Origin of the sequence: Paenibacillus xylanexedens (assembly GCF_017874615.1) — a bacterium.
In the GTDB taxonomy this organism is placed as follows: domain Bacteria; phylum Bacillota; class Bacilli; order Paenibacillales; family Paenibacillaceae; genus Paenibacillus; species Paenibacillus xylanexedens.
In genome coordinates, this window is the sequence record NZ_JAGIKV010000008.1 from 173,015 (window position 1) to 230,685 (window position 57,671).

A 57,671-nucleotide genomic window follows, 5' to 3' on the forward strand; every position below is an offset into this window, starting at 1 on the left:
GCTGGTAATACAGACATAGTTGTCTCATATGATACAGCAACAGATAGCGTAATCTTTCCCGCTCAGGTTCAGCCCACATGTATTCATAATTGCCAAGATAGGTACCCTTATATAGATGAAGCGCTTGCTCATAGGCATGAACGGTACTTGCGTCTACGACTTTCCATTGCCTGATTTCCCGTTCCCACTGCTCACTATCTAACTGAGCCTCACCCAATTCGAGTCGATAGCCTGCCTCCAGGTGTCCACTCTGAATCGTGATCATATCCATATTGCAAGTTTTCAGGGTTTGGCGGACATGATACATTGCAGTGTAGAGTTGGTGTGTCGTCTTCTCCTCTTCCATTCCCGGCCACAGAAGCTCCAGCAGAACACTGCGATGGATGACCTGGTTCCGGTGGTGAAGCAAGTATGCAAACAGCTCCTGCGCCTTGCTTGTGCGCCATTTGGCAACCTGAACATCCTTGCCTGGAAGCTTAAATTGAATCTGATTAAAACAGCAAATTAAAGGTACGTTTGTATCCTTTGACCGCTGCTCCCGTTTTACGCTCAGTTTCTCTCTTACGCGGCTCACCGTCTGCTTTAATCGATCCTTTTGGATGGGCTTCATCACATAATCCAAAGCCTGTAATTCGAAAGCATGCACCGCATATTGATCGTAACTGGTCACAAATATAATTTCGGTGCCCGGTGTTGCCGCCTGAATCTGTCTTCCCAGATCCATACCATCCATCTCCGGCATATGAATATCCAGAAATACAACATCAGGACGGTGCTCCACAATACCCGCCACAGCCTCTGTTGGATTCATATATGTAGCGATAATTTCAATGCCGCTTACTTCTTTTTCTAGTGATTTTTGAAGGCCTATCAACGCTAGACGTTCGTCGTCAACCAATATCACTTTCACAGGAGCTTCCTCCTCGACCCTGAGGTCTTGAGATTTATTTTCACTATTATATCATAGGCATTTTAAGTATTTAGCGTTCTTCGTTATCCATTTTTAATTTATAGCAATTTAATTGTATAATACTAAATAGAAGACAGGTTATCAGATCCGGTCTTGGAAGAGAGGAAGGTACCATATGTCAGATGTTAATCAAAGCTTTGGGCAAGCCCTTGTCAAATCATTAGTGGGGGAACGCGGTCATATCCGCATCGCCCGTGCTCTACCCGATATCGATGTCACACTTGCTGCTCGTACGCACGATGCCATGCCATATACGATCTATCAGTTGGTGAAGCACATGCATTATTGGCAGCAATTCATGCTCGACCACTTGGAAGGACGCAAGCCACAGCTCCCTGCTAACGTGAGTGAGAGCTGGCCTGAGGAGAAGGGTCCACAGGACGAAGCCACGTGGAAGGCAGATATTCAGGCATTCTTGGATGGGGTTGATCGAGCGGTAGCCATTGCCGAAACGGCACAATTGGATGATCCACTGCTCTATTTCCCTGGTGAAACTAAAGCAGGACTTCTGCGCAATATCGCCTCCCATAACTCGTACCATCTGGGTGAGATTGTTCTGCTGCGTCGCTTCTACGGCGCATGGCCACCTCCAGGTGGCGGGTTCCCGGCGTAAACCGGAAAGATTCCGATAGAACGAAAGCAAGCCGCAAGGGAATGCATATCCCTCGCGGCTTGTATTGTTTTTACCATACTCTACATTGTCTAGTCAGCACTAGTATAGAGGCGCTTCAACACAATGATATTATTCATACTAGACTTCTGGAGTCATCAGCCCTTGGATAAACGTCTCAAAGTTCGGTGCCAGCGGAATGATCTCTTTGGGATTCTCCCTCTTCACATAAACGACCTCTGGTTCTCCATCATTACCGAATGAACGATAATCGAGCATCACAACCCCCGACTCCGAAGGAGATACCGCGATGACCACACCAATCTCCGGATAACCTTCACGTTCAATCAGATTCCAGCTGCCTTGTACACCAGCTAGTGTGCGAGGCTTCTCACGGCCAATGCCCAGTATACCTTCAATTTCAACATAATCCGTAGCTCCCGTATCTGTGTTGGCTACAGGGAAATAACGATTGTACGGAATGCCACCGTTATGCACCTTCATCATCTCAATGTAGGAAGCCGGAAGCCGGAACACCAATTGCTCCTCCACAGATTCAATAAGACCATCACTTGGCGGATTGGACACATAGTGCTCCAGTGCATGCTCACTATCGTTCCAGAATTCGCCGGATTCCGGTCTGGGAACCGCTTCAAAGGTCGCTACAACGTCAACGGGTACACGGAATTCTCCAACAGCCTCTGGATCCGTTTCAACTTCATGTTCAGATTCGGACGGCTCCTCCATTTTGCTTCGAATCCATCCCAGAAACTCCAGCGTATCTTCATCTTCAGGGTCCAATTCATCCGCTCTTTCAAACGCCTGCAGCGCATGCGCATATTGCTCCAGATAATAATAAGCCAGTCCAATCCGATAATGCCAGAGTGGGTCACCTGTGCCCTCTTTAGCAACCGTCAGGAATTGTTCAACCGCTTCTTCATACTGTTCCAGGTTATTTAGCGCTCGTCCCAAATGGTTAACCAGCTCATAATCCCTTTCTTCCACGGGAATTGCTTGAATTGCATCTACAATTTCCTGAAATTCATCTTCTTCATGCCACTCTTGCAATTGAACCAACAGATCGTCTCTCATTCTCTTTTCCTCCCCGTTCATTCACTCATGATTACGTATTGAAAATTATACCACTATCCGGATCACCATCTCCAGCAAAGCAAGATCCTTAGGGATCTCATGAATCGATATCTTTTCATTTCCGATGACAAAGCTAAAAGAGGTAACCTGAACCCGGTTAAGAAAACCAGGCAGGCTACCTCCTATATTCCTTCCACTATATTGAATTCTTCATTCAATTCAGCAACTCAACACAATCGTAAACCCAACCTGCACTTAACCAGTTACCCAAGTCACTGGAACCGCTGATCGGCGTAATTGTGATGGTATTGGAACCATTCACGAAGTAGGATGCTGGAACATTCCAGCTAAAGGTTGTGTTGTTCCCACGATACGTACCAATGGTGAAGCTACGAGAATTGGGCTGTGAAGATGCAGCAGGATTGGTTAAAGCATGTCCATTAACCGTTACACTAGGTCTGCCATTATTGTAAGCTGCCGTAATACCGATGTTGAGCGTATGAGAAGATGCCGCTTGAGATGCATTCAAATTAAACGTTATTGTGGTTGGAGAATTCTGACCACGGAACTGGATTGCCGGGAATCGATTGGTCGCGCTACCGGTGGCATAGGTGACAGGTCCCCAACTTGGGTTGCGACTATCGGAAGGGTGACGGATCGGAATCGTCTGTCCATTCAGGAACTCCCGTGGTGTACCATCCCAGTTGCCGATTCGCCAGATGTTAGATGCTTTACTTGGGTCATTGTTGATCGTACGTGTATTCAGAGTCGTCGTTTGCCCTGCCGTGACATTAACCGTTTCCGTATATACGGCTAGTTCTCCCTTATAAGCTGTCATAGTGTACGTGCCCGGGATCATGCTGTATTTGGCGGCCGCCCCACTTGAAGACGTCCCAACCCAATACTGGGCATTGCTATTAGCGAACCCAATTGTGTAGGCATATCCTGTATCCATCCCGGAGAGACCATTAAGCACTACGTTCCCCCGACTGGATACCCAACCCTGCAGATTCAGACCAGACATCCAGCTGAAATCGGGTACACTTGGCGTACCTCCCGTTGTAAAGATCAAAGCATACGGCCCATGCAGACCCAGGCGCCAATTCTCCGTCTGTGCATGTCCCGAGTTCATATAATTATATACTTCCGTCTCGGTTCCACTTTGGAACTGAATGTCCCGGAAGAATGGACCACCAGAGCTTTTTTCCCGATTGCCATAGGCCATAAATACACCGACGCCATTCCCTGTAACTCCACGAACGGATAAATCTTTGGCCTGATCATTACCATAATATTTCGAGGCACTCTGACCATTTGCGAAACCAAATACATCCTGACTCTCGATTGCTCCTGTGTTACCCCGATTATTGGAATTCGCCGGAACACCCGTCAACACACTACCATTACCGCGGAAAATGTATCGCAGCTCCCCAATCGAAGGTTGAGCCGTGATATGTGTTGCCATGTATATGATGTTCTCGCCACCACGCGAAGCATAATAGTGAGTCAGTGTGCTTGTGGATACCGTGATTAACACGGTTGATCCTGAAGGTGAGGTATTCCACGTCACATTGGCGGAGGAACCCAAACCTGAACCGATATGTGATCCTCTGTTGCTGTTCAGCTCCGTGCCGTTCATTTTGGCTGAGATAATATCCCCATTGGTTTTGTTCACCACATAGACTAATCCTGAACCGGTATTTACTTCAATTCTGGAGCCGTTGTCTGTGACCTGGATGGTGGCTGCATGGCTTGTGGAGGCAGGGAAAACCAGGATCGTGGAAAACATGACGATGAGCAAAAGCATACCTATTCCCTTTTTAACGAAACGTTGAGTCACGCAAATACCCTCCTGATAGATCATATTAATGAAGCGCTTACATTTAAGTGTATAGCAGAGCTTCTAGGATGATCTTCTGTGTGTCTCCCATAGACGCGTTTCATATGAGGTCAGATATTACAGAACCACTACATGTTACTCGTTTGCATCTTTGCCACCTGTCCCCCCTCTTCCAAGTATTTTATGGGCTGATCGAATGAACTACTTACAATCACAACACTATAATACATTATATTCCATATTGACACAACGGCATTGACCGTCAGAAAAACATATCAACTCCCGCGGCTAGAAAGACAGGAACGGTACTCATGTTTCATACCCCGCCGCCTTGGCCACCGTCACATATGCCCAATCTTCTCCACGCCTGATCGGACTGCTTCCATCGTCTTGAAACCTGATGACCGCATCGTCATACTGCTGTTTCTGCATCTCGCTTAAACTCGCAATGTATCGCTGTCTCGCCTGTTCGAACTGCACTTCTGTGCCGTAGCGATAGTAAAAATACGGGCTGAGTATCCATTTGGGCATCTGTGCCTTTTCTTCTATGACACATGAAGGATCAGATACAAGCTGCTCGATCAATGGCATTTCGTGCTGTGTAATATAATCAGTAATCGATAGGATGCTGTCCTTAAATGCCTCTTTTCCGAATAATTCATACCATGTCAGCTCCGAATGCTGATAGTAGCTCTCCGGCAGACCTGTATGTGACTTTCGCTTGTTATGCGTAACTTTACAGTGCACCATAACTTCTATACTCGTTCCTGCTGCATTATATCTGTTCCCTGAAGATAGATGGATATCAACAATTCCTGCGTTTTCATCTCGAGTGCTTTGCGGGATTTGATAATCTTGAAGCCAGTGAGTGGCAACAAGTCTCGCAGTGATTTTAATGTATACTCTATCAACTCATAAGTTGATGAATGCTCGTTAAATGCATACTGGCTCAATATGGAATCCATCATTGTATTTTTGTTCATTGTAGATCACTCCTTTGAAAAAGAAAGCAACAACCTCATAGTCACGCCAAGGTTACTATAAAATGGAATTCGTAGTCAAATGAAGTCATGTTAACAGTGGAACGTCAGCATGTGGAACCCGAGGGCTGCAATCAATCACAATTCGATTTTCCACGTTTCATTAGCTTGTATGTCAGATGAAAATGAATCTCTCATTCGATATGTTCTTGTTTATCTTCTGACTATATTTCTTTTCATCCTCTGTCTTCTGAGTCAGCCAAAAAGGAGCTACCTTGCGGCTACTCCTTCTTCGCTAGTTTCTGTCGGGCATTTCTTAGAATCCAGATAAAACTTTGCATTTCTTTCTATAAATAATTAAACAGAAATTCCTTATTTCCTGTTAGTTCACACATTATTCATTGAATAAAAATTATATGTTAACACTTATATATTTATGGATAATAATGCTATATACTGGGTTTGTATTCCAAATAAAGAAAGGGAGATTAAGATGAAAAAGAAGATTATGATTGGTCTGTTAACTGCCGTTGCATGCATGACTATTGGTTCAACTTCTTTTGCAACTAGTGTCACTATACCAAACAACAACGCTGTGGAAAGTGTACATGCTGCTCCTTTCGCCACTAAATATGTTAAAATTCAACAAATTTTACCAAAGTCTCTATATCCTACTCTCGGGGATATCCCTACAACATTGAACTATGCTGAAAACGACATGTATGGTGTTTTGCAGTTGTTATCAATGGACCGTCAAACTGGCTACACTTGGACAGTTACCTATGGAGGATATATTTCTAATTAATTGTGAGTAAGCCGGAAAGAGAATACACCCAAGGAAATACTGAAAGGTGCATTCTCTTTCTTAATGAATTACAACAAATATTTGTTCCATATCTGTAATTAGGTCTAACTCTAGTCGTGTTTCCACTTATTCAGTTGTAATCACACCACTCTGTTCCAACTCGCCCCACACTGCTCAGGCAAGATACTCCGCCATAATCTGCTCGATATCATATGGCGTCACGCCTTCATCGACCGAATAGATTGTATCCGCCTGATCCATTGTATCCACCAGCTCTCCTCTAGCTTTGGCATGGAGCATGAACAAGTCATGCAGATCGGGTTTGCGTAAATTCGTTAGTGCTTTGCCCATCAGGACCATACCTTTTTGATTGCCTTCCACATTATTGTAGTAATCCGGATGGCTTGTCAGCGCCAGGTCTGTCCAGATGACGGTGCGTTCAACCAGATCCATAATGACAGGGATCGCAATCTGCGTATCCGCGGTAATATCGATTTTGTTCGCTACGGTGGACGGTTCGAAAATCTCGCCAGACCCCGGTTTCTTCCTCATCATCCAGCCCACAAAGCATTCGGGCAGATCACAATACGGATGACTGGTGAACGAAAGCAATGTCGCCACCACATATCGTCCACCATGGGCCACGATGGATGGAATATGCAGATCAATGAACTCACTTGCTCCGTTAGGTGCTGTCACGATATCTCCGCTATGGACAGCCTTATAGTTAGAGGATCGCAGATTCGTATAGGAAATATGCTCCACATAGTTCCAGTCCTTATCATACATCACCGCAGACAAGTCAATGTCCACACGCCCTGTAGACTTTCCATCCACGTCCCCCTCTTTCCACCAGTTGAAGAAACGAATGGTATCACCCTCTGCCATCGGCACACGGCTTCCACGAACGATAGTATGCAGAGCCTTGCTCACCGATCTCTGGGAAAAGGGTACCAGATAATCATGGAGCTGCGGATCAACATAGGTCTTCCCAAGCGGGGCAAGGGCAGCGAATCGCTCTACCAGTGCCTGTTCGCACAATTGCACGACATCCTGACACGTGGCTTCATCGATCTCTGGCAGCTCATTCGGAACAGCATAAGCTTTGGCTACATTGCCTTTCGGGAAAAAGATACGCAAATCCTGCGGTTCATTACGCCGAGCAAAATGCTGTCTTACCTGCAATAACACCGGGGTAGATACTTGCTCCAGTACCTCACCAAATGCCAGCAGTACATACGCTTCATCTTCGGTCATCCGCAGCAAGTGATCCAGTCTTCTCGCAAATTCACCTGCACGCTGTGACAACAGATCAATCAGACTCCATACATTCCGATATTGGAAGGCAAGCTCCACACTTCCGTTGAAGGTCGAATAAGGTTTATTATTACGCAAAATATCAAAGGCTTCTTCGCATCGCGGATACCGAAGCTTATATTCCGAAGGATGCAGAATTTCGCCAAGGCGAATCCAGCGATCTTTATAGCGGAGCATATCCTCCGTGATGGAGCCACATTGCTCCAATAATCCGAGCAAAAGGCGTCTCTCGCGGCGTTTGAATTTCCGGAAGGGAGAAGCCGCAGCGAGGCTAACATCACCATCGGACCAGGCAACAGCCAGACGCAGGACATCACTTGCCGTTTTGAAATACGGACCGATCCGGTCGATGTTCGCTTTTTCATGCTTCAACAGCGAGGCGACCACAAAGCCCACATTTTCTTTGAACGGAATCTCACCGGGTAATAGGGCATCCACTTCTTCCGGGTCTGCATACTCCAATACCGTATCGATATCTGCCTTGTCTGTTTCCGAGATGGAACCCTTGGCTTCAATGATCTGGCGGATAAGCGTCTGGAATGCTTGTTTGTTGCCCAAACCAATGACTTTCAAGTCCGTCTTCTCCAGCAAAGGCATTCGCTCCAGAGATTGTTGATCCGGACAGACCACAGTCAGGTTGGTCAGATAATGAATAATCGCATTGAGATATAACTCGGCCTCATCCGCTTGCATCACCTGCATTGGGAATCCTGCATACATCGGTTGATACTTCACATGCGCGCCGACCATGACTCTTAGATCAGCTACCAGTTGATGATATGTTGCTTCAAATTGTTCCTTGGACGGCTGCCGCATTGCTTGCATCAACTCGTCCGAGAAGGTGTATCCGAGTGCTTCAATATTTTTGAGGGCAGTCGCCAGATGTGTCTTCGGCAACTGTTGCTTCCCTTCGTTTGATTCGATAATGAGTTTGTTCGCTCTACGCAAATAGATCGTATTGTTCATGATAAAAGAGTCCAGGAAAGCCACATCCCTATTAACATTTGGTAGATGGCTTTAGAAGGAAGGAATGTGATAGCCTGGACGCCTCCTCTCTGAAATAAAATCTTCAGGAGAGCTGCGACCCTATGATCTCCAATGATTGTAGAAGGAAGGATCGCAATAGCCTGAAGGCCAGCGGTTCAAAGTTTGTCACCCGAACCTCTGGTGAACCCATCATCTCAGATTCCACGATCTGCCAACAGGGCGAAAGTATTACGACATGGTAAGATGACTAATTTGTACCGGATAACGAGTCCGCCCACTCGTCTACAGATCTAACCTCTGCTTGAAGAGGGAACACTTTTTCGGTCAGCACACGATGTACCTCAGGATCGGCATCGATGCAGGCATCCGAGAGCACGGTGAGCGCATAGTCTTTATCCGCCGCCTCCCTCAGAGTCGATAGAACAACCCCACTTGTGGCAATCCCACTAAGAATGAGTGTGTCTATCTGGTGAGACCTAAGAATAACCTCCAGATCACTTCCGGCGAATGCGCTGACCCGAACTTTGGTCACAATAGGCTCGTCCGGCTGGGGTTGTACAGATTCATCAATCTGCACCGCAGCTTCCATGGCTGCTACCGCATCTGCTCCAGCTCCAGCCCGATCAGGAATTCCGCCGAACATTTTGTTGCGTGAACTAACCTCCGGATAACCTGGGCGGAATGCTACTCTTATGTAGATCACAGGAATTGCGTGACTGCGTGCAGTCTCAATCGCTTTTTGAAATGGCAGCAGGGCCTCTCGGTCCTTAACAAATTGGGACACGACACTCTTTTGCATATCCATGATCAGTAACGCACTGTTGTTTATTAAATGTGGCATGTTATCCTTCTCCTTTGGAATTGAGTTAAGAAATAGATCGCATATTATTCTTTCGCAATAAACGGAGGGATTGTTCCGTTTAAGATTATACGGAGGACACCCTCCGTTTGTCAACAAATCAACAGTGGGTTATATTTATGAAAGAGGTGTGATCCCATAATGTCTAAAATAAACAATCCTACTCCTGACGGTGAGGTTACGCATACAGATTCCACCGTCACTCAGGTTCCAGAGAAGGCACTGCGTGCAGATGCCAAGAAAAATCGGGACAAGCTGCTCCGTGTCTCACATGAAATTTTTAAAACAGAGGGCATTGCTGTCTCAATGGATGAGATTGCAAAGCGTGCCGGTGTCGGCATAGGCACGGTCTATCGCCATTTTCCAACGAAGGAAGATCTGTTCAGGGCCGTAATTGCTAGTCACAAGATGCGTTTGATGGAAGAGGCCGATCAATTGCTTCATCACGACGAACCGGGCGAAGCATTTTTTCAATATTTCAGCAAGATCATAAGCGAGGGGATTGCCAACAAGGCGATTACCGATGCTCTGGTTAGCAGTCTGACTATAGACACGGGTCGCTCAGAGATAGCGAATGAGTTCTGGCGTGGCATTACCCGACTGCTTGAGCGAGCGCAGCAACATGGCTCTGTCCGAGCGGATGCCAGCATTGAGGATATTAAAATCATGCTGATTGGTGTGCTTCAGGCCACCGGGGATCGAGGAATTTTCCCGGAACGCGTTGTGTCAATCCTATGTGATGGTCTGCGTAGGTAATTCATTTGGGAGCAGAAAACCATGAAATCCCCTTTATACTTAAATTAAAATATGAAAAAGCCTTTGCCGACCCCCAATGTCAGCAAAGGCTTTTCATTTTAGATTGTGTTTATTGATCAATCAAGTTTGTTACTTTCAACATTCTTGCAATCAATGCAGTGACCTCAGCACGGGTCATCGTGGTCTTCGGACTCAGCACTTCTGGCCCATTACCTTGGATGATCCCCGCTGCAATCAACTGGGCTACATCTTCTTTTGCCCAATTCGATACATCCGCTGCATCACTGTAACGTTCCAGTTCAGAGTTCATCTGATCCGGACTGATTACCGCTTCAGGTTCAATCAGACGGTAGGCACGAGCAACCATCGCAAATCCTTGCTCACGTGTGATCTCCTGATTACCGTAGAAGTTCCCATTATCGTAACCGCGAACGATACCGAATTCATTTGCAAGGGATACCGCAGAGCGGAACCATACCGAATCGTTAACGTCTGGGAATAGATTCTGTGGTGCATCCTGACGCATTAAGCCCAGTCCAAGCACAACAATCTCGGCAAACTCAGAACGAGTAACCTGACGGTTCGGTGAGAATGTGTTATCTCCGTTACCTTGCAGATCTAATCTCGCAGCGATGTTGTTCACATCAGTTTTACCCCAATGGGATCTGGCATCTTCAAAATCCTGTGGATTCCAGATAACCGAGTAGCTTCCGCTGCTGCGCAAGTCATTAATGAGTGCATAGTAACGGCTATCGACTTTGGTGACAACCGTTGGTACATGGAAGATGCTACCGTCCGGGTTGATAATCACGCCTGTTGTAATCCGGTTCGGGTCGATCCCTTCCGGAAGCGCAATATACTTCGGTGAATAGCCGTTCAGTTGCCCGGATCGAACCGTTTGTCCATCTTTCGTAAAGGTGAGATCCAGATCAACCGGTGTGACAAGCATCTCGTATCCTTGGGATGCGGCTCTTGTTTCGGCGCTGTCAATCAACGTATCCGATGAACGTGCGATGTTGATATGGGCATCGATATCGTTCAACGCTGCATTACCAAGCTGTCCGGATACACCGTTCAAGTCCATTTTGCCGCCAGGTACCGGATAGATCGCCAGCGGGTTGCTAATGTTTAGTTTGGAACCTTGATCTACTAATTGTTTCAGTGTTTCGAGGGTTAAACCGTCCACCTTCATATCCCCATCATTCGGGGAATGAATCGCGAACTGTTGCCCTGTGCCTTGTGACATGGCAACATTCAGCTTGGCTGGATCAACTTGAACCAATGTTTCTTTGTTGTCAGATGGTTTGGATGTAGCAAATGGTTGATGGCTACCATCCCGAGTTGTTTCCAGATTATCCTTCACGGGTGCCGGCGTTGGCGTTGGAACTGGCGCAGGTGTAGGTGCTGGTGTACTTCCACCGTTACTTCCCGTATTTCCACCGCCGCCATTGTTGCCTCCACCATTGTCACTGGATGCTCTAGTCACGTTAATTTTATACGCCGTAACTTTTCCATGTGAATCCGTTACTCTAACAACGATCTTATTTCCACCGACTTGAAGCGGTAGATTCTCACTTGCACTACCACTTGTAACCTCGTTCCATTCTCCATCTCCAACAGCTATTTCAATCTTCGCAAGTGGATCAAGTGCCGTTGGCGTTAACTGAAATTGATATACGCTATTTGGCACAGAGATGGTGTAGGAATCTTTAGCCGGATCAAATGCCGGGGATAAGCTTCCTGTAGACGGAATCAGCGTTTGCAGCGTTGATGTGTCAGTACCACTCACTTTGGTAAGTCCCATTCTAGCGTTAGTCAGATCTTGAAGTGCCTTGTCTACCTGCGCTTGGGTCGCTGTCAGATCATTCAACACTCGATTTGCTTCGTTCATCGCATTATCCAGTGCTGTCCAACTCGCTGGTGTGTACGCTGACTCTTCCAGGCTTTCGCCTGTAATTTCAGTTACTTTCGCTTGCAAAGCTGATTTATCTACAACGGGTACAGATGTTGTAGGGATTAAGCCCGTTCTTGCATCAGTTAGATCCAAAAGTGCCTTGTCTACCTGCGCTTGAGTCGCTGTCAGATCATTCAACACTCGCTCTGCTTCATTCATCGCTTCATCCAGTGCTGTCCAGCTCGCTGGCGTATAGGCTGACTCTTCTAGGCTTTCACCTGTAATTTCAGTTACTTTCGCTTGCAAAGCTGATTTGTCTACAACTGGTACAGATGTTGTAGGAATTAGGCCCGTTCTTGCATCTGTCAGATCCTGAAGTGCCTTATCTACCTGCGCTTGAGTCGCTGTCGGTTCATTCAACACTCGCTCTGCTTCATTCATCGCATTATCCAGTGCTGTCCAGCTCGCTGGCGTATACGCTGACTCTTCCAGGTTTTCACCTGTAATTTCAGTTACTTTCGCTTGCAAAGCTGATTTATCTACAACGGGTACAGATGTTGTAGGGATTAGGCCCGTTCTTGCATCTGTCAGATCTTGAAGCGCTTTGTCTACCTGCGCTTGAGTCGCTGTCAGATCATTCAACACTCGCTCTGCTTCATTCATCGCATCATCGAGAGTTCCCCAGCTTGCTGGCGTATACTCAGATTCCTCTAGATCCTCGCCTGTAACTTCAGTTACTTTGGCTTGCAGCAAGGACTTGTCTACCTTTGTCACAGCATTTTCGCTAAAACTTTGAGCTGGGGCGCCGTTAGTCCCTTTTAGATTACCATCTTCAATATCGTAAGAAACGATCACTGATGCATTGGAAGGGATAATCTGACTCGTTTTTAACTTCAATGTCTTGCTGTTCGCCCCTTTTTCGAAACTGTCAATCGTGATTGGTTGCCCATTGATCTCCAGCTTGAAGCCAGTTAAATTTGCTACATTCGAAAAATCCAGTTCCTCATCGAACGTTACAATAACCTCATCTTCTGTCACAGACACATTACTTACATTGGCGCTTGTGTATTTTGGTGCCCACGCACTGAACGTGAAATACTCGCCATCTTTCAATGCCGCCTTGGCTGTATAATGTGGAATTCCATTTACATCTTTGAGGCTCAATTCATAGCCAGATGCATCTGTAAAATCTTCACTGTCACTTACCAGTAATTGATAACCTGCTGGAACTGACACTGCCGGGATACCAATCTCCACTTCACCCACGTTATTCGTATTCTGCACTTTCCAAACTCTTTGTGCATGATATTGTCCCGGTTTATTTATAGGCTGATCATAGGTTAATGGCAGACCGTTATCCGCCCATACCAGATATTGTTGATCCGTCAAAACGCTGGGATTGTTCGCATTTGTACTTGCCAACGTGTTAACACCTACAGCGACTTGTGGCACTCCAGCATTGATGCTTAGGCTTTGTTTTTGATTCAAGCCCTGTGCTTCATCTTTGCCGATTCCTGCAATATTGTGCTTATACTTGGAATCGACAGTCCACACTTCACTTTCGTTAGTTGAAAGATAAGGACTTGCTCCGTTGTTGAGCGTAATGCCATATTTAATGGCCAGATAAGACTCAATTTTTGAAGCGTCGTTAGCTGTCTGAGCATCGTACAAAATGATCTCGGCAACATCGGCTACGAGACCACTCCAGTTATAGTTTCTTCCGCTAGTCGCACCAATTACAGGAGTAAAGGTAAACTTATCAAAGTTCATCCTATTTGTGAATTTAGCTCCAGCACCATCTATTCGAGCCGTATGATCGGTATTGCTAACGATATCGAAGTTCACAATCTGAGCTCGACTTCTATCCACTGGATTGTAGTAGTCAAAGATACTATGCACGCCATTACCTGTAGTAAAATTGTCTCCATATCCGCCCATAATAATGACACCATTAGTTCCTGTAGGCTCAGTCGCTCCCACAAGTGCTCCGCCGCTCTTAAACACATAAACGGCATAGCCTGATTGGAACGTAATCGGTTTGTCACCTACAAACTTTACTGAGCTATTATAGTGGCCTCCACCTGCCGGATTATTGAAAGCTACACTAGGATTGAAATTAATTCCTCCCGGATTATAACTCGGTGCTGTCTTCCCAGAAGGAATAACCAGGTCAAATCCTACCTCGTTAGCTGATTGGTCCTTCCAATCGGTCAGCAAACCTTCCACCGTATCAGCATCCGAGTCTGCTTTCAGCCATAACACAGGTTCAAGACCCGTTCCCCCTGGAACAGGGCTGCTAGCTGCGCTTACTCTCTCTGAACCAATTGAAGACATGAATGTGCTTAATAACAACATGCTAACTACGGACACTTTAAATCCTTTTTTCCAATTCTTACTGTACAAAAACGACATACTTATCCTCCCTCTTTTACATTTCGCGTAATATCGACCCTCATCTTGCTTATTCTACACATCGCCTCTTACCAAACTCTTACCAAACTCCTCGCTAACAAATACAACAAAAAAACAGCCCTGCAAATGAAGCTGCAAGGCTGTGTATTTCAATCAAATATTTGAATTTTTCCATTGTTGGTACCATAACTCAACTTCCAGGCCAGGAAGTATACCTGCCTCTTGTTCTAAAGCGATAACCAACTGATTATATTGAGCGACCACAGGATCTTTATTGCCTAATCGATCGTAGGTCTTCATTAAGGCCAGTCCTACTTCCTCCAATGATGGTTCGAATTGCTGTACCCGGTAATATAGCGTTAGTGCTTCCGTATTCTGTCCCAGTTCGATGTAATATTGTGCAAGTTGCATGGCATGATTACGCCATAGTGCATGCAAGCGCTGACGCTCCAGTTCAGCCCATACGTAATCGTCCTCACCATAATATTTGCCTTCATATTGATCTGAGGTCTGCCGATGTTCAGCTATTGTAGACGAAGATAATAGAGGCAATCGGTTAAGACGGCTCTCCCATTCTTCCGCGTCAATCCTGAATTCACCCGTTTCTAATAGATATCCAAACTGTTGATAACGAATGACCATCTTGTCCTCACCCATGAATTCGTTCATCATGCTGCGTAAGCGATGGATGCCACTGTGCAGATTGGATATACCTCTCCGCTCATCCAACTCTGGCCACAACAGTTCAAGTAGCGTATCCCGCTTAATCGGTTTGTTCCGATGGTGGAGCAAATAGGCGAATAACTCTCTAATCTTGGATGTTCTGAACTTCATATGTTTTGGCGGCTCATTTGGGTGCACTTGGACTTGGAGCATCCCCAGACAACGGATCAACATGGATGGCCCTTCTGCTATATTCAGACTTGCTGACACCGTTCGGCGTTGATACATCTTCATCGTTTTTTCCAAACGGTCACGCGTTACAGGCTTCATAATATAGTCCAGCACTTCAAGCCCATAGGCCGTCAGTGCATGTTCGTTATATGCGGTTGTGAAAATAACTTCTGTTCCAGGAGAAACCTCATGGATACGTTCGGTCGCCTCGATCCCGTTCATCCCCGGCATTTGAACGTCCATGAAGACGATTTCCGGCAGATGAAGTTTGATCTGATCTATGGCTTCCTGTGCCGTCAGAAAAGAGCCGATAACTTCGCAATCCTCTCTCTCTTGCAACAGTTTGTTCAACCTGCTCAGAGCGAGATATTCATCATCTACCAAAATCACTCTCATATGCACAACTCCTCTGGCTCACTGATCACCCTTTAATCTATAATTTTACCATAAATCCTGACGTGGGACCGCTATCATTTGGATAAAGAGTTTACGTTCCGATATTCAAAAAAATGTTCTTCATTGGCAGAAAGTGTGCAGGAGTTTGAAGTATGATGTCGAAAGTTAAGTCTGCCATGACACAACTAACCTATAAAAAGATACCCCGATATATAGTGCTGTCAATTGTATTCCTGACGCTCTTACTTGGATTCCGCTGGATCTGGTCCGAATCTTTCACTATACCCAAGCATCCTGAACCCAATAAGGGTATTCTTGATCTTCGAGACTGGGATCTTGCCAACGCTTCACCGATATCTCTCGATGGTGAATGGGAGTTTTTCCCACAAATTTTAATCTCCAATCGCGACACAAGGATATCGAGCCACCCATCGACATGGATTCAAGTTCCTGGAGATTGGCGTAATACGTTACCATCATCTTCATCATCATTCGGGTATGGAACATACCGAATTCGTATTCTTCTGAACCCATCGGTCGAAGAAGTCAGTCTCTGGGGCCAGATGATTAAGGCTTCATCGAGCGTAGAGATGAACGGGACCATTGTTGCCAAATTTGGTCAACTTGCTACACATGCTGAAGCCTATCAACCAGAAAGGACTGCGTTTACAGCCTCCTATGATCTTAACGGAGCCAATGAAATTGATCTTCTTATACAAACAGCGAATTTTGATGACCCTTACAGCGGCGGAATTATGCGCTCCCTCTATTTTGGATCTCCAGAAGCGATTGGAAGTGAGCGAGGATTATCCATGGATTTGCAAAAAATTACGATCGCCGTGTTGCTCCTGCACAGTCTGTATGCTTGTGTCATGTTTCTGTTTAACCGTAAGCAACGAGCTCTGCTTACGTTTTCTCTGTTAACGCTGACCGTTGCCCTAACGGTTGCATGCGACCATGACAGTCTTCTATTGAACTGGATTCCGCTCAACTTCTCTTGGATGGTCAAGATCACAGCGTTGTCCTATTCCTTGTTCTCTTTCTTTCTTCTACAGATGGCGAGAAGTTTCTATCATAGTCAGCAAGGGCGCAGACTTTTCCGCACCTATGCCAGTGTGCTTGGTATCTACTCTGTATTTTTGCTGATTGCACCAGTAACAATGATCTATCACGTAATTGAGACCGGGTTCCCTGAGTTCCTTTATCTGTTTGCCATCAGCTGGTCTGTGTACCTGTTCTTCAGAATGGCCACTGAGAAACGAAGTGACGCAAGCTTTTTGCTCTTTGCGGCTACCAGTAGCTTATCAAGTGCGCTGTGGGGAGTCGTGAACTCTCATAATGAGATTACCAACGTGTATTATCCGATTGATGTCATCGCGGCCATATTCTGCTTCTCCACCTATTGGTTCAAGAAATACTTCCGCAATTCAGGTGAGATTGAGAAGTTATACGAACAGCTCAAAGAAGAGGATCGGCAGAAGGATCAGTTTCTTGTGAATACGGCTCATGAATTGCGTACACCGCTGCACGGGATCATCAATATCGCCGAGAGCATCGCGGTCCGTGAACGGCGTAAATCAGGTGGGCAGCAGGCAGAAGACATGAAACTGTTAGTTACCATCGGCCGACGCATGTCCCAACTGGTTGATGACCTCCTGGATGTCATTCGTTTGAAGGAAAAACGTATTACGCTTCAGAAGAAACCTTTATCTCTTGCCTCTGTCATTCCAGGCGTGATCGGTATGTTCCGATTCATGGCGGAGGGCAAGCCCATCCATATGCAGGTGGATATTCCAGAATCACTGCCGTTGATTCAAGCCGATGAGAGAAGACTTGTTCAGGTGCTCTACAACCTGTTGCATAATGCGCTCAAATTTACCGATGAGGGTACCATTACCGTGTCCGTTCGCGAACATGGAGAGTACGTCTTGATTCAAGTTTCAGATACAGGTGTTGGTATGAGTGAGGAGATACAACAGCGAATATTCGAGGCGTATGAACAAGGGACCCCAGAGGCCCGTTTGAGCGGAGGAATCGGCCTTGGTCTCAATATCAGCAGGCAGCTCACCGAACTCCATGGCGGCCAACTCACCGTGCAATCCGTACCTGGGCAAGGATCGACCTTCCAGATCTCGCTTCCACGGGAAGATACCGCATCGCTATCGGACCAGACTGAGCAGCGATGGGACGCTCACAGCTTCGATGAAGTTGCGATTGCAGAACCGCAGCAGCAGACCGTCTCTCAAGATAAGACTGCCGCAAGAATTCTTGCCGTCGATGATGATCCTGTAAACCTGCGAGTACTGATCTCCATGCTTGCGAATGAACCATATCATATTCAACCCGCGGCCTCGGCGCTTGAGGCACTCGAGTTACTGGATAAAGAGCTGTGGGACTTACTGATTGCCGATGTCATGATGCCTCATATGTCCGGTTATGAACTGACCGAGAATGTACGCAAGCGTTATTCGGTATCCGAGCTTCCCATCCTGTTGCTGACGGCCCGTAACGAGCCAGCGGATGTATACGCCGGATTCATGGCCGGTGCTACGGACTATGTCACCAAGCCCGTGGATGCCGTTGAATTAAGGCATCGCATCGGGTCTCTGATCGTACTGAAACAATCCATTGATGAGCGACTGCGCATGGAGGCTGCTTATTTACAAGCACAGATTCAGCCCCATTTTCTTTTTAATACGCTCAATTCAATCATGGTTCTTAGTGAGATGGACACGGAGCGAATGCAGAAACTGGGCGATGCTTTTATCGAGTATCTTCAGACCAGCTTTCATTTTGTCAATTCGGAGAAAATGGTTGAGGTCACTCATGAGTTGGATCTCTCCCGCGCCTATCTCTACATTGAGAAAGAACGATTCATGAATCGGTTGAACGTCATCTGGGATATTCCCGATGATCTTGATCTATCCCTGCCGCCACTCACCATTCAACCGCTCATTGAGAATGCTGTTCGACATGGTATTCTCAGCAAAGTTGAGGGTGGAACCGTGCATATCCGAATCATCAACCAAACAGCGTCCACTTTGATTGAGATCGAGGATGACGGTGTGGGGATGCAGCCTGAGCAGATCGAACGGGCACTAGCATGGCCCAAGAAAGGTCCCGGCGGAACTGGAGGCATTGGATTAACCAATACACATCGACGGTTGACCCAGATGTACGGACAAGGTTTGACCATCGTCAGCTCGCCGGGCCAAGGTACGAAAGTTTCCTTTGTCATCCCTTTCGACCGCAGCACAAGAGCCTGAGCGATAAGATCGTTCTATGACTCTACAACGGCATACTGTATAATCCATATCCGTTTGCTTTGTGTAAGGTCTACGGGGAAAGCGAGGATAGCGGACATGTTCAAGTTCAATTCCACGCTCAAGTTCAGGTTCTGATGTACCAAATAAACCAAAAGAGAGCTAAGCACGGGTTTCGTCCCGGCTTAGCTCTCTTTTCTATGACTTCATTATGATCTAACACGATAAGCTAAACGTTATACGTGCATGACATGTTTTTCATCCGATAACCCCAGCGCCTTGGCTGTTGAAGAATGAACCTCTTTGAGGAGATCCAGATTCTCCACAAGGGATATGCCGTAGGAAGGAATCATTTCCTTGATCTTTGGCTCCCATGCCTCCATATGCTGCGGGAAACACCGCTGAAGAATCTCAAGCATGACCTGAACTGCCGTGGATGCACCCGGTGATGCACCTAGCAGAGCCGCAATCGTTCCATCTGCAGACGTGACCACTTCCGTACCAAATTGGAGCGTACCCTTGCCACCCTGGACGGTATCCTTGATCACCTGCACACGCTGCCCCGCCAGAACCATATCCCAATCCTCGCTCTTGGCACCCGGAACAAAGTCACGCAATTCTGCCATACGTTGTTCTTTGGATAACATTAGTTGTTGGATCAGATATTTGGTCAAAGAGATTTCTTTGACACCTGCTGCGAGCATCGTAAGCAGATTGTGCATCTTAACAGACGTGATTAAGTCGGCATTGGAACCCGTCTTCAGGAACTTCGGCGAGAACCCGGCAAACGGCCCGAATAACAGCGACTTTTTATTGTCGATAAATCGAGTATCCAGATGCGGAACCGACATCGGCGGAGCTCCTACCGAAGCCTTGCCGTATACTTTGGCATGATGCTGTTCCACGACTTTTTGATTTTTGCACACCATAAAGATCCCACTGACCGGGAATCCACCGATATGTTTACCTTCCGGAATGCCCGTCTTCTGGAGCAAATGCAGACTTCCGCCGCCCGCGCCGATGAAGACGAATTTTGCCTTATGGCGTTCGACTGCACCACTCTTCAGGTTTTTCACGGATAATTCCCATTGTCCATCGCTGGTGCGTTTCATATTCTTCACGCTATGTTGGTAGTGGACGCCCACTTGTTGTTCCTTCAAATGTTTGATCAGCATACGCGTTAAAGCACCAAAGTTAACGTCCGTACCGGAGTCAATTTTGGTCGCTGCAACAGGTTCATTACTGGTACGATCTTTCATCATCAGCGGCATCCATTTCGCCAGCTCTTTCTTGTCATCCGAGAATTCCATGCCTGCGAACAACGGGTGATTCGACAAGGAGTCATAACGTCTTTTCAAAAACTGGACATTGCTCTCTCCGTGTACATAACTCAAATGAGGTATCGGCATAATGAAGTCCCGCGGATTACGAATCAGACGGCTATTGACGAGATAGGACCAAAATTGCTTTGAGATCTGAAATTGTTCATTCACTTTAATCGCTTTGCTAATATCTACGGTTCCGTCTGGTCGTTCAACGGTATAGTTAAGTTCGCACAATGCAGCATGCCCTGTTCCGGCATTATTCCATTCGTTGGAGCTTTCCTCTCCTGCAGTGGCTAGCTTTTCGAAAACCTTAATATTCCAGTCTGGTGCCAATTCTTTTAGCAAAGTTCCCAAAGTTGCACTCATAATTCCGGCACCAATCAAGATAACATCTGTACTCGTTTGTCCCTGGCTCATGTCTACCGTCCTTATATCCTATATTTGCCAAAAGGATGTAAGCGTTATCGATTTGGCATTTGCAGCAAGCCCATTCTTGAACGGGATCGCACCTTCTCTGAATGATTATAACCTTGATCTAGTGTATCAATAATATAGAGCAATTTAAATATGCAATTTCAAGATATTTGCTATTCCATCAGTATACGCTAGTTTACATCGGAACGTTAGCCCGGTTATAGGCCTGAAAGATATATTTGTTCAAAACAAAGAAAGGAACCCGGTTTTAGGGGGACTTGGGTGATCAAATGGATGCACTAAAAGCCGCTCTCGAATCTCTTCGTAAGGCGGCTTCATATATAAATTAACGATTACCACCCCCGGCGTCTCCGGGAGTACTCAGAAGATCGAAATTAATTCTTTCGTATACGGATGGCGTTCTTCAGCGAACAACGCTTCTGCGCCAAAGCGGTCAACGATCTGACCTTCCCGCATAACGATGATGCGCTGGCTCATGCGATGTACTGCAGCCAGATCATGCGAGATGAACACGTATGAAAGACCAAGCGATGTGCGGAGATCGGTGAGCAACTGCAAAACTGCTCCTTGCGAGATCACGTCCAGGCTGGCTGTCGGTTCATCCAGAACAACAACGTCCGGTTCAATGCCAATAGCACGTGCGATCGTGACCCGCTGGCGCTGTCCACCACTTAGCTCATGGGGGTATCGTCCAGCCAAATCGCTCGGAAGCTCTACCGCTTCAAGTAGCTTTTGGACGTAAGCATCCTTCGATGTGTAGGTAAAGTGGGACAGCTCGGCGTTCCGTCCAAGTTGTTCGTACGGATCGATTAGTGAATCGGCAATCTTTAGCTTCGGGTTTAGTGCTGCCATTGGATTCTGGAAAACAATCTGAATCTTCCGGCGATGTTGCCGCAACCGTCGGCCGCTCAGCCGCGCAATATCCTGTCCACCCAGTGTAATCGAGCCTGCATCTGCATCTTCGATCCTCAACAGACAGCGTGCGAGTGTACTCTTGCCACAGCCGCTCTCGCCAACCAGGCCAAGGCATTCGCCGTGGTTCAGAGTGAAGGAAATATCATTCACAGCCGGTCGGTCTGCACCTGCATACGTTCGGCTGAGATGTTCCACGTGAAGCACAGGGTCGCCGGAGATGCTGAGCGGTGAAGCAGTCTCTGCTACAGCGGTATCTATATCCGCATCTGTAACTACATCATCTGTATCTGTAGTATTTATGACTGCATTGTCTGTGTCTTCATGGTTTAAGTCTCTAGCAAAATCGTGGCTTCGCACACCAGATTCTTCGGACTGCACGAGTCCACGGCGTTCATCATCTGCGGTTGTCTTCATTCGGTTCCTGCCTCCTTCAAGCCCGACTTCAGTGAGCGACTCAGAACGGGAGCCGCATCAATCAGCTGGCGCGTATATTCATGTTGGGGATGATCAAGAATGCGATGTTTCCCGCCAGATTCGACGATCTGCCCTTCCTTCATCACAGCCAAGCGGTTGGCATAGCGACGTACATGGCGCCAATCATGCGTGATAAACAAAATGGCACATCCCGTCTCCGCTTGTTTGCGTGCCAGCAGTTCCAACACGCGATGCCCAGACACACTGTCCAGTGCCGTTGTCGCTTCGTCAGCGATCAGCAGACGAGGTGAGAGCATCAGCGAGGTGGCAATAGAGGCCCGCTGAAGCTGTCCACCGCTCAACTGGAACGGGTAGCGGCGCAGCAATTCAGCGCCAAGGCCAACCGATTCCAGCGCTTCCTCCGCTCGTTTCTTGCGGATAGCAGAAGACTTTTCCCCATGTACCTTCTGGTATTCATCAAAGTGCCCACCAATACTACGAAAGGGTGTAAATGCTCCCTGATAGTCTTGAAAAATATACGAGATTCGGCTTCCCCGCAGGGCACGCATCTCCTTCGGCTTCCGTTCGAGCAGGTTGCTACCTTCGAACATGACTCGCCCCGACGCATGCAGGTTGGGCGGCAGCAGACGACCAATCGCTTGCGAGAGCAAGCTTTTGCCACTACCACTCTGTCCAACCAATGCAATGAACTCGCCTTCGCGAACAGCCAGAGAGACTTGATCTACAATCGTACGATCCCGACTGGAGATACTCAGTTCCTCAATGGAGAGAATCATGGCTGCACCTCTTTCTTCACGTCAAACCGGTCTCTTAGATAGTCGCCCAGCATGTTGGCAAGCAGCACTACCGAGACAATGGCAAGACCCGGATAGATCATCAGCTCTGGCCGAGACTGGAAATAAGGCCGTGAGTCATTCAGCATCGCACCCCATTCAGGTGTTGGCGGCTGTGCGCCAAGGCCGATGTAGGACAAGGAAGAGATGAGCAGGATAATTTTGCCCAGATCAAGACTGGCTAATACGAGCACATGACCTGCGATATGTGGAAGCAGATGTTTTCTCATGATTCGACCGTCAGACAATCCGTTGGTCCGGGCGATGCGAATGTAATCCTTTTGTGACTCCGATAAAACCGTACTTCGAACAAGACGGGCATAGCTGACCCACTTTACGATCACGATCGCCAATACCAGATTACCGATTCCCGCCCCAAGCAGGCCACTGAGCACAATCGCGACGATGGTATCAGGGAAAGCGAGAAAAGCATCAGCGATGCGCATGAACAGCTTATCGACCCAGCCACGTTTGTAACCCGCGATCAAACCAAACGGAATGCCAATCAGCAATGCAGCACCGAGTGCCAGCAGACTATAACCCAGTGTTTGGCCGCCGCCAAGCAGCAGACGTGTCAGTACATCGCGGCCCAGATGGTCGGTGCCGAACGGATGGAGAGCACTTGCACCCTGCAATCGTCCGCGCAGATCGGTTAAGGTATGATCATGTTTCAGAACTAAAAAGGCATATACGGAGGCCGCGATGACCAGCAGGGCAAATAGCAAACCAACGATCGCCTGCCAGCTATGTTTTTTAGATTTTGTAGGTGGAATGGGCAGGGGTATGGTTTTCATCGGTGGGCCTCCTTTTCCTTCAGTTTCATTTCGGGATTCAAATAACGATAAGACAGATCAACTGCCGTATTCACGAGGAATACCACAATAGCCATGATCAGGATGTAACCCTGGATCAGTGGATAATCACGCTGGCGGATGGCATCAACGACAAGCTTGCCAATACCCGGATAAGCGAATAACACTTCAATCACGACAACTCCGCCAATCAGGCTGCCGAGACTGACGCCAAATACCGTAATGACAGGCGGCAGACTGTGCCGGAACGCGTGAAGCATGAAGATCCGGCCTTCAGATAACCCTCTTGCCCTGGCGGACCGAACGAACTCCTGACTTAGTGAATCTAGCAGGCTGGAACGCAAAAGACGCACATAAACGCTGGAGATGGCAAGTCCCAGCGTCAGAGATGGCAGAATAAGTGAGGTGAATCCATCCCGGCCCATGGTCGGCAGATTGCCAAAGCGTACGCCGAACATATCGATCAGGATTAGACCCAGCCAGAAGCTTGGCACCGCCGCACCCACAATGGAGAGCATCCGGCTGCCGCGGTCAATCCAACTGCCACGATGGAGTGCTGATAGCGAGCCGAGCGGGATAGCTATAACAAGCATGACCAGCAGTGCGCCAATCGTCAGTTCAGCCGTAGCAGGCAGCGCACGCATCAGGGTCTGCATGACGGGCTGGCCTGTTGAATACGATTCACCGAAGTCGAGACGAACAAAATCGAGCAACCAGTTGCCGAACTGGACAGGAAGCGAATCATTGAAGCCCATCTCCTCGCGTACAGCTTCGACCTGCTCCTGACTAACGGACAGTTCGTCCACATTCAGGATCGTCAGTACCGGGTCACCGGGAGCCAGACGAATGAACAGAAAGCTCACAAACATAATGAACAACAGAAAGATAAATACTTCAAGGAACTTCCGAAGCAAAATGCGAAACATTACATCACATCCAGCTTATTGGTAATCATGTAATATTCACTGCGAGTGGTAACCCAGTTCTTGATCTTCTTGCCGTTATAGGCAACGATCGTACCTGGATGCAGCACGAATGAGTTCAGTACGTTATCATGCACGTAGTTGGCTGCCTTCTCGGCAAGCTCTGCGCGCTTCTCCGGTGCAACTGTGAGATTCAATTCGTCGATGATCTTGGTCAGTTCCGGATCTTCCGATCCACTGAAGTTAAGAGCACCCTTAGGGTGGTACGTCGCATTCAGGTAATAGCCTGCATCCCCACGAGGAGCTGTCAAATTACTGTACGTCGCAATATCCCAGTCACGGTTGGATGCCATATAATCTTCTGGCGTGTCAATCTGGCGAATCTGCACGTCGATACCGATCTTCTTCGCATCAGACTGGAACACTTGAGCGATTAGTGGTAGATCGGCACGAGCTGAATATGTCAGCAACGTCAGCTGCAATGGTTTGCCATCCTTGGTCATCACGCCGTTTTGCTGCGTGTACCCTGCTTCGTTGAGATAGTTTACAGCGACATCAGCTCCGGATTCCGTTGCTGTATCCGTATAGGTTGGTGCAAATGGCAGCGATGGCAGGAACGGTCCGATAGCTGCTTCGCCATAGCCGAGCAGAATCGTGTCGACGATACCCTGACGGTCAATCAGCGCGTCCAGTGCACGACGAACATTGAGGTCCTTCATACTCTCCCGCTGCATGTTCATCGTTAGCTGATGCACGCGGAATGTCGATGTGGACTCAACCGTCATGCCGTCCATCGCTTTGAGCGATTCGAGGCTTTCAACTTCTGGACGGTATACGATATCTACCTGCCCAGATTTGAGCGCTAGTGTACGGGCATTGGCATCTTCATTGAATGAGAACGTGATGGAATCCAGAGGCGATGCTCCGTCCCAATATTCATCATAGCGATCCAGTTCCAGCTTGCTGCCTGGGGTAAAAGAGGTCAGTTTGAACGGGCCCGTACCAATGGGCTTGTTCACAATGTCCGGCTCACTCACGTCGATAATCGCCGTGTTGGGGTTCACCAGTTCCGAAGCGAACTCCGGGAACGGCTGAGTTGTAGTGATCTCCAATTTGTCGCCCTCGGCTTCAATCGTATCAATCTTCAGCGCGTTCTGGATGGCTACATTCTCTTCCAGTGCCCGCTCAAGGGATGCCTTAACGGATTCACCCGTCATTGGCTTGCCGTTCTGGAAGGTCACATCATCTCGCAGGTCGATCATCCAATGCTGCCCGTCTTCGCTCTCCCAGCTCTCGGCGAGCCATGGAGCAACCGTCAGGTTCTCTTCATCGAGACGAACCAGCGTTTCCGTAATGCCCGCGCGCAGCGGCACATAGCTGGAATCCACATGTGGATCTAGCGAACTGGTGGAGAAGTTATATAGGAAGTGAACATTTTTATTATCGGTGGATGGTTGCGCAGCGGGACTGGACTCAGATGATCCGCAGGCGCTCAACAGTCCAGCGCTCAAGGCCAAGGAGACCAGCGCTAGCAGTGGCGTCTTTTTATTCAAGGTAATGCCCCTCTCTCTTAATCGTAATCATTATGATCTAAACAATGAGTATTATCATATCGTAATGATTACGTTTTGACAAGAGTTATATTGGTGGTGAAACGAGAAAAAATCCGACTCTCGGATGAGAGCGGATTCTTCATGTTTTTTGTTACATATGAGGGCTTGATTATAGATTATTTCCTTTGCGATCCGGGATTGTTTGCAGGTAGAACCATCCAAAAATTCTAGAAGAGTTACAACCCAGTTTCGTAGGCTTCCAGCAGATGTGACCAGTAACCTCGATGTTGTTATCACAATTTTAAAGGCTAACCTTCTTCAGAAAACGTTCTAATAACTCAGCGTACTCTTCCTGATCTTCTTCATCAGCCCATTCGAACTGAGAAAGATTACTCTTGATAGTCTGGAGTAATTTTTTCAGTTGTAATAAGTCTCTGAAATTATTCGTTTCAATAGAACAAAGAAGCTTCAACAGATGTCCATCATACATCTCCCCAGCAAGGGGATCTTCTGATAAAATTTCTATAGCCTTTTCTATACCAAGATCTATAAATACATGTTGGCCCAACATTCTACTAACATCTTCTAAGTCAAGCTCATCCACTTTCTTATTTATAAGTCTATCGTACCAATGATCCAAAGGTGAATCAGAGTTATCAGTCTGGATATTTTGATCTATTGAATATATTTCTTTAATTAATTTACTCATTTATTTTATTCCTCCAAATGGTTCAAATAAATCCTCGATTTTTTTCAAATTAGTATTGGCCTTGTCCAATGCTTCCTTCAATGTACCTTTCAGTGAAGGCGATAGATTAGGGTTCTGTAGAGAACCTTCTAATCCGCGTTTTATTTTACTTAATCCTTTGTATGAGTCCTGCATCTCTTGTAAATGATTCCAATACCCGCCTGTTTTTTTGTTCGGCACTGGGTTTCCTTGCAAATCACGTAAAGTACCGGAAAAATCCATCTCAGTAAGATGCTTATCAACTATATTATCTAATGTTGTAAGGTTCCTTTGTTGCGCTCTAGAAAGTTCCTCGACAATAGGAGAGTTTGGTGTTCCCTCAACTGCTCTCTCCGCTGGCTTATTAACCATTTTGGCTTCCGATTCAGCTTTCTTTATATTATTCTGAATCTTAGATGCCAAACCAGATGATGACGTTTTAAATGGTCCTGAACGTCCCGGCATACTCCCACGAACCATCTGAATCGCCATGAATATCTGACTAAACTTCAGAGAGGTCACCATCATCTGAGCATACTTATCGGATACAGGCTCTCCTGTCGTAGGATGAATCCCCATCTCAAACGCCTTGATCTGTAACGCAAAAATATCTTCTCCAGGCGGTTCAACGTTCACAGCTTGCATGCGATTAAAGTCTAGATTTCCCTAATCCCTCTGATAAGCCTGAAGAGCAGCCTGATCTGCAACACCATTCTCGTTGACAGGCATCCTGTTTCGTAGTCTTCTAGCAAATGTGACCAGTAACCTCAATGTACTTTAAGGATTAAACAGAATAGAGCTTATGCGGAACATTCCAAATACAAAATTCGTCTAGGGACTAAAGAGGGGGAGTTCCATGAGAAGATATTCATTTATCGTCTTAATGATTACTACAGTTATGATCCTGATTCTTAGCGGTTGCCAAAGTTCTATGAAGCCCGATCAAGTCGGAGTAAGTAAAGTACCGAAGAAATTACACACCTTTTATCCTGGCGATATTACACAGGTTGATTCTATTGAAATGATGAGTGGCAGTGATGGTACTAAAAAAGTAACTACAGATCAAGTGCTGATTCAGGAATGGATTGAAAAGGTACGCGATTTAAAAATTGTACTTGATCCGGACGAAGAAGATGCTACAGGGGTTTTGTTCCATGTCACAATGTTTGAGCAGGGAAAAGAAGTGCTGTACATGACACCTACCCATATGAATCATCAGCCAATAGAGCCGCAGTTGGAATTGGCTGACCGATTGTCGGAACTTTATGATGCCATAGAATAAGAGTGTCATATAGCCTGTATTCAAAGTAATACATACCCAACAGTTCGATTTAGAATCATCCTTCGTAATCCACATTTTCAGCAAAGTAGGTTCTCTATGAAGTCAATCGCTTTACATCGGTTAACTTTTCCTGAAGTATTTGAATACTCGTACTCTGCAGTATGTCAGGATTCAATTCAGTAACAAAATCTAGAAACTGATGTGCATTTTTCATAATTTCTTCTGTAAAGGATGTCGAACTTACATTAACACCATTCCAATTTGAGTATCTAAATTCCTCATTTGGTTCAGTAATAAATAAGTCCAGAATAACTTCCCGATCAATATCTTCTACTAAACTAACTTGTAGTTCCACTCCCTGCTGTTTAAACTCAAGCCACAAATTAGCGCTATCAGGAATTCGATAAGCAACATATTGATGTATTCTAATCTTCTGGACTATAGTCAGTAAGTCCACAAACCATCTAATAAGTCTTTCATTACCAAATGGACAATCGTCAAAGAACATACCGTACTTACTTCCGTTAAAGTCCAATTCAATACTTCCCTCGATATCTTGTTTCGTTAGATCAAACCGCTTTGCAGACATTTGTTTAATTTCATCAAAGTTATCAATTGCTTTAAATGAAATAGTGAACATATTTGAACACCCTAATCTATTAAAATAATAATTTTATATATATGTGTACTATACTGACTTGGGCACAAAAAATACACCTCCGTTTGAGAATTTAAGGAGAATGGGTACAAACAAATAGAACTATAGGTCCTCACAAACAGCATCTAACATGGATTAAAATATAGTATAGATCAAGAACTGAGGATTGAGACGATGACAAAGATACAGATCCCTGTGGATCAAATGACACACACGATTGGCGTGTTTAAGGTAGGACACGGGCACTTGCAACAAACTCTGGCTAGATTAAACAGCCAACTTACTCCCCTACTCGACGGTTTTGAAGGCGAGACAGCCGAGCGCTTTGCCCACTTATACCGTTATGCAGAGAAAAACCTGAATACCACTCTGGAGCTACTTCATACAATATCTCTTCGTTTGGAACAAATCCGGGAACGCTTTGTGGATACCGATTCCACTATGGTTAACATCTCTGCGTTACTAGAGTATCAGGCCCATCCGGGCACACCTCGTACTAATGATCTTGTTTGCGGCCCAAATGATCCCCCTCCTAAACGAAGCGTTGAGGAACATGTAGATGCCTTTTTCAATCAGGCCGGAGAAAATATATTAGCGATTGGTGACTCTGCCCTGCAATTAGGTAAAGACCTTATCGAACATCCATTAGATACTGCGGGTAACTTCTTGTATGATAATACCATTGGTACAGTTACCGACATAAGGAGCGGAATCGCCTTTAGTTGGAACTATGCGTGGGATAACGGAGATACCCGAGAACAGGCAGAAAAGCATATTGCAGCTGAGTTCGATAAAATGAAGCAAGAAGGCGGAGCAGAGTACGCAGCAAATATCACAACTTCTATGCTCCTCGGAATCTTCGGTAGAAAAGTCGGGATTAAGTCCATTGATGGCAAACAGCATCACTCGCCCCATACGGATTCTGGTGGGGGAGATAATAGAAATAAAGAACTTGAGCGTGAGTCATCCAATGATAATTCATCCTCTTATACAGGAACTCCTGCTGTACACCAAGAAATGTTGGATAAGTCTGCAAAGTACCGAGATGACCTTAACTATGACTGCTCAGAGATAGCGGAAGACCTAGCCAATGCAGCCAATGGCAAAGGAGAGATAATCACACTACGTTCTTCAGAGAAGTATGGAAGTATAGAAGTCTACGAATATGGAGTGAAGGAAAAGTTTGACTACCATACCGTATATTCTGATGGAAAATATGTTTATGATCCCAGATATAGTGATAATCCTATACCTAAAGATGTTTATTTAAAAAATATAGGAACACAAAATGATGGTAACCTAAAGGTTTCAGTTAAGAATCTCGATGAATGAGGAGAGAGTTAAGTAATGAACATTTACACTATGGATAAAAAAGATGTTGATCCGTCTAATTTAGTAGCATACAGTTTATCCAAACTATCTACTTACGAATGGGTAAGATACAATATGTACGCCGAAGAGGATATCTATAATAGAGTCCCTGGATTTCACTTCAGATTTCATAATGCAGGAGATTTGTATAATGAATTAACAGATTGTATAGAAGCTTTTCAGGGAGAGTTACAATGGAAGTTGTATCTTGGTCTTGAGACTCGAAACCAAAATTACAGTTTGGAACCATTAGAAGCATATCAGGCAAGATTAACAGATGAATATAAGAAAAATCATAACCTAAAGGAGATTTTAGGCGAAAAATATAACGAAATATGCGAAAAAGGTATCAGTGATATACCATCCTTAAGTGATCATGTTGAGAACTGGTTTAATTTAGAAAATAGAAAGCCCATTCTTCCTGATCGTGACTAAGTACAGATCCGGATTAAAGCAAAGGCCTGTCTACGATCTTATAGGATCGAAAGGCAGGCCTCTTCGCATTATTATGACAAATGTTACTTAATTAACTTAGCTTCGCCAAGAACAATATCGATTTGTTCCCCTTTATCTAAAGCTGATTCAAAAATAATCTGAAGTTTTAAAACACCTGTAACATCAACATTAATGCTTTCAGGCATGTCTCCGCCCTTCATTTCATCTTTCCTAAATAATTCTTCCCCATCACCTTTTATTACAATGGAACCTGCGTTTATAGAATTTCGTGTATAATCATCAATTCCGATAAACCCAGTTAATTTCTTATAGCCACCATTTAAGTTATAATCTACAGACAATAATTCGTCTTTAGTGTAAGTATAATTATCTAGTATCGTTCCAATACCGTGAAGATACTTTTGATTTGCTATAGTAAATTTCAATCCTTTAGGGTTCTCCCAATTCTTAAAATAAACTCTATCAACAATACCATCTATTCTAGCGTAGGAAACTTCATCTAAATACTTAAATGTTCCAGATTTAGTACCGAATGAGGCTGTTTTGCTCTTTCCGTCATACGTAAAAGATTCACCCATGGTTTGGGCTGCCGTTTTGGCAGGTACGTACAAATTACCGTTATACACGATTGATTGGGTTGTGCTCTTATGTACTCCGTTGAACATCATCTTAACGTTCTCCATAACTACACTAATCTTAGTATTAGTTCCTGCAAAAGCTGTTGCTCCTGTTAATAATGAACCTATTAATACACCTATAACTAAACCTTTAACTTTGTCTTTCATGTCTTTTCTCCTTTTTGGGTATATTGAATTCTTGATAAGCATTCCAATAATACCCAAAAAGGAGGCCGTTGTATATAGTATTGTTGTTAGATGAGACACTAGCTTTATTCGTTAATCTACTTCATCCCCTCCAGCATCACCCGATACCGCCCAATCTGCTCCGCTGTCGCCTCTTCCCGCAATGATTCCAACAATGCTGTGCACCTTATAAAATACCGATCCATCCCAAGCTTATCCGCTAACCGAATCGCCTGCAAAATGAATTCCACGGCCTCCTGTGGTCTTCCCATCCACTGTTCATACAAAGCCCGCTGATAACAGTAATGGTATATATCGTCGTTGTTTGAAGAATTCATTTCTGTTCCATCGCCCTGTATCTGATCCTCGAACACATGCAAAACACGATCAATCTGCCATCTATGCCGCACTGCTGCTTCCGTAATCACTTTCAGACCTGCCAAACCTTCCTCCAGATGCTCAAGCAAAAAGTTCACAAACTCCTCCAGCAGTTGCACCTGCCCGGCTTCAATCTCAAGAACATACCGATTCACATGTGCCTTATGCCTGAACTCCTGCACCACCTGCATATCTACCTCATCCAGATCCTCCATCCACCCCAGTTCTGCATACTGATCGATACTTGCTCGCGCCTGATCTACCTGTCCCATCTTCTGGTGAGCCATACCCCGCATTAGGTGACTGAACCCATAATAGTAGACCAAGGGCCGCTCGATGTATACATGTGGTGTAGGCATTCCCTTTGACTGATAATCCTGCCGCTCTTCATGGATAGACTGCACACATTGATATAACATGTCCGCCCTCTCCATCACCTTGTTCCAATTTTCAAAAGCCACAGCCATGTCCAACATTTCAACGATGACGTCCGGTTTAAGTGATTTTAGGATAGATTTCCGCAAATTGGATCCTCCTTCTATTTAGCTGTAAGGCTGGGTATTAAGTAAAGCCATTTATCTTTTTCTTTTAGAAACTCCAAAGAAGTAGTACAATAAATTTAATATAATACTTTAAAGCAGTTTTTTCAATGTATTTTACCGCCTTTATATCCCTGCTAATTACATCGATACTCTCCTAACCTTTAGGAGAGGTGGTTAATATGACAAAATTACGGAATTCGGTTGGAGAACGGATTAGAGCAATTCGGAAAGCTAAGGGGTTAACACAACAGCAACTTGCGGAGCTTTCAGGTTTAGATGATGCTTACATCGGATCTGTAGAACGTGGAGAAAGAAATTTTTCAGTTGATACATTGGAAAAAATCATTGTAGGATTGAACATTCCTGTTTCATACCTATTTTATAATCAGCATGAAATAAACGAAGAAGAGAAAGCACGCTATGATGCCATTGACCAATATACTAATATAATTATTGGACTTACTTCTACGCAAGTTACCTCCATGAAGAAAATAGTTAATGAATTAAATCAAGTGTTCCAAAAATAGATATTTCCAGTAAAATATTTTTGAAGTTAAATAAACAATACAAAAAAACTGCAAATAAAATTGCAGTTTTTTAATGAAAATTCCTATTGTAGAACTAGATCTCTAACTGTAATATCTATCTGTTTTTGTGAAGGTAGTATATCTCCATATGACTCACCTAATATTTCCATATTATCCACAGTTGGATATTTCAGTCCCTTGAGGTCACTCACATTAACTTGAGTACTGCCACTAAAGGTTCTAAAATAATGATCTACAAGTGATGAGTTTAAATAGAGTGATAAACCCTTAGCAATATTCAAACCACCCAATCCAGATTTTTCTACATGAAAATAATTTAGTTTATTATCGAAAGCAACATATTGAGACCTGACTTTAAAAGGATCATACACTGATGCCACAACACGTCTTTTTTCTTCCGGTGAACTGAATCTTTTAACTAAAACATAAAAGCCACTGGGTCTTAATCTATTAAAATTGGAAGAGTCTTCCTTTAGATGTCCGGGTTTCCTTCCTACTATAGGCCAAATTATAAACCCCTCCCCAAAGTTTTCAGGATATATAATTGGGATGGAAAGTAGATCACCTTCATATGAAAGCAAACCTAGCTTTTCGCGAAAATCTACTACCGGTCCGGTAGATACGTTTATACCCAGCTCCTCTATTCTACAAGGCATTTTGTGCATTGTATCTACAATTTTAGTGTCTTCTTCTTTGATTATTCTTATAATATTTTCGTTATCATTTGGAAATACAACATCTGAAAATTCTTTTCTAGCTTTAACTAAATTCGAGAAATCATCATTGTTACTCTCAATTATCTCTACCTTATCTGAGGCTTTCTGTTTATTATTAGTTAGAAACATAATTAGGGTTTCTTGTAAAACATCATTAAATATATCATTTCTAAATTTGAATTTATGAAGTTTTTCAATTTTAGCACTTTCCAAAATAATCTTCCTGAAAGCTTTAAAGTGCAGTCCATTACAAAAACTTCGAGGTGTTATGGAGATCAATTGTGATTTTTTCTTAAGTAACTTAAGAGACAAAGCTACAAAAGCTGCATAATAGTTTGAAACATCTATATTAATATCTAATGTCAGCTTTTTATATAATGACGAAACTCCTAATTTCTTATATGGTGGATTCAAAATGATATAGTCATATTTAGTGATTTCCTTATTCTCTTTAAGAGCCTCAGCTGAAATCTTTATAAAATCCTCATTCTTAATTACCACTCTTAACTCAACGTCCATATTTTTACAAAAATCAACGCAATAATCCATACTTCTTCTCAATTCTGGTAATAAACTATCATCTATCTCATAAAGTACAGCTATTATAACTTTAGGTTTCTTAGCCCAGTTATAGATACTCGCTATAAATGAAGCAGTTAAATTACCCACCCCTGCTCCAGGGTCCAAAAAATATATTGTGGATTTTATTATCGGCTTAAACATTGAACTCATATAAAGTCCCACGCTCACCGGAGTGAAAAATTGTTCATTAGCATCTCTATTAGCATTATTTAATCTTTTTATAGATACTTCCTCCGAGTTACTGTCTATTTCTTCCAAAAATTTTGTTTCCATTAATTATACCCCCATAATCAATTATTATAATGGATAAAGAGGTTTCTTTAAATGAATTACTGATTCCAGCAAAAGAGGCCTAAACTCTAAAAAAGTTTAGGCCTTAAAATATTGTTAAAACATATGCTAAATAATGTTGCTATTCTCTATTTGTTTTAAGTATTTTTTTTCTTCAGCTGCTTCAATTACTTGGAATTTAAAGCTCTCCATTATAGACATCACTTGATCATACACTTCTGTAAAATCGTATTCAGTATCTCTGTAACTCTCACCATGAACTATCTCATGCCTATACTTTAACATCTCATTGTCTATATAATTTCGTTTAGTCTCATAAATATTTTCTAAGCCTATACTTTTTAATATCTCATCAAATAATTCAAAACTAAGGTTGGAATCAGTATTGATAATTCTTTTTTCAGGTATGTCACTGAACCTTATCGAAAATATCTCTTCTTGAAGGTCTACTATTCTCAATAAAAATTTTGTGTGAACAGAGTTTTTCGATGATTCCCCACTTTTTCTAACGTCCTGCTTAATCTTAAAAGCCAAAAAGTTTTCTTTAAGATATTTGCTTTGAATCTTCTGGCAACATATATATACAACATAATAATTCGAAACACTTCTAATAAAACCTTCCCAGTGAGCACATAGTAAAGCAATCCCACTACGAACTAATGTCTTTTTAGAAAGTGATACATTATTTTTCTCAATTGCCATTTTAATTTGTAATAATTCTACTTTTCGCCAAGAAAAATCTCTGTCTATTTTCTCTTCGAGCTTTTCAAGATCTTTAATCTTCATTTCCGAATAAATCCTTTGACAGAAGAGTTAATTCTTGAAATCTTGCAATAGCTCGCTTACCTCTAGAGGTAGCGTGTATAAATCTTTCGTCATACGGTATATTTTGAATTACTTCTATAAGTTTAGACTTATCTCTCCAATTACTGATATTTTCACTTAGTCCCACTAAAATGGATTCATACATACTTAAAGAGAAGCCACCTTCAAATATTCCATTTTTATCTTTATTGAATTTTTTAAATGCCTTTTCAGATAAAGCATCATTCAGTAAATTAATAGCTTCATTAAAATCTTTTGAATATCTTTCTAAATTAAAAGAATCTTTTTCCATAAGATTTATTAACTCTTCTGTTAAATAGTTTCCAATATCATTTTGTAAATTAATTTCTTCTACGTCAACCGATCGAGCTATGAGATATCTAACCACTAGTTCTTTGTCGTACTGTTCAACTTTGTTTTTTGACGATAAATTTGTAACTTCTTTAAATATTACACTCTCTGAAAGTCTAGTTACTGCTTTGAAATACTCTGGGTTAATCATAAGCATTAAACAATTTCTAACTTCCTGATAAGTCAGCGAAGAACTATTTGTGTTCAACCTCTGGAACATTTCATACTTTGCTTTAGGGTTAACTGTCCCATCAATGATAATAAAGTCTAGCTTACTTCTTTTAAATTTCCTTCTTATGTCCGCACTCAGACTGTTTACTTCATCATCTTTTTGATCCCAGTACTTACCATCAAGAGAAGGAAGAAACTTTGTTTTTATCATCTTACTTGGAGAATATAACTCAGTATTATCCTTCTTTTTTAGTATCCCCATAAACTCTAGAATTGTACTAATTCTTTGGAGTCCATCAATTACATCCCACTTTCCTGAAGCTTCTTGCGCTACGAATATTGGCGGTATAGGAATACCCAGAATAATAGATTCAATTAAATCGGACTTTTGATTTATTCCCCATCTAAAATATCTCTGGTATTCAGGAAAGATCTCCAAATCCCCTTCTTTGTACAAATTAGAAACTTCTCCAATAGACATACTATAAGAGTCTGTTTTAATTTCATTAATACTTGCTTCTATTTCCTTTTCTAAACTCATTTTATCACTCCCATTCTAATTAGTATTATGCCAAACCTGGCTATTAAATTGCCATAATTATTTAAAATAATAACTCCGGCAGTTTTTAAGCAACTAAAAATACAGTTTATGCATGAATTCTCCTAAACAACTCCCCGCTCAAACTCCGCAAACTCCACTCTGTTCCGCCCATTCTGCTTCGCCTGATACAACGCCTTATCCACCGCAGCGAACAGTTGAGTCAAATACCCCTCCGGATTGTCCGGCACATGCTCCACTTCAAAGTCCTCAAAGGAAAGAATGCCAATGCTAATCGTAATGGACACCTGCATAATCTCGTGATCCACCATGATGTGGTTGGACTCCACAGCTGTTCTCACGCGCTCCGCGATCTGGTTCGCCAGATCATGCTCCGTATGCGGAAGGTAGATCATGAACTCTTCCCCGCCATAACGCGTCAGGATATCCGTACTGCGAATGGACTGTTTGACGGCCTCCGCTGTGCGGACGAGCACTTCATCCCCGATGACATGTCCATAGCGATCATTGATCGCTTTGAAGTAGTCGATATCAAGCAGCAGGAGTGAGAATGGTGTTTTGTATTGAATATTGGTAATGACCTCGTGATTTAGATGTTGGGTCAGATAACGACGGTTGTAACAGTTGGTTAAACTGTCCGTCAAGGCGAGTTCCTCCAGTTTGCGATTGGCCTCGGATAACTCCTGACGGATCAAGTCTAGCGCCTGATTTCGCTCCTGAAGCGTTACGTTCTGGCGATTCATCTCTTTCACGTAGAAACGCTCCTGCGAGACATCCTGGAACGTGAGGATATGACCGATCGGCACAAGAGCCGAATCCACAATCGGAGAAGATTGCAGGATATAGTGCCGGATATTGTTGTCCCGCTCCACGATCACTTCAATGTGAGAGAGGGTATTTTCTTTTTTCTTATAGTGATTCACGAACTCCCGACAGCTGCCCACAACATGAACAGACTTCAGAAAGGCTTCCATATCAAAAGAATCCCCCACATGCAGATCCATAAAGGATCGAGAGGCTTTGTTCGCTTCAACAATGACTTCATTCTCATCCAGTACCAGGATGCCATATGGAATAGTATTGATCACGTCCTCATGCGCGATGGAGACCAGATCGAACACATTGTATCTTTTGATCACATAGACGAAGAACAGGTCCGACAGAAAGATCCCCAGCGAAGTCATGCCAGGAATGATCGGCAACCAGCGGGCTAGAACGACATTTAGGATCGCATCAATGGTTGCAAAAACAGCCAAGACAAAGATGCCCCACAGGGTGATCCTCACCTGTTTTTTGATCATCGCAGACGTCTGCGATGAATACACCGCCCGGAACAGGACGACGAGGGACGCCAAGAAATAACTCACCAGAATAACCATCACAACCCAGAACCAAGGCCCGTAAGCCCGCTCGATGTATCCACCCTCCAGTGGGATGACGAACTCATTCCATGGATTTGCGACTACACCTATAGCCCCGATCACCGCAGGGACAAATAGCAGGAACGTTCCTTTTGCACTCAAACGCTCTGAATAGCCGGTAATAAAGATCGTCAGTAGAAGCCACCCGCTCCCAAGCAAGGAGACCGCGACGAAAGATAACGTCACATAGAACAACTGCAGACCGGAATCGTCCGTGAGCGTACTCGCAAATTGGCAGAAAGGCCAGAGCATCATCAACCCGTGAAACAAAAAGTACACCTTATGTAAGTTCGTAATTCTAACCGTAGCAAACACATATACACCTACACCGAACAATAGGACGAATAAAAAGAGATCATACCATACTAATGGGTTCACGAATCTTCTCCTTCTTAGATGCTACAATGACAACGTGGTTGTTCATGATTCTATGTGATACTTATATATAACTTCAATAAACACCTATACAATTCTGCTACGCCACACTTATTGGTTAATTTAACCATATCTTATCACACCACCATAAGGGTGAGTAGCCCATACACTGGAAGTCCGACCAACCTCTGATCGAAATGCTGATCTATTTCTGATTATTTATGAATGCTTTTGAAGGTTTAGAGTACAAACAGGAGAGGAAGATCATCTGCTCGGGAGATATTTGGGCATTGTCATGTGATTCATATTGAGCCATCCGGCTATCGGACGGCCCTTACATCATTCGTTTACTTCATCCAGAGGGAGATTGTCCGTGAATAGATCGGGGTTATGCTTGAGCATCTCCGTAATTACCTCTGCTGTCTTAGCCGCATCACACACTCTTACGACCGCATCACCGAGCATTCCTTTACGCATCGCACCTTCGCGAACCAATACCTCATCTACTTTCCAGAAATGCTCCGACCATGGCAACCCACAATGTCTGCGGGATGGTACTGAAATCTGACTTCCATCCGGTAAAACTGTATACAGCATCTCATGCTCGTCTGTCATTCTGCCAGGGATGTCCACCCACTCTTCGACCCCGTGGATAAATGTATTCCGCTTCAAGTCAACGCCTACTAACAAGATCGTCGCTTTCCGATCTAACAGTTTCCCCCATGCTGAACCTCTCGCACACGGTGTATCGAAGAGATGATCATCCTTCGTAAATGCCTCTGCGTCCCGTCCCAGTGCTGCTACCGAATGCGTTGGGTGCCACGAACGAACTACGCCCGGACGTTTACGAAAAAGTTCAGGCAGAATGCCCACGCAACAGGTAGAATTTTCCACGTGGAACACTGGGTTATCCGCATTAATGGTAGACCACGTATGCGTGGGAAGCACCAACAATCCCTCTTTCATATAGTCGCTAAAGGCATCCAACACTGTGTCTGCTCCACCTTCAACCTCGCCTATACTTTTCATGGAAGAGTGAATGAGCAATGTCCCTTGCTTGTCGATTCCAAGCTGCTCCAATTTTTTCATTAAGCTTTTGACCGTTTGCATGTTTCTACCCCTTCTCTCAACCCTTATCATACAAGGCTCTTATAAACCTAAAGATTCTTTTAATATGCTTTCTATATGCATTTGTCGTTTCTTAAAGGCTTTTAACAAAAATTCAAAAATATGCTCATCATATGCACTACATGAATCAATAAATTTACACAACTCATTATCAAGGGAAAAACTAAATATTTCGTCTAAGTTTATTTGTTTTATCCTAGTTATAATAGCATCAAATACTTCTACTCCTGAGATCCGTTCATTTATAAATTCTAACCCAGTTAAATTTAAATAATAAGGAAACCTATCATCATTCAACTTTTGTAGATCGTTAGTCTTACATCCACCTAAGCATCGTGTATGATCAATAAGCATTGGATAGTAAAGATTTTGTTGTTTTGAAAAGCATATATTATCTATATGTCTATCAGAATTACATATAAAGATATCGAAAGCCACCATATCAATAAGACTCTCAAAATTTTGAACTAATTCGAGCTTAATTTCACTTAATTTAAATACTGGAGGAGGGACCAGCTTTGTAATAACGCCTACTGTTGCATGATCCATGTGGAAACTTGTGTTAACTAATGGTAGATCTAATGCTAGACCAATTTTATTAGCCACCAGCTCATTAAATATCTTTCTGACATAAGTATCAGTTAAGTTCTGTAAATTTGTATGTTTATAGATACCGACCTCCAGACTTTTTTCATTAATAAGTATCTTCTTGGAGCCATCTAATCCTCCCAAGTCTAATCTTACAGGATCAATCCAGCGTATAAATTCCTCTCGTCTATTAGCATCTATTATTATTATATTATTTAGTTTGGCATCATTAAATGTCTCTTCAACTTCCTCACTTCGAGTAATCTTTATAAGTGAAAAATAGCAAAATCCATTTTTATCAAAACAACTTTTGAAGTTAAGGTAGTTTTCCGATGTTTTAATAGGAATTGTAGTATTAAAAAGAGTTGTTGGATTCTCCAAATTAAAAATTTCCAATTTAATTAATATATTATCCTTATTAGTTTCATCAATAATTACACTTAAATTCTTCACAAGTCCCTCTTCAAATTTTAAATTCCCCCAAAATATCTCTTTATGCGATTCATACCCTTGATCAGTATAACTCCTTAATGAAATTATACTGTCAATTGGCTGCATGTTTTCATCCAAACTTGTGCCTATAGAAACTCCTCCTGGTGTAATTACCCCATCCTCATACCACGTAGTTGAGGGTAATTTTAAAAAACTATTTTTTCCGTCTAATATCTCTGTTCTTATCTTCAAATTGTCAATACTAACATTAAATATACTTACTACAAACTCTTCATTTTCTAGACTATTTTCACTTATACATGTTGAATGTATGTGAATCCCTTGAACATTTTTGATTATTTCAATTAATTCTTCCATACTTCCTTCATCATATAATAAAGGTTGATCAACAACTTTTTTAGTTCCTATTAGTAGTTGATAACTTTTATTATGTGTATCAATGTTTACTGAAATACCCATAGTAGGATCCAAATAATAATGTTCTATATTTGATTCTCTTCGAACCAACTTGTTATATTTTGTAATGCACTCATCCTTAAAATCAATATAATCATGTAGAAATGGATACAAAATATGCAATGTAGGAAAATCGTTGTCAATCTGAAATCTATGCAGAAACTTCCCTTGCATATTTTCTATAGAAAAATTCTCTGGTTTTTTTTTCATCTTAATAGCCGGTTTTTTTCTTTTTAATTTCCCCATAACCTAACTCCTTTTTATGAAACTTAATTATATCAACGAATTTAAAGCCACTAGTTGTGATACGATCCTGCAAAATATAAAATGGCTAGTAGCACTCCTCCGCTCTTGACAATTTCTTGCTATCTGTTATTTGATGTTTACAACTTCACCTCTTCTACAAAGCCTATCTTTTGGTAAAACTTATTTGAATCTAAATTCTTGAAACCAGAGTACAACCTCGTTTCTAAATACTCAATTGGTTCTCTAAATGCCCGTATTGTATTTCCCTTGAGGAATCTAGAGCTTTTGTATGAGATCTCCTCCTAACACCTGCAAGTTCCTAGATATCCATATCACAGGGATAGGTCAAAGAAAGTTGTTTTATCAGCAATAATCAACATTTTGACTGAATAAATGACCTAATTTATCAATTTTTTTGCTTAAATAGTTATTTTTGTTTATTAAGGTAGAATGAGATCATGCCCATTGTACTACTGCTTATCGTTCCTCGGAAATATATATTCAGCCCACACATCCTGCACCCAACGACAATACAAAAAGCCGGGAATCCCCGGCCGCAAGCTAAACTTGTATAAGTTAACGAATAACTAAACTAACTATTTGATGATAACGTACTCCAGATTCACCAGCTTCGCATACGTCACGATCTGATCTGTCGTCAGGTCCAAGGATACAACCGTATGGTGACCACCACCATTTTCGATCCATGCCTTCACTCCATCTTGGAAGTTCGGCTTCACGCTCCACAGAACACGTGCTACTGGCAGATTAGGTGCTGGAACGGTTGGTTCAAAAGCAGATACTTCGTTGATCAGCAGTTTGTAATGTGTACCGAAGTCTGCCATGGATACCACGACACCTTCGCCTGCTTTACCATCGAATACAAGACGTGCCGGATCTTCACGATCGCCAATGCCCAGTGGGGACACGATGATTCTCGGTTTGGTGCTGGCAAGCGTCGGATCTACTTCAAGCATGTGAGATTGCAGGATAGCTTCTTGTCCAGCAGCCATCTCGTATGTGTAGTCTTCCATGAAGCCCGTGTTCTCGTTATGAGCCATGATTTTCAGCAAGCGATCGAGCGCAGCCGTTTTCCAATCACCCTCACCGGCAAATCCGTACCCTTGAGCCATCAGGCGTTGTACTGCCAGACCCGGAAGCTGTTTCATGCCATGCAGATCTTCGAAGTTTGTAGTGAAGGCACTGTAACCACCTTCGTCCAGGAAACGTTTAATCGCAATCTCATAACTCGCTTGCACACGTACACTGGCTTCCCAAGCTTCCTTGCTGTTTGTACCATAATCGAATTCGTAGAGGTCTCCGTACTGAGCGATCAGATCATCAATTTCCTGCTCTGTTACAGCGTTCACGTATTGAACGAGGTCGCCAATGCCGAAGTAATCAACCGTCCATCCGAATTGGATCTGTGCTTCCACTTTATCACCTTCGGTTACGCCCACGTTGCGCATGTTGTCACCGAAGCGCGCTACTTTGATGTTAAAGCTTTCATTATAAGCTACCGCTACGTCCATCCAGTCAGCAACTTGCTGTTGCACTTCTGGGCGCTCCCAGTAGCCAACAACGATTTTATTTTGTTTTCTCAGACGGGCATTAATGAAGCCATACTCGCGGTCACCGTGAGCAGCTTGGTTCAGGTTCATGAAGTCCATGTCGATCGTCGCCCAAGGAATGCTTTCATTGAATTGGGTTGCCAAGTGCAGCAAAGGTTTTTGCAGCAATTTCGTACCACGAATCCACATTTTCGCCGGGGAGAACGTATGCATCCATGTGATCACACCTGCTACTTCGTCACGATAGTTCACTTCTTTCATCGTGCTTGTGATTTTATCTGCGCTTACCGCCAGATCCTGCAATACGAGCGGGTACGGCAGTACGCCACTTGCATTAAGCGCATCCGTGATTTTCTGTGCGTTGGCTTTTACTTCACCCAGTGCTTCTTCTCCGTACAAGTGCTGTGAACCAACCACAAACCAGAATTCTTTTGCTGCTGACATATAATCATCCTCATTTCATTATTTTATAGTTGAACATTTGGGTTTACACTAGAACACTGCGATTGCAGTACCATCTTCCGATCGCTGGTTATCCCCGGATTTCTTTGATCAATTTTAATAAGGATGATATCCGGTTATAAAGGCGAGCGCTTCGCTTCTACAGATTGGTACTGCACTCTCCGTTATCGTGTAAAAGTTTGATACAACTTCATTGGTAGTAGTAACAAACAACTTATTCGCTTGAATTATTATCAACCGATCGCTACATAACCTAATTACTTTTGTCCGTAATACGCGTCTTTTCCGTGTTTTCGCAGATAGTGTTTATCCAAAATACCTTGCGGCAGTTCCTTCGCGAAGTTATTTAACTGCCGCGCGTACAGGTTCATTTTGCATACTTCCTCCAGCACGACACTGTTTACTACCGCAGACTTGGCATCTTTCCCCCACGTAAACGGCGCATGACCATGGAGCAATACTGCTGGAACTGCCATAACATCAATGCCACGCTGTTCAAACGTTTCAATAATGACGCGCCCCGTCTCCGCTTCGTATCCACGATCAACCTCGTCCTGATTCAAGAAACGTGCACAAGGCACCGCACCATAGAACGTGTCCGCATGTGTGGTGCCCATCACAGGTACGTCCAGTCCGGCTTGCGCCCAGATAGTCGCCCACGTGGAGTGTGTATGCACGATGCCGCCAATCTCCGAGTAATGCTTATATAGTACGGCATGTGTTGCGGTATCCGAGGAAGGTCTCATCTCACCCTCCACCACGTTACCGTCCAGATCAACCACAACCATGTCGCTTGCTTTCATCGTATCGTAGCTGACGCCACTTGGTTTGATGACGAACAGACCGCTTTCCCGATCAATTGCACTGACGTTACCCCATGTGAATTTTACAAGTCCGTGCTTTGGCAGTTCCAGATTCGCCTGGAATACCTCTTCTTTCAGTTGTTCTAACATGTTATTCCCTCCCGTTCTCTAATAGTGCGTGTTCAAAAAGTCGGTTTTCAGTACCGAGAAGATGGGATGAAGCTAGAAATGGAGTAGCGGAGCGTAGATAGAGCTACGTGAGCAACGGACATTTCGGCTGAATTCCATATTCGATGTTGATGATGCCACTAGGCATCCTCCGTAATCAAAAGCGGTCTTTTTGAACAACCTCTACCAGATGATCTACGGCTGATTGCTCAATCGCAAGTCCACTCCGGTAGCGTTCGATAAATGCTTCAAACCCTTTCACATCCGATGCATCCGGCGCCACTTCGACTCCCTCCACATCGTTAAAGACTTTCTGCTCCAGGAACACATCCAGGCTCTCCTCTTGATCCTTGTTGATCATGTACGAAGCCAGAAGCGCCATGCCCCATGCGCCGCCTTCGCCAGCGGTAGACATTACCGACACCGGTACGTTCATCGCAGCAGCTACAATCCGTTGCCCGACGACAGGCGTTTTGAACAGGCCACCGTGAGCCAAAATGCTGTCAATCGCCACATTCTCTTCCTCCGTCAAAATGTCCATACCCAACTTGAGTGCACCGAAGGCACTGAACAGATGTGTCCGCATGAAGTTTGCCAGATTGAAGTTGCTTTCCGGGGAGCGGACGAACAATGGACGGCCTTTCTCAAGTCCCGTAATGTTCTCACCTGAGTAGTAACCGTAGCTGAGCAAGCCACCACCATCAGGGTCTGCCTCCAAAGCCTTGTTAAACAACACGCTAAACAACTTGGCATTATCCACTTCATATCCCATTGCTTGAGAGAATTCACGGAACATTCCAACCCATGCGTTGATATCACTGGAACAGTTGTTGGCATGCACCATCCCTACTGGGCTACCATCCGGCGTGGTGACCATATCAATCTCGGGGTACACTTTGGACAATTCCTTCTCCAGTACGATCATCGCAAATACGGATGTGCCAACGGAGATGTTGCCCGTACGTTTTCTCACGCTATTTGTTGCCACCATACCCGTTCCCGCATCGCCTTCTGGCGGGCAGAGCGGAATGCCTGCTTGCAGATCTTGCGAAGGGTCGAGCAACTTGGCTCCCGCTTCCGTCAATACACCTGCATTCTCACCCGCGAGATATACCTTGGGCAGAAGGTCCTCGACTTTCCACGGATAACCTTTGCCTGCGATCTGTTCGTCGAACTGTTGGATCATGGATGGGTGATAGTTATGTGTAGACTCGTCAATTGGGAAAATGCCTGATGCATCGCCGATCCCAATCGCCTTATTGCCCGTCAGCAACCAGTGGATGTATCCAGCCAAAGTTGTCAGGTGATCGATCTGTGGCACATGCTCCTCTTCGTTCAAAATCGCTTGATACAAGTGGGCAATGCTCCAGCGTTCCGGAATATTGAATTGCAGAAGTTCCGTTAGCTCTCTTGCGGCTGCTCCCGTCGTAGCGTTACGCCAGGTGCGGAAAGGTACCAGCAATTCGCCAGCCTCATCCAATGCGATATATCCGTGCATCATGGCCGAGAATCCGATGGAACCGACCGTGCGCAGCGTAATTCCGTATTTCTGTTCCACATCTTGCTTCATCTCACGATAAGCCGTTTGCAGACCTGTGATGATATCCTCCTGGTTGTACGTCCAATATCCATCTTTCAGGAGGTTCTCCCATTCATAACTGCCTGAAGCGATGGTCTCAAAACGCTCATCAATCAATACCGCCTTAATCCGCGTTGATCCAAATTCAATTCCGAGCGAAGTAGCGCCCCTGGTAATGGCTTCTTTCAAGTCCAATTGACTCATAATCACGTGTATCCCCTCTCCGGTCGCGATTTCACATCCCAAAGGATGCATATATAAGGTGAAGCTTCTACTTATGGCAGTAGCTAATAATGAATTTTGTATAAGAGGTGGTTCAAAAAGTCTGTGTTTTCAAAGAATGCGCTTTCCTTTTCTGACAGCCTTAGTATATTTTTTGTACGTACATTTGTCAATAATATATAATAGTTATACTTACAAAGGACACATATTGTACTCTATTTAACCATTCAAAGGTCTTATATGTCTATAAATCGGCTATGCTGTAAGGTACACCTCCATCCAAAAAGGCTGGATATGTACGGTTTATTTTGAAAAATGTTCGGTTTTATTTTCATCCTATCTGAATCATGCTAAAATATGTACGTACAACTATTTGAACTACAACGTTGATATAGATGAGTAACGATGAAAGAAGTGGACTACGTGAAGCCAAAATATCAGGTCATCATTGATGATATTAAGAGTCATATCCTTTCGGGGACATATAGCATAGGCGAACAGATCCCAACCGAGTTGGCATTACAGGAAAGCTACAATGTAAGCCGCCAGACGGTGCGGAAGGCTATTTTGGAGTTATCTAATGAAGGGTTTTTACGAAGCGAAAAGGGGTCAGGAACCTACGTTAGCAATCAATATCGATCACGATCAGGCGGCAATACGTCGAAGAAAACGATCGGTGTGATCACGACATACATCTCGGATTATATCTTTCCGTCCATTATCCGCGGCATCGAGAGTCGTCTGAATGAGGACAACTACTCGTTACTGCTGGCCAGTACCAATAATGATGTAGCGCAGGAGAAAAAAGCCCTCGAAATGATGCTCTCCTACGGCGTGGATGGCCTAATTGTCGAACCGACCAAAAGTAATCTATACAACCCAAACATTGCATACTACCTGTCCTTCAAAGAGCAGGATGTGCCGTTTACGATGATTAATGCGTTTTATGAGGAGCTGGAGGTTCCGTTCTTCTGTCTGGATGATGTACAATCCAGCTATCTTGCCACTCGGGAATTGATCGCCAAAGGCCACACCCAGATCGGCATTATTGCCAAAATGGATGATCTACAAGGCAAGTACCGGATGAAAGGATACATCAAGGCACTGGGTGAAGCGAAGTTACGGTTCCATCCTGAGCAAGTGCTTTCCTTTGATACCGCATCGAAACCAGATTTATCCTCTAATGTAGCAACGTATCTGGACGAAAACAGGGATTCGCTCACCGCGATTGTCTGTTACAACGATGAGGTGGGACTGGAGGTCGTGCACGCCTGCAGGCAACTGGGCATCTCGATCCCCGATGAGTTATCCATCATTGGACAGGACAATTCGTACATCGCCAAGAACGCCAATATCAGGCTGACAACGCTAACCCATCCCCAAGAACAAATGGGCCGCGATGCTGCCGACTGGGTGATCAAGAAGCTGCAAGGCAAAAAGGATCTGCCGACAAACACCTACTATCAACCAGTGCTGGTTGAGGGGGAGACGGTGAAAGAGATCGAAGTGGAATAATATTGTTGTGGGACGGGCGTTAAGTTGTTACCGTGCGTTTCTGTCCAACATACTCAAAGAAGGCCGTCAGAATATCTGCGGCCTTCTTTGTTTTTGTTCAATATAATGAGGGATTAACTTCTTCTTATATATATATATCTTCTCTAAGCGAAACTACTTCTCCTCATCCGCTTCATCACTCACCAGACTTACAACGACGCCTTTTTTCTTCAATTTTTTCACAACCTGCTCTGCACGCTCATTTAACGGATTGTTAGCCAAATATACCTCTGTTAGATGTGGGATGGTTTCGAGCACTGCAATATCCTCAATGAGGTTATCTTCTACATATAGATACTCCAAGGTTGGATGGTTCTTGAAAGGTGTCAGATCTTGAATTTTATTATCATTCATAATGACCCATTCCAACTTTAATTTCTGAAGAGGACTTAGATCAGTCACCTGATTCCCACTGGCGAGTAGACTGGTTAGCTTACGCATATTTTTTAATGGAGCCAGGCTTTTTATTTTGTTATCGTCCATAACCAGATTTTGCAGATTAGTCAGACCTAAAAGTGGTGAGATATCTGCAATCTGATTGCCTTCAACAGCTAAGAACGTCAATTTTTTCATCTTGTTCAGTGGCTTAATATTTTTTATATTTTGACCAGGCAAGAATAAATCCGTGATATTAACGGCATGTTCAAGACCTTGCAGGTTAGAAATTTTACTTTTTAATTCCATAGCATATAGGGATTTTAATTTTTTCAAATCGGTAGCCTTTATTTCCTTCTTAACAGACAGCTTCAAATCTGCTCGAATAACTTTGGCCAGGACCGGGTCTTTGATAAGCGACGACGCAGCCAAAACGCTCGTTGCCGGTAATAATACAAAAACCAAACAAACTACGATCAACTTTTTGATGAATTGATTATGCATGTAGAATCTCCTTAACATTATTTAATAATACAAATATACCATGATCTGGAATGTAATACATAGATATTATCTTCATCTTAATTTATCAAAAACCCTCCTGCTCTCATCCTATAACTGTTCCGTTAAGAACGGATAATGGACTACTTCATCAAGGAATGTAACCCTCTGTGCTTCATACCGGAAAACTTGTGGCTGAGGGTAAGCCCGCAGAGGATAACCGCCCCACAGGTTAAAGACATTTTCGGATTGGAATGTACGGTCATAGAAGACCCCGTCTCGGGATCACCGATGGTGGTGCCTAAAGGGCGATTTCATGCGAGATAGACAAATAGCGGCAGTTGCGACAAAGATCCCTTTGTCCTAACTGTCGCTATTTTATTTCGTCCACCAGACCTCTTCCTCAGTCATGCCGCTTCCCTGAACAGTTATTCTTATCTCTCCCCCTTGCTTCGCTCTCTTGGCTGTTATGGGCACTGATCAAACATCCACTCTACAATGAGGACTACACCAAAAAGCCATACGGATGATGGTCCGTACGGCTTTTTAGCGATTTTTTCTTATACATAAACACATGCGTGAATAATGAATGACGCTGAAAATGTTACTTCCAAAGCTCTTCAGCAATTTCCTTAATGAAGGAAAGCTTGCGCCATTGTTGTTTCTCGGTCAGATGGTTGCCTTCTTCCGTGGAAGCGAAGCCGCATTGTGGGCTCAGGCAGATTCGATCCAGATCAACATATTGTGTAGCTTCCTCAATCCGTTTCAGGATATCTTCCTTGTTCTCCAACTCTCCGAATTTGGAAGAGAAGAGGCCAAGTACAACCTGCTGATTGTCCTTCAGGAATCGAAGTGGCTTGAAGTCTCCAGCCCGTTCCGTATCAAACTCCAGATAGAATCCAGAGTAGTTATCGATGCTCAGAAGTGTCTGCGCAATCGGCTCATAACCGCCACCGACTCCTGCAAATGTCGAAACATAATTACCGCGGCAGACATGAGTGGTTACCACGAGGTCTTCCGGCAGGCCAGATACCACATCTTCGTTCAGTTTTGCGAGTTCATTGGCGTACTCTTTCACATTAACACCAATCTGCTCCATCACTGTGATGAACTGTTGGTCACACAATGCACCCCATGTGCAATCATCAATCTGGATGCTACGGCAGCCGGCTTCATAAAAAGCCAGGATGGATGCTTTGTACGCTCCGACAATGTCCGAGAGAAGCTCTTGGCGGTTCGGATAGATGGCCTGTGTGCTTTCCTTATTATCTGCCCGGTCCAATTCGAATAGGAACTGAGCTGCTGCTGGAATGGACTGACGGGCAACAACGTCTTCCCCAGCCGCTTCTTTCAAGAAGGCATAATGCGCTACAAATGGATGACTGCTATAGCTGATTTTGCCGCTCAGACGAGCTGTTTCCGGTCTGGATGTCGCACCGTTGAATCGGTAGCCTTCCTCAATGATCGTCCGCTCTACACCATCCAGTCCCCAGAAAAAGTCCAGATGCCACCAAGAGCGGCGGAATTCGCCGTCCGTTACAGCCTGAAGGCCAACCTCTTTTTGCTTCTGTACAAGTTTTACAATCTCGGCATTCTCCACTTCATTCAACTGTTCCGTGGTAATTTCGCCGTTCTGGTATTTTAATCGGGCATCCTTCAACGTACTCGGGCGCAGGAAACTGCCAACAATATCATATCGAAATGGAGTGACTGTTCGTTGTTTAGGTTCTGTTTGTAGGCTCATAGTTTAATCTCCCCGTTTATCATTATAGAATTAAATATAACATATCCGATCGGAATAGCTGTTCTACGAAAGAGTTATAGCCCGCTATAGGTATTAGCTATAGCGGGCTATATTTAAGGAGACTCTATATACAATCATGTATTCAATCTTACCTGACCGGATGTCCGGAACAGGATCTTAACATCTATGATTTCAAGTCAACGTAAGAACGATTTGATCCCCCGAACGGGTAATTTTATAAATCCCCTCTTGCATGTCGATGCCATAATGCTTTTTCAGCAACCACTTGGCGTTGAGATCCGTCTCGACGACCACCAGATAATCGTAGCCGCTCAGAAGGTTATCCATATTATCCTCATAGAACAACACGATCCCGTCCACATGTGGAGCATACAAGAAATACTTTCCTACATATTGCATGTAATAATTCGTGACCTGCTGGTCCCTGTCTGAGGCGTAGAAGAGATATCTATTATTATCCACCTGCCCACCTGGATACCACCGATCACCGGTAACCGCATGAATCTTGTAAGGGAGCGTTGTATCATAGCTTTGGGCGATAGACACGATACCATTGTATTCAGACAAAAGGATGGTGGCCGCAACCGCCATACAACCGATGATGCCTTTTTGATAATGACCTTTCGTCTTGACCGTCTTAAAGGATTGATAATCAGGCACCTCACCGATCCGATAGTGGAATGATCGCTCCAGGTCGATCGCAGCACACAACACCAGCCCACCGGCGAACAGTACCACGATACTGGACGCATAACGCTCAAATCCTGCCAGGACAATTGCTTCATCCAGTGGCATAGAGAAAAGATACAGCGCCAGAATACCTGCATAGTACAGTAACAGAACAACGTCCAAAGCAATTAATGCTTTCCACAAGTTCCACTTCTTCTTGAGCACAACGATGGCAAATACAGAAGCTGCGATTGCGATAAGTTGAAAAATAACAATGCCGATCACGGGCCGTGTCGTCAGATCCGTACTGGCCTTGAGGAAAGTCCACAGAATCTCACGCATCTGCTCTGGCGTTTTGCCCGCCTGTATCCCCGACGTAGCCACATCGAACTTGTTATCAATGCCTTGGAACACCGTTGCCATTCGCCAGCTCCAGCCGAAGTAGGGAATGAGCGCACCGCAGATCGTACCCACGACAGCGAGCGCTGTTTTCCAACTGAACTTTTGTTTATGTTTTAGCCATGAGTACACTAGGAAAATCAGACCGATCGCAGCGAAAATAATACCCGTGCTTTTGATAATGGTCAGTAAGCCCGCAAGCGGAAGAACGATAATACATGCTTTTTTGATCTCATTACGATATTGGTAGATCACCGCCAAGATGGCGAGCGCGTAGATCGGAAGCAAGAAATCCACGAGCAGGTTGGTGATCCGAATCGTAAGATTGAAAAACGAAAGTGTAGATAACCCGAGTCCGAGAAAAGCGTACAGAAGAAAGCGTTTCTTCTCCGAAACGATGCCGAACATGGCGTAAAAACAGGAAAAGATCAGCAAACCTTGTGCCAAGAGCATTACGGACTGGGAGTGCCCCATGAAGCGACAGACATAATAAATGAAAGACGAAGTCCCCAGCGGATAGTTTTTAAAATCAATCAGGTTGGAGTCTGGCGTCGGAAAGGCATCTGTACTCAACATCTGCTTCAATACGATAGCCCAGTGGGAGAAATTATCGTAATGTGTTAATTGGTTCTGAAAGAGTACCAGCAAGAAAACGAAAGTCCCTGCCAGGAATGAAAATTGGAATATGGAAAAGGACAACCTTAATGATGCCCCTTGGCGTAGCCTAAGAATCAACAGCCACCCATACAAAAGCAAACCTGCAATCAGGATGACAAGGCTGCCCGTAAAGAGCTGCCCTGCCAAACCACTCAGAAAAACAAAGCAAGCAATCGAGGAAAACACAAATACAGGGATGAACTCCCAACGTAGTGAAAGTGCCTTCCGTACAAACTGCATATATCCAAGAAAGGAGATTATCAATAAAACTCCCATCACAAAATGAAGCACAATGAGCATCTTTATCTCTCCTAACCCTCTCTGGTGGAACGATCGGAATGTGGCTGAATCAGATCCGTCAGCAATTGCTCGATCAGGCCCTTCTCCACAATATCATCGATATTCTCCACCGAGAGAAGCACTTCACGCTCACGGGCTGTCGTTTTCCCCGTATGTTGCAAAATAACTTCGATATTACTCTTTGTATAAAAAGTAACGACCGCTCCTGCCGCAATATCACCATGGAAACCCGTCGCGGAGAAGAAACGATAATTGAAGCTGTGCAGCGTACAGCTAGCATCATTGGTGAAATGAACTGGAAGCTGAAGGGAAAGCCGCGGCATTTTTCGCTGATCCGATCTGGGTTGAACAATCCGTTTTTTCACATTGCGTAACATATCGTCATAAGCCGTATCCCACAGATTCATCTGCTCTGGCAATGAGTGTTTACGGTCGTAGATGATTTGCATGTATTGGCGGTTATCATTCTCATCAATCGGCTGAACCGTTGCGGAGTAACGCCAGCCCTCTCCATCCTGTTTCACATAAACGATGACTGCATCGAGATTGGCCTCATAGCGGTCGGTTTTGACGACCAAAGAGATGATTTTCTGTTCAGCCAAATAAATGGGATAAGGGACATAGAAGGCAATACCTTGCTCTGATACATCCACCGTCTTGGCCTGATATCGCAGATTGTTGGCTTGGTCGTGAATCGTGACATCTTCCTGCGCCCGGATCCGTTCTGTCTCCCGATACGCACGGCGGCCGATCATGAAGAACAGGGCGTAACACAGCGCAATCATGTTATGAATTAGCCAGAAAATAATGATACTGCTGAAGAACAGCGCAATGCCGTACTTACCATTGACATACCGAATCACGGCTGCAATGGATAGCAACAGCAAGAAGATATGCGGAAGTGCATATAACAGAGCAGACATCCATTGTCGACCGCTTGCTCTGCTTTTGTTGGTAACCTTGAATTTTTTCTCACGAATACCCAGCGTTTCCAGGAGAACCGGCCAGATCAGATAAGGCATGAATATGGTATCGATAACCTGACTCCATCGCTGATTCCGAATATTGCTGGACAGATACCGCATGGATACACTGTAGAAGAAATAGGATGGAAGCCAGAAGATTAAGATTTGCCAGAAGGTTGTGTTCACAATCTGGAAGTCGAATAACGCAAACAAAATAGGGGCCAAAATGAAAATCAATCGGTTAAAGAAGGACCACCAGTATAAGAAACTGCTTAAGTAGGTCACTCTCGTCCAGAAAGGGAGCTTTCCAGATATGGGTGCACGCGTATTCTGCAGGCTCTGAAGGATACCCCTTGCCCAGCGAATCCGCTGTTTAATCATGCTCTTCACTGTTGTTGTCGTCTGCCCGGCAGCTTGAACCTCTTGAGTCGCATAGGTAATATAACCTTCCTGCTGCAAGCGGATGCTTGTCTCAAAGTCCTCAGTGATCGTATTGAGCGGAAAACCACCGATGTCTTCCATACCCTGCCGTGAAATAATTGTATTACTTCCTGTATAGGCCACCGCATTGGAGGCATTACGCAGGATGTTCACTTCTCTGGAGAAGAAATCCTGTTCATTCGGAATACCTTGCTCTGCATACAGATTAAACTGGAATAGATCCGGATTGTAGAAGCTTTGCGGGGTCTGTACCAGACCAAGCTTGAACTTAGGGTCCATCTCTTCCTCTCGGCGAGGACGCCATACCTCATTCTCCTTAATGAACGTGGAGAGCATGAAATAGGGGACCGTTTTCATCAAAAAGGTGTGCTGTGGAATCATATCTGCATCAAACGTTGCAATGAGCGGCGAAGAGCTTTTGCTCAGTGCATTGTTCAGATTACCAGACTTGGCATCCTTGTTTCCGGGGAACCCCAGATATCCCACGCCAAACTGTCTGGCAAGCTCCTCCACCTCAGGTCTTGCTCCATCGTCACAGAGATAGATATGAACCTTCTGCTTGTCCGGGTAATCCATGAACGTACAGGCATTAACGGTTTTATATAACAGATCAACGGGCTCATTATGCGTAGCAATAAATACATCCACATCCGGATAATACTCCGGCGGAACGATTGGAAAATCGAGCTGTGTACGTTCTTTTTGCATCTTTTGAAAGAATAATTCAAAGGTTGTCAGTACGGTGACCGTTTCAGCCACAATCAGCAGCATACCAAAAATGACGTTTAGTACGCCTTCACCCCATGGCAACGTAAAGAATGTACGCCATACCAAATAAATCGACATCAGGATCATCGTGATGACAAAAAAGATATTCTGTCTTTTTTCGTTTTGCACTACAACTGCTTCCTCCTTGCTGCAAATACCCATCTTCGCTGCAATTGGAAACTGAGCAGGAACAGCAAGGCATCACAGACGAATTTCGCCAATTTCTCATCTACGAAGAGAACGGTGTGGAATATATATACGCCGGTACTGGAAAGCAAGATCACCACTCCGCATAACGTTAGATAGCGCCATAGACTGCCCTGGCTATCCTCCTTGCGGAATACAAAGTGTCTGTTCAGTACATAGTTGACCACAATGGAAATAACTCTCGCAATCACGGTTGCAAGCAGAATTCGTAAATAGTGCTGCTCACCCAACATGGGCCGCAATGCGTCGATCAAAAACCAGGCGATGCCCAAATCCACAACAGAACTGGCCACCGACGATGAGATGAACCGCAGGAAATTGGAGAACAACACCCCCATGACCCGAGCACTATCGTGGATTGCTTTAAAATGAGTTCCCGCATTGCCATTTTCATAAATGACTTGGATTGGCGTGGTATGAATCGGTATGCCAGACTGAATGCACGAGATGAGCATCTGAAGCTCATATTCAAATCGAGTGCCGCGTACATCCTGCATAAACGCAAGTAACCCGGGACCGAAGGCACGAAGCCCAGTCTGGGTATCTGACAGCTTTTTACCATACAGCATGGCAAAAATAAAGGAGGTCATCCGATTGCCTAACAGGGACTTTGACGGTATATTCCCCTCGCTGAAGTTCCTTACCCCGAGCACCAATGAGTCCGGATGAAGCCTTGCTTCTTGGGCTATACGGTAGACATCCTCAGCCGCGTGCTGTCCGTCTGAATCAGCGGTTACAACGAAGGAAGATGCATCGAATTGCTGAGCAATATACTGAAATCCTGTCTTAAGTGCCGCACCCTTCCCCTGATTTTCCGTATGTGTTAGCAGAGCACAGCCATTCTCACGAAGTTCCTCAAAAATCGACTGGTAGGCCTCACCTGATCCGTCGTCCACAATAACAATATTGGTCAAGCCATACTCTCGCAATTGCCGTACATAGGCTGGAAGTCTCTCATCCGGTTCAAGTGATGGAATGAGGATGATCGTTTCGCCGTTTTGTTTACCTATAATCATCCCGATAAGCCTCAATTCGACATATTTCAACAATTTTTTTGAATATTGTGAGTATAACATCGAAAAGTCATACAGTAAACGAATAATTTGTATATATATTGGTAAAAAAGTCTCGCTTTTTTACAAACTAAATCATAGGCGAAAAGTACTAGTTGCGGGGTAGTCTAGCACTACTCGAACAATTGCACATTTGGCTCTCGCTTCAGCGCATGTACCCGCATGGAAAGAGACACATGGTGATGGTCGCAAACACGAAAAAGAACCATCCTGTAATGTACAAAGATGGTTCTCCGATTCAATAAGATTGTCGAGATTAAGTAGTGTGTACGCCTTGCAAGCATAGGAGTAACGCTCCTGATGCCCCTATTCTGCCGCCTCCGCCAACCATGCTTGCATAGCCGGAGATTCCGCCCGATTCAAACGTAAGGCAATTTCGGTACTGATCTCATCTGGTGGCATGACTTCAACAAGGACACATACGGACTCTCGCGGTTGATTTAAGGCAAATATACCTTCATCATCGAGCATTTTCATCGCCTGCTCCATGGCGTTCAGCCTCACATCCAACTCGCGATTCCAATCATCATTCTCCAGTTCCGCAATGAAAGGACGCTCGTTATATCGTTGTTTGACATTGTCAAAGTGATCATCCCCAAAACAACAATAGGGCGAATCCGCATACGACCATTTGATGAGATCCGCAATCGTGGATACCGGCGTATCACTTTCCTCTGCTTGTCTAGCCGATTCCAACGCCAAAGCTTCCCACGACCATGCAGAAATGCTTGGCGCATGTCCTTCGCCAGTAGTGTATAACGTACAATAATAGTAACGTTCACCATTTTCAAAAAGGGTGCAAAAAGACTTTCTGGCGGCAGCAGCGATCTCTATGGCCAGTGTCTCTATTTCTTGCATTGGCTTCATGAATAGAGTTCCCCTTTCCATTCGTTGATCATTTGCCCCTTCGATATAAATTGGCTATTTGGACTAGATACCAGACACCTGCACCCACAAGGGCAGCAAACACCAGATTAATGCAGCCGAACACGATGAGTGACTTTGCTTGGCCTGGACCAATCCGGAAAGCGGTAGCGAGCTGGAAAACAGCAGGTAGCAGAAACGCCAGCCAAGAGACGGTTACAAGCTTTTCTGTTCTGAAGCTCCACCACACTGCGGAACATGAGGCGACTAGCAGTACCCAGGTACAGATAAGCTTTAGGGCGAACATCATTTCGTCCCCTTCCTATTTCCCATGAATCACAAGTCCATATTTACTGAATATCCACGATTGGCTCAATTCGTGCATTGCATCATGGCTTATACGCACAGAGGGCTTTTGCTCCTTCATCGCATCTGCATCCTGGGCTGAGAAGCGAAGGGGTTTGGTCATTTTTTTGATAGAGTCTCTTATTTCATCGAAAAACGCATAGGTCAGCGGCTTATGCTCCCGGATATCCTCATAAATATAGTATTTTCCTTTTTCATCTTCCAAATTAATTTGAAAACCTTTCGGAAATGAAAGCAAGATACACGGCAGTTCATCCTCTGCCCATTGTCCGTAATATGGAAAAGAAACCCCTTCATTTCTCACAAAAAATCCTGCACTTTCTTGATCCGATGCAATAGAGATAGAGTAAACAAAGAAGGGATGGATGTCATCTCTCTTTTCTCCTGCCACAAAATACTGATAGAACGTCTGATACTCCTCGTACACCTGATTATAATCATGCTCTGTTCGGGCAGCATTGGTACGATAGAATTGCGCTTGCCGATGCTCCAAAAGCTGCAAAAGGCTTTTAAACTCTTGAGGAGTGATGAAGAATCTCAGTTTATAGAATCCGCTATTCTTTAATTTGTCCATTTCTTTTCGCTCACCGCCCTGTTTAGAAATGTTATGCCATTGACCTCAGCAGTTCGGATTCAACTATATATGTATCTTATTTCCATTATAGTGATTACCTTTCCTGAGTCTACCTACTTTACACCTGAATTTTGCGTATGAACTTTGAAAAGGTA

45 protein-coding genes (1 of these 45 cut by a window edge) are annotated in these 57,671 nt (G+C 44.3%); 9 read left to right on the forward strand and 36 right to left on the reverse strand.

Annotation, left to right across the window (positions count from 1 at the left end; all coding sequences use genetic code 11):
* Positions 1-910, reverse strand: the 5' portion of a protein-coding gene (locus J2Z28_RS12830) for a response regulator (protein WP_211082799.1). 248 nt of this gene lie to the left of the window's left edge; the window shows 910 of its 1,158 coding nt (coding positions 1-910); its start codon is at positions 908-910; its stop codon lies off the left edge, out of view.
* 175 nt (positions 911-1,085) lie between these two features.
* Here J2Z28_RS12830 and J2Z28_RS12835 point away from each other — a divergent pair, with 175 nt between their 5' ends.
* The gene (locus J2Z28_RS12835; protein ID WP_211082800.1) at positions 1,086-1,583 is read left to right on the forward strand and encodes a DinB family protein; all 498 of its coding nucleotides are present in this window, start codon (positions 1,086-1,088) and stop codon (positions 1,581-1,583) included.
* A 138-nt stretch (positions 1,584-1,721) separates the two neighbouring features.
* Here the strand turns inward: J2Z28_RS12835 and J2Z28_RS12840 are convergent, their stop codons facing one another.
* The 4 genes from J2Z28_RS12840 to J2Z28_RS12855 all read right to left on the reverse strand — a co-directional run bounded on the left by J2Z28_RS12840 (position 1,722) and on the right by J2Z28_RS12855 (position 5,495).
* On the reverse strand, positions 1,722-2,672 hold the full coding sequence (locus J2Z28_RS12840) for an SMI1/KNR4 family protein (RefSeq protein WP_211082801.1): 951 nt from the start codon (positions 2,670-2,672) through the stop codon (positions 1,722-1,724).
* A 214-nt stretch (positions 2,673-2,886) separates the two neighbouring features.
* Positions 2,887-4,512 carry a rhamnogalacturonan lyase B N-terminal domain-containing protein gene (locus J2Z28_RS12845; RefSeq protein WP_211082802.1) on the reverse strand — a complete coding sequence of 542 codons (1,626 nt, stop codon included), beginning with the start codon at positions 4,510-4,512 and terminating at the stop codon, positions 2,887-2,889.
* Between the two features lie 309 nt (positions 4,513-4,821).
* A complete protein-coding gene (locus J2Z28_RS12850; RefSeq protein ID WP_211082803.1) occupies positions 4,822-5,262 on the reverse strand; it encodes a hypothetical protein in 441 nt (146 codons plus the stop codon).
* 5 nt (positions 5,263-5,267) lie between these two features.
* Positions 5,268-5,495, reverse strand: coding sequence for a hypothetical protein (locus tag J2Z28_RS12855; protein ID WP_211082804.1), 228 nt, complete (start codon positions 5,493-5,495; stop codon positions 5,268-5,270).
* 490 nt (positions 5,496-5,985) lie between these two features.
* On the opposite strand from J2Z28_RS12855, the gene J2Z28_RS12860 reads away from it, so the two are divergent.
* Entirely contained in the window at positions 5,986-6,297 is a 312-nt protein-coding gene (locus J2Z28_RS12860; protein ID WP_074092835.1) for a hypothetical protein, read from the forward strand.
* 174 nt (positions 6,298-6,471) lie between these two features.
* Here the strand turns inward: J2Z28_RS12860 and J2Z28_RS12865 are convergent, their stop codons facing one another.
* Positions 6,472-8,580: a TerD family protein gene (locus J2Z28_RS12865; protein WP_211082805.1), complete on the reverse strand. Its 2,109-nt coding sequence runs from the start codon at positions 8,578-8,580 to the stop codon at positions 6,472-6,474.
* A gap of 268 nt (positions 8,581-8,848) precedes the next feature.
* Positions 8,849-9,442, reverse strand: a complete 594-nt coding sequence (locus tag J2Z28_RS12870; protein WP_211082806.1) for a cysteine hydrolase family protein — start codon at positions 9,440-9,442, stop codon at positions 8,849-8,851.
* A 159-nt stretch (positions 9,443-9,601) separates the two neighbouring features.
* Between J2Z28_RS12870 and J2Z28_RS12875 the strand changes: the two genes are divergently transcribed.
* The gene (locus J2Z28_RS12875) at positions 9,602-10,216 is read left to right on the forward strand and encodes a TetR/AcrR family transcriptional regulator (protein ID WP_211082807.1); all 615 of its coding nucleotides are present in this window, start codon (positions 9,602-9,604) and stop codon (positions 10,214-10,216) included.
* A 109-nt stretch (positions 10,217-10,325) separates the two neighbouring features.
* Here the strand turns inward: J2Z28_RS12875 and J2Z28_RS12880 are convergent, their stop codons facing one another.
* Together J2Z28_RS12880 and J2Z28_RS12885 are read right to left on the reverse strand one after the other, a co-directional pair.
* Positions 10,326-14,522: a DUF8202 domain-containing protein gene (locus tag J2Z28_RS12880; protein ID WP_211082808.1), complete on the reverse strand. Its 4,197-nt coding sequence runs from the start codon at positions 14,520-14,522 to the stop codon at positions 10,326-10,328.
* A gap of 153 nt (positions 14,523-14,675) precedes the next feature.
* Complete coding sequence (locus J2Z28_RS12885; RefSeq protein ID WP_211082809.1) at positions 14,676-15,812, reverse strand: response regulator; 1,137 nt, start codon at positions 15,810-15,812, stop codon at positions 14,676-14,678.
* Positions 15,813-15,964: 152 nt separating this feature from the next.
* Between J2Z28_RS12885 and J2Z28_RS12890 the strand changes: the two genes are divergently transcribed.
* Positions 15,965-19,078, forward strand: a complete 3,114-nt coding sequence (locus J2Z28_RS12890; RefSeq protein WP_211082810.1) for a hybrid sensor histidine kinase/response regulator — start codon at positions 15,965-15,967, stop codon at positions 19,076-19,078.
* Positions 19,079-19,311: 233 nt separating this feature from the next.
* Here the strand turns inward: J2Z28_RS12890 and J2Z28_RS12895 are convergent, their stop codons facing one another.
* From J2Z28_RS12895 to J2Z28_RS31180, 8 genes are all read right to left on the reverse strand, one after another.
* A complete protein-coding gene (locus J2Z28_RS12895; protein WP_036671812.1) occupies positions 19,312-20,817 on the reverse strand; it encodes a malate:quinone oxidoreductase in 1,506 nt (501 codons plus the stop codon).
* 378 nt (positions 20,818-21,195) lie between these two features.
* Positions 21,196-22,164, reverse strand: a complete 969-nt coding sequence (locus tag J2Z28_RS12900) for an ABC transporter ATP-binding protein (protein ID WP_342357499.1) — start codon at positions 22,162-22,164, stop codon at positions 21,196-21,198.
* A complete protein-coding gene (locus J2Z28_RS12905; RefSeq protein ID WP_211082811.1) occupies positions 22,161-22,961 on the reverse strand; it encodes an ABC transporter ATP-binding protein in 801 nt (266 codons plus the stop codon). Before J2Z28_RS12905 ends, J2Z28_RS12900 begins: the two co-directional genes overlap by 4 nt.
* Positions 22,958-23,812 (reverse strand): nickel transporter permease, encoded by an 855-nt coding sequence (nikC, locus tag J2Z28_RS12910; protein ID WP_036611792.1) that lies wholly within the window; start codon positions 23,810-23,812, stop codon positions 22,958-22,960. Before nikC ends, J2Z28_RS12905 begins: the two co-directional genes overlap by 4 nt.
* Positions 23,809-24,756, reverse strand: a complete 948-nt coding sequence (gene nikB / locus J2Z28_RS12915) for a nickel ABC transporter permease (protein ID WP_211082812.1) — start codon at positions 24,754-24,756, stop codon at positions 23,809-23,811. The genes nikC and nikB overlap by 4 nt, the downstream gene beginning before the upstream one ends.
* Positions 24,756-26,306: a nickel ABC transporter substrate-binding protein gene (gene nikA, locus J2Z28_RS12920; protein WP_211082813.1), complete on the reverse strand. Its 1,551-nt coding sequence runs from the start codon at positions 26,304-26,306 to the stop codon at positions 24,756-24,758. Before nikA ends, nikB begins: the two co-directional genes overlap by 1 nt.
* Before the next feature lie 301 nt (positions 26,307-26,607).
* Positions 26,608-27,015: a contact-dependent growth inhibition system immunity protein gene (locus J2Z28_RS12925; RefSeq protein WP_211082814.1), complete on the reverse strand. Its 408-nt coding sequence runs from the start codon at positions 27,013-27,015 to the stop codon at positions 26,608-26,610.
* The gene (locus J2Z28_RS31180; RefSeq protein ID WP_244988264.1) at positions 27,016-27,678 is read right to left on the reverse strand and encodes a polymorphic toxin type 28 domain-containing protein; all 663 of its coding nucleotides are present in this window, start codon (positions 27,676-27,678) and stop codon (positions 27,016-27,018) included. It abuts the gene before it with no gap.
* A gap of 211 nt (positions 27,679-27,889) precedes the next feature.
* On the opposite strand from J2Z28_RS31180, the gene J2Z28_RS12935 reads away from it, so the two are divergent.
* Positions 27,890-28,315: a hypothetical protein gene (locus J2Z28_RS12935; protein WP_211082815.1), complete on the forward strand. Its 426-nt coding sequence runs from the start codon at positions 27,890-27,892 to the stop codon at positions 28,313-28,315.
* A gap of 94 nt (positions 28,316-28,409) precedes the next feature.
* Here the strand turns inward: J2Z28_RS12935 and J2Z28_RS12940 are convergent, their stop codons facing one another.
* On the reverse strand, positions 28,410-28,955 hold the full coding sequence (locus tag J2Z28_RS12940; RefSeq protein WP_211082816.1) for a hypothetical protein: 546 nt from the start codon (positions 28,953-28,955) through the stop codon (positions 28,410-28,412).
* A 192-nt stretch (positions 28,956-29,147) separates the two neighbouring features.
* On the opposite strand from J2Z28_RS12940, the gene J2Z28_RS12945 reads away from it, so the two are divergent.
* Together J2Z28_RS12945 and J2Z28_RS12950 are read left to right on the forward strand one after the other, a co-directional pair.
* Complete coding sequence (locus J2Z28_RS12945; RefSeq protein ID WP_211082817.1) at positions 29,148-30,305, forward strand: WXG100 family type VII secretion target; 1,158 nt, start codon at positions 29,148-29,150, stop codon at positions 30,303-30,305.
* Between the two features lie 15 nt (positions 30,306-30,320).
* The gene (locus J2Z28_RS12950; RefSeq protein WP_211082818.1) at positions 30,321-30,779 is read left to right on the forward strand and encodes a hypothetical protein; all 459 of its coding nucleotides are present in this window, start codon (positions 30,321-30,323) and stop codon (positions 30,777-30,779) included.
* A gap of 83 nt (positions 30,780-30,862) precedes the next feature.
* Here the strand turns inward: J2Z28_RS12950 and J2Z28_RS12955 are convergent, their stop codons facing one another.
* Both J2Z28_RS12955 and J2Z28_RS12960 read right to left on the reverse strand, forming a co-directional pair.
* The gene (locus J2Z28_RS12955; protein ID WP_211082819.1) at positions 30,863-31,585 is read right to left on the reverse strand and encodes an NPCBM/NEW2 domain-containing protein; all 723 of its coding nucleotides are present in this window, start codon (positions 31,583-31,585) and stop codon (positions 30,863-30,865) included.
* Between the two features lie 116 nt (positions 31,586-31,701).
* Complete coding sequence (locus J2Z28_RS12960) at positions 31,702-32,505, reverse strand: DNA-binding protein (protein WP_211082820.1); 804 nt, start codon at positions 32,503-32,505, stop codon at positions 31,702-31,704.
* Between the two features lie 197 nt (positions 32,506-32,702).
* Between J2Z28_RS12960 and J2Z28_RS12965 the strand changes: the two genes are divergently transcribed.
* The gene (locus J2Z28_RS12965; protein WP_211082821.1) at positions 32,703-33,050 is read left to right on the forward strand and encodes a helix-turn-helix domain-containing protein; all 348 of its coding nucleotides are present in this window, start codon (positions 32,703-32,705) and stop codon (positions 33,048-33,050) included.
* Between the two features lie 83 nt (positions 33,051-33,133).
* On the opposite strand, the gene J2Z28_RS12970 is transcribed toward J2Z28_RS12965, so the two are convergent.
* From J2Z28_RS12970 to J2Z28_RS13010, 9 genes are all read right to left on the reverse strand, one after another.
* Complete coding sequence (locus J2Z28_RS12970; protein ID WP_211082822.1) at positions 33,134-34,642, reverse strand: Eco57I restriction-modification methylase domain-containing protein; 1,509 nt, start codon at positions 34,640-34,642, stop codon at positions 33,134-33,136.
* Between the two features lie 126 nt (positions 34,643-34,768).
* Entirely contained in the window at positions 34,769-35,446 is a 678-nt protein-coding gene (locus J2Z28_RS12975) for an MAE_28990/MAE_18760 family HEPN-like nuclease (protein WP_211082823.1), read from the reverse strand.
* Positions 35,436-36,548, reverse strand: coding sequence for a DUF262 domain-containing protein (locus J2Z28_RS12980; protein WP_211082824.1), 1,113 nt, complete (start codon positions 36,546-36,548; stop codon positions 35,436-35,438). Before J2Z28_RS12980 ends, J2Z28_RS12975 begins: the two co-directional genes overlap by 11 nt.
* Before the next feature lie 122 nt (positions 36,549-36,670).
* Positions 36,671-38,365, reverse strand: coding sequence for a histidine kinase N-terminal 7TM domain-containing diguanylate cyclase (locus J2Z28_RS31670; RefSeq protein WP_211082825.1), 1,695 nt, complete (start codon positions 38,363-38,365; stop codon positions 36,671-36,673).
* A 336-nt stretch (positions 38,366-38,701) separates the two neighbouring features.
* On the reverse strand, positions 38,702-39,472 hold the full coding sequence (locus tag J2Z28_RS12990) for an AAC(3) family N-acetyltransferase (protein ID WP_211082826.1): 771 nt from the start codon (positions 39,470-39,472) through the stop codon (positions 38,702-38,704).
* A gap of 39 nt (positions 39,473-39,511) precedes the next feature.
* Positions 39,512-41,233, reverse strand: a complete 1,722-nt coding sequence (locus J2Z28_RS12995; RefSeq protein WP_211082827.1) for a hypothetical protein — start codon at positions 41,231-41,233, stop codon at positions 39,512-39,514.
* Positions 41,234-41,829: 596 nt separating this feature from the next.
* Positions 41,830-43,248 carry an L-arabinose isomerase gene (araA, locus tag J2Z28_RS13000; protein ID WP_211082828.1) on the reverse strand — a complete coding sequence of 473 codons (1,419 nt, stop codon included), beginning with the start codon at positions 43,246-43,248 and terminating at the stop codon, positions 41,830-41,832.
* 275 nt (positions 43,249-43,523) lie between these two features.
* Entirely contained in the window at positions 43,524-44,219 is a 696-nt protein-coding gene (locus J2Z28_RS13005) for an L-ribulose-5-phosphate 4-epimerase (RefSeq protein WP_036611813.1), read from the reverse strand.
* A gap of 175 nt (positions 44,220-44,394) precedes the next feature.
* Positions 44,395-46,020 carry a xylulokinase gene (locus J2Z28_RS13010; RefSeq protein ID WP_211082829.1) on the reverse strand — a complete coding sequence of 542 codons (1,626 nt, stop codon included), beginning with the start codon at positions 46,018-46,020 and terminating at the stop codon, positions 44,395-44,397.
* A gap of 441 nt (positions 46,021-46,461) precedes the next feature.
* Between J2Z28_RS13010 and J2Z28_RS13015 the strand changes: the two genes are divergently transcribed.
* Positions 46,462-47,553, forward strand: a complete 1,092-nt coding sequence (locus tag J2Z28_RS13015) for a GntR family transcriptional regulator (protein WP_211082891.1) — start codon at positions 46,462-46,464, stop codon at positions 47,551-47,553.
* Positions 47,554-47,706: 153 nt separating this feature from the next.
* Here J2Z28_RS13015 and J2Z28_RS13020 read toward each other — a convergent pair whose 3' ends face one another.
* The 7 genes from J2Z28_RS13020 to J2Z28_RS13050 all read right to left on the reverse strand — a co-directional run bounded on the left by J2Z28_RS13020 (position 47,707) and on the right by J2Z28_RS13050 (position 57,516).
* Positions 47,707-48,471, reverse strand: coding sequence for a leucine-rich repeat domain-containing protein (locus J2Z28_RS13020; RefSeq protein WP_211082830.1), 765 nt, complete (start codon positions 48,469-48,471; stop codon positions 47,707-47,709).
* Between the two features lie 601 nt (positions 48,472-49,072).
* The gene (locus J2Z28_RS13025; protein WP_211082831.1) at positions 49,073-50,212 is read right to left on the reverse strand and encodes a 5-methyltetrahydropteroyltriglutamate--homocysteine S-methyltransferase; all 1,140 of its coding nucleotides are present in this window, start codon (positions 50,210-50,212) and stop codon (positions 49,073-49,075) included.
* A 192-nt stretch (positions 50,213-50,404) separates the two neighbouring features.
* Positions 50,405-52,258, reverse strand: coding sequence for a hypothetical protein (locus tag J2Z28_RS13030; protein WP_211082832.1), 1,854 nt, complete (start codon positions 52,256-52,258; stop codon positions 50,405-50,407).
* 11 nt (positions 52,259-52,269) lie between these two features.
* Positions 52,270-54,561, reverse strand: coding sequence for a glycosyltransferase family 2 protein (locus J2Z28_RS13035; RefSeq protein ID WP_211082833.1), 2,292 nt, complete (start codon positions 54,559-54,561; stop codon positions 52,270-52,272).
* Positions 54,561-55,655, reverse strand: coding sequence for a bifunctional glycosyltransferase family 2/GtrA family protein (locus tag J2Z28_RS13040; RefSeq protein WP_211082834.1), 1,095 nt, complete (start codon positions 55,653-55,655; stop codon positions 54,561-54,563). The genes J2Z28_RS13035 and J2Z28_RS13040 overlap by 1 nt, the downstream gene beginning before the upstream one ends.
* Before the next feature lie 363 nt (positions 55,656-56,018).
* Positions 56,019-56,579 (reverse strand): DUF4303 domain-containing protein, encoded by a 561-nt coding sequence (locus tag J2Z28_RS13045; protein ID WP_211082835.1) that lies wholly within the window; start codon positions 56,577-56,579, stop codon positions 56,019-56,021.
* Positions 56,580-56,898: 319 nt separating this feature from the next.
* On the reverse strand, positions 56,899-57,516 hold the full coding sequence (locus J2Z28_RS13050) for a hypothetical protein (RefSeq protein ID WP_211082836.1): 618 nt from the start codon (positions 57,514-57,516) through the stop codon (positions 56,899-56,901).
* Positions 57,517-57,671: the final 155 nt, after the last annotated feature.

Coding starts and splice junctions, on each gene's coding strand:
- J2Z28_RS12835 (WP_211082800.1), top strand. CDS start 1,086: ATGTCAGATGTTAATCAAAGCTTTGGGCAAGCCCTTGTCAAATCATTA.
- J2Z28_RS12840 (WP_211082801.1), bottom strand. CDS start 2,672: ATGAGAGACGATCTGTTGGTTCAATTGCAAGAGTGGCATGAAGAAGAT.
- J2Z28_RS12850 (WP_211082803.1), bottom strand. CDS start 5,262: ATGGTGCACTGTAAAGTTACGCATAACAAGCGAAAGTCACATACAGGT.
- J2Z28_RS12855 (WP_211082804.1), bottom strand. CDS start 5,495: ATGAACAAAAATACAATGATGGATTCCATATTGAGCCAGTATGCATTT.
- J2Z28_RS12860 (WP_074092835.1), top strand. CDS start 5,986: ATGAAAAAGAAGATTATGATTGGTCTGTTAACTGCCGTTGCATGCATG.
- J2Z28_RS12865 (WP_211082805.1), bottom strand. CDS start 8,580: ATGAACAATACGATCTATTTGCGTAGAGCGAACAAACTCATTATCGAA.
- J2Z28_RS12870 (WP_211082806.1), bottom strand. CDS start 9,442: ATGCCACATTTAATAAACAACAGTGCGTTACTGATCATGGATATGCAA.
- J2Z28_RS12875 (WP_211082807.1), top strand. CDS start 9,602: ATGTCTAAAATAAACAATCCTACTCCTGACGGTGAGGTTACGCATACA.
- J2Z28_RS12880 (WP_211082808.1), bottom strand. CDS start 14,522: ATGTCGTTTTTGTACAGTAAGAATTGGAAAAAAGGATTTAAAGTGTCC.
- J2Z28_RS12885 (WP_211082809.1), bottom strand. CDS start 15,812: ATGAGAGTGATTTTGGTAGATGATGAATATCTCGCTCTGAGCAGGTTG.
- J2Z28_RS12890 (WP_211082810.1), top strand. CDS start 15,965: ATGATGTCGAAAGTTAAGTCTGCCATGACACAACTAACCTATAAAAAG.
- J2Z28_RS12895 (WP_036671812.1), bottom strand. CDS start 20,817: ATGAGCCAGGGACAAACGAGTACAGATGTTATCTTGATTGGTGCCGGA.
- J2Z28_RS12900 (WP_342357499.1), bottom strand. CDS start 22,164: ATGAAGACAACCGCAGATGATGAACGCCGTGGACTCGTGCAGTCCGAA.
- J2Z28_RS12905 (WP_211082811.1), bottom strand. CDS start 22,961: ATGATTCTCTCCATTGAGGAACTGAGTATCTCCAGTCGGGATCGTACG.
- nikC (WP_036611792.1), bottom strand. CDS start 23,812: ATGAAAACCATACCCCTGCCCATTCCACCTACAAAATCTAAAAAACAT.
- nikB (WP_211082812.1), bottom strand. CDS start 24,756: ATGTTTCGCATTTTGCTTCGGAAGTTCCTTGAAGTATTTATCTTTCTG.
- J2Z28_RS12925 (WP_211082814.1), bottom strand. CDS start 27,015: ATGAGTAAATTAATTAAAGAAATATATTCAATAGATCAAAATATCCAG.
- J2Z28_RS31180 (WP_244988264.1), bottom strand. CDS start 27,678: ATGCAAGCTGTGAACGTTGAACCGCCTGGAGAAGATATTTTTGCGTTA.
- J2Z28_RS12935 (WP_211082815.1), top strand. CDS start 27,890: ATGAGAAGATATTCATTTATCGTCTTAATGATTACTACAGTTATGATC.
- J2Z28_RS12940 (WP_211082816.1), bottom strand. CDS start 28,955: ATGTTCACTATTTCATTTAAAGCAATTGATAACTTTGATGAAATTAAA.
- J2Z28_RS12945 (WP_211082817.1), top strand. CDS start 29,148: ATGACAAAGATACAGATCCCTGTGGATCAAATGACACACACGATTGGC.
- J2Z28_RS12950 (WP_211082818.1), top strand. CDS start 30,321: ATGAACATTTACACTATGGATAAAAAAGATGTTGATCCGTCTAATTTA.
- J2Z28_RS12955 (WP_211082819.1), bottom strand. CDS start 31,585: ATGAAAGACAAAGTTAAAGGTTTAGTTATAGGTGTATTAATAGGTTCA.
- J2Z28_RS12965 (WP_211082821.1), top strand. CDS start 32,703: ATGACAAAATTACGGAATTCGGTTGGAGAACGGATTAGAGCAATTCGG.
- J2Z28_RS12970 (WP_211082822.1), bottom strand. CDS start 34,642: ATGGAAACAAAATTTTTGGAAGAAATAGACAGTAACTCGGAGGAAGTA.
- J2Z28_RS12975 (WP_211082823.1), bottom strand. CDS start 35,446: ATGAAGATTAAAGATCTTGAAAAGCTCGAAGAGAAAATAGACAGAGAT.
- J2Z28_RS12980 (WP_211082824.1), bottom strand. CDS start 36,548: ATGAGTTTAGAAAAGGAAATAGAAGCAAGTATTAATGAAATTAAAACA.
- J2Z28_RS12990 (WP_211082826.1), bottom strand. CDS start 39,472: ATGCAAACGGTCAAAAGCTTAATGAAAAAATTGGAGCAGCTTGGAATC.
- J2Z28_RS12995 (WP_211082827.1), bottom strand. CDS start 41,233: ATGGGGAAATTAAAAAGAAAAAAACCGGCTATTAAGATGAAAAAAAAA.
- araA (WP_211082828.1), bottom strand. CDS start 43,248: ATGTCAGCAGCAAAAGAATTCTGGTTTGTGGTTGGTTCACAGCACTTG.
- J2Z28_RS13005 (WP_036611813.1), bottom strand. CDS start 44,219: ATGTTAGAACAACTGAAAGAAGAGGTATTCCAGGCGAATCTGGAACTG.
- J2Z28_RS13010 (WP_211082829.1), bottom strand. CDS start 46,020: ATGAGTCAATTGGACTTGAAAGAAGCCATTACCAGGGGCGCTACTTCG.
- J2Z28_RS13020 (WP_211082830.1), bottom strand. CDS start 48,471: ATGCATAATCAATTCATCAAAAAGTTGATCGTAGTTTGTTTGGTTTTT.
- J2Z28_RS13025 (WP_211082831.1), bottom strand. CDS start 50,212: ATGAGCCTACAAACAGAACCTAAACAACGAACAGTCACTCCATTTCGA.
- J2Z28_RS13030 (WP_211082832.1), bottom strand. CDS start 52,258: ATGCTCATTGTGCTTCATTTTGTGATGGGAGTTTTATTGATAATCTCC.
- J2Z28_RS13040 (WP_211082834.1), bottom strand. CDS start 55,655: ATGATTATAGGTAAACAAAACGGCGAAACGATCATCCTCATTCCATCA.
- J2Z28_RS13045 (WP_211082835.1), bottom strand. CDS start 56,579: ATGAAGCCAATGCAAGAAATAGAGACACTGGCCATAGAGATCGCTGCT.
- J2Z28_RS13050 (WP_211082836.1), bottom strand. CDS start 57,516: ATGGACAAATTAAAGAATAGCGGATTCTATAAACTGAGATTCTTCATC.